Raw genomic sequence first — 57,671 nt, 5'->3', positions numbered from 1 at the left:
ATTCTGATAACCTTAACAAAATTACATTTCTATACGTAAGAACAGAGAATTGCCCACTTGTTAGTATGTTCCCAGTATACAGCTTCCTTCAGATTCCACCTCAGGATGGATAACCCTTGCCTTCGGCTATATCCTTCCTACTACCGGGCAGATTCGGGACTTTCACCCGTTGGAACGTGCGCCTGCTGGACGTACTCAAAAAAAAGAAGCTGTCATCCAGCTTCTTTTTATCTATCTTATATCTTCAAAACTACACACTTTTTTGATTTCATCTAATTTTTTAGGTCAAGCCCTCGACCTATTAGTATTAGTCAGCTGCATGCATTACTGCACTTCCACCTCTAACCTATCCACCTGGTAGTCTTCCAGGGGTCTTACTGCTTTCGCATGGGATATCTCATCTTGAGGGGGGCTTCACGCTTAGATGCCTTCAGCGTTTATCCCTTCCCGACTTGGCTACTCGGCCGTGCACTTGGCAGTGCAACCGATACACCAGAGGTCAGTCCAACCCGGTCCTCTCGTACTAAGGTCAGCTCCTCTCAAATATCCTACGCCCGCGCCGGATAGGGACCGAACTGTCTCACGACGTTCTGAACCCAGCTCGCGTACCGCTTTAATGGGCGAACAGCCCAACCCTTGGGACCTAATACAGCCCCAGGATGCGATGAGCCGACATCGAGGTGCCAAACCACTCCGTCGATGTGAACTCTTGGGAGTGATAAGCCTGTTATCCCCAGGGTAGCTTTTATCCGTTGAGCGATGGCAATCCCACTTTATACCACCGGATCACTAAGTCCTACTTTCGTACCTGCTCCACCCGTCGGTGTCGCAGTCAAGCCCTCTTATGCCTTTGCACTCTTCGGATGGTTTCCGTCCATCCTGAGAGGACCTTTGAGCGCCTCCGATACCCTTTCGGAGGCGACCGCCCCAGTCAAACTCCCCACCTGACATTGTCCACCAGCCAGTTCATGGCTGCATGTTAGAAACCCAATACTGCAAGGGTGGTATCCCAACATCGGCTCCACGGCAACCGGAGTTACCGCTTCATAGCCTCCCACCTATCCTGTGCATGCAATACCGAATCCCAGTATCAAGCTAGAGTAAAGCTCCATGGGGTCTTTCCGTCCTGGCGCAGGTAACCAGCATCTTCACTGGTACTTCAATTTCACCGGGTGCATTGTCGAGACAGTGCCCAAATCATTACGCCTTTCGTGCGGGTCGGAACTTACCCGACAAGGAATTTCGCTACCTTAGGACCGTTATAGTTACGGCCGCCGTTTACTGGGGCTTAAGTTCAACGCTTCGGATTGCTCCTAACATCTCCCCTTAACCTTCCAGCACCGGGCAGGCGTCAGCCCATATACTTCACCTTACGGTTTTGCATAGACCTGTGTTTTTGCTAAACAGTTGCTTGGGCCAATTCTCTGCGGCCTGTATTTCTACAGGCACCCCTTCTCCCGAAGTTACGGGGTTATTTTGCCGAGTTCCTTAACAATGCTTCTCCCGTCGGCCTTAGGATTCTCTCCTCATCCACCTGTGTCGGTTTACGGTACGGGCTTATAAAAAGCAATAGCGGCTTTTCTTGGCAGTGCCTTCATCAGCTTCCCTACTTTAAATTTCGGTCCACATCACGTCTTCCCATTGCATGACGGATTTTCCTGCCACACTGGTACCTCGCTTGTACCGGGTCTTCCTCTCCCGGCTCTGACTTCGTCTCTGCGTCCCCACAGTTCTGTTTTTATAAGGTACAGGAATTTCAACCTGTTGTCCATCGACTACGTCTTTCGACCTCGCCTTAGGTCCCGACTTACCCAGAGCAGATCAGCTTTACTCTGGAAACCTTGGATATTCGGCCTGAAAGATTCTCACTTTCATCTCGCTACTCATTCCGGCATTCTCTCTTCTTATCCCTCCACGGCTCCTTACGGTACCGCTTCATCAGTCTTAAGAATGCTCCTCTACCACTGCAGTTCAACTGCAATCCACAGCTTCGGTGTCGTGTTTTAGCCCCGGACATTTTCGGCGCAGGACCTCTCGACTAGTGAGCTATTACGCACTCTTTTAATGTGTGGCTGCTTCTAAGCCAACATCCTAGTTGTTTTCGAAATCCCACATCCTTTTCCACTTAACACGCACTTTGGGACCTTAGCTGGTGGTCTGGGCTTTTTCCCTTTTGACTACCCAACTTATCTCGTGTAGTCTGACTCCTAATCATCATCTGTATGGCATTCGGAGTTTGATAATCTTCGGTAAGCTTTGACGCCCCCTAGGATATTCAGTGCTCTACCTCCATCAGACTAAATTAAGGCTAGCCCTAAAGCTATTTCGAGGAGAACCAGCTATCTCCGGGTTCGATTGGAATTTCTCCCCTACCCACACCTCATCACCACCCTTTTCAACGGATGTGTGTTCGGTCCTCCACCGCCTTTTACGGCAGCTTCAACCTGGACATGGGTAGATCACCCGGTTTCGGGTCTACATACATTGACTACGTAATCAAAGATTACACGCCCTATTCAGACTTGGTTTCCCTTCGGCTCCGAACCTTTAGTTCTTAACCTCGCCAATGAATGTAACTCGCCGGACCGTTCTACAAAAAGTACGCGGTTCCACTCGTATGGTGGTTCCACAGCTTGTAAACACAGGGTTTCAGGTTCTCTTTCACTCCCCTCCCGGGGTTCTTTTCACCTTTCCTTCACAGTACTATGCACTATCGGTCACTAAGTAGTATTTAGCCTTGGGGGGTGGTCCCCCCGACTTCCCACAAGGTTTCTCGTGTCTCGTGGTACTTCGGATCCCGCTCGCTGACTTCCGGTTTCGCATACGAGGCTTTCACTCTCTTTGGCTGGCTTTCCCAAAACCATTCTGCTACCTTTCATCTCACTTATTGCGGTCCATTACCCCAGAGGATAAATCCCCTGGTTTAGGCTCTTTCCATTTCGCTCGCCACTACTTTGGAAATCGAGTTTTCTTTCTCTTCCTCCGGGTACTTAGATGTTTCAGTTCCCCGGGTTCCCTCTATTAAGCTATGTATTCACTTAATAGTAACGGAGGTCTTCTCCGTCAGGTTTCCCCATTCAGAAATCTGCGGGTCAAAGGATATTTGCTCCTCACCGCAGCTTATCGCAGCTTATCACGTCTTTCATCGGCTCTTAGTGCCAAGGCATCCACCCTGCGCTCTTATTAGCTTGACCTTCTCAGTCTTTCGACTGTCAGTCTGCAACTTCCGGAAAAAACTTCGTCAATTCTTTCCTTCTTTTGCTTGCTCTTATCTCCTGCCTAGCGTGACAGGGAAATAATCGCGTTTATTAGATGTCTTCAAATCAATGTGTAGTTTTCAAGGTACAATCTTTGTTTCATTCGATAAGATTCTCTTGCAGAATTATATTCCGCTGAGTACTTTTCATACTTTCTTATGTCCTGAAACAGTGGTCTAATGAGAATTGAACTCATGTCTGCTGTTATTCAGCTGCTTTTCCAATTAAGCTATAACCCATTGTTCTTTGTTTTTTTTATAATCCGGCAGCCACCTGCTCTCCCATACCGTTTCCAGTATAGTACCATCGGCCGCTTATGTCTTAACCATCGTGTTCGGGATGGGAACGGGTGTGTCCCATAAGCGCATCGCCACCGGAAATCTTTTGCTATCTTTCCAGTCAGGTCTTTTATCTTAACAAAATCTCTTTTGTCTGTCAACCTGTTTCTTTTTGGAATTTTTTGTCCTCTTCAGCTATTACTTCTCTTCTGTTTCTTTTCGCTGATTTCAGACTTGCAGTTTCATCAGAAACCGCTTTGATAACTCAACAGTAAAACAACCCTTACTTACTTCCTTAGAAAGGAGGTGATCCAGCCGCACCTTCCGATACGGCTACCTTGTTACGACTTCACCCCAGTTATTGAACCTGCCTTCGGCTGCTCCCTCCTTACGGTTGGGTCACAGACTTCGGGCATTTCCAACTCCCATGGTGTGACGGGCGGTGTGTACAAGACCCGGGAACGTATTCACCGCGACATTCTGATTCGCGATTACTAGCGATTCCAGCTTCATGTAGTCGAGTTGCAGACTACAATCCGAACTGAGATGACCTTTTTGGGATTTGCTCCACTTCACAGCTTCGCTTCCCTTTGTAGTCACCATTGTAGCACGTGTGTAGCCCAGATCATAAGGGGCATGATGATTTGACGTCATCCCCGCCTTCCTCCAGGTTATCCCTGGCAGTCTCCCTAGAGTGCCCGGCCGAACCGCTGGCTACTAAGAATAAGGGTTGCGCTCGTTGCGGGACTTAACCCAACATCTCACGACACGAGCTGACGACAACCATGCACCACCTGTCTCCCCTGTCCCGAAGGAAAGGTCCCGTTACGGACCGGTCAGGGGGATGTCAAGACCTGGTAAGGTTCTTCGCGTTGCTTCGAATTAAACCACATGCTCCACCGCTTGTGCGGGTCCCCGTCAATTCCTTTGAGTTTCATTCTTGCGAACGTACTCCCCAGGTGGAATACTTAATGCGTTTGCGACGGCACCGAAGGTCTTTTGACCCCCAACACCTAGTATTCATCGTTTACGGCGTGGACTACCAGGGTATCTAATCCTGTTTGCTCCCCACGCTTTCGAGCCTCAACGTCAGTTACAGTCCAGTAAGCCGCCTTCGCCACTGGTGTTCCTCCTAATATCTACGCATTTCACCGCTACACTAGGAATTCCACTTACCTCTCCTGCACTCTAGCAACATAGTTTCAAATGCAGTCCCGGGGTTGAGCCCCGGGCTTTCACATCTGACTTACATCACCGTCTACGCTCCCTTTACACCCAGTAAATCCGGATAACGCTTGCCCCCTACGTATTACCGCGGCTGCTGGCACGTAGTTAGCCGGGGCTTCTTAGTCAGGTACCGTCATTTATTCGTCCCTGCTGATAGAGCTTTACATACCGAAATACTTCTTCACTCACGCGGCGTCGCTGCATCAGGGTTTCCCCCATTGTGCAATATTCCCCACTGCTGCCTCCCGTAGGAGTTTGGGCCGTGTCTCAGTCCCAATGTGGCCGTTCACTCTCTCAAGCCGGCTACTGATCGTTGCCTTGGTAGGCCGTTACCCCACCAACTAGCTAATCAGACGCGGGTCCATCTTACACCGATAAATCTTTTCACACTGTGCCATGCAGCACTGTGCGCTTATGCGGTATTAGCAGCCGTTTCCGGCTGTTATCCCCCTGTGTAAGGCAGGTTACCCACGCGTTACTCACCCGTCCGCCACTAAACAAGTAAGCTTCCATCCGAAGACTTCCGCTTACAAGTTCCGTTCGACTTGCATGTGTTAAGCACGCCGCCAGCGTTCATCCTGAGCCAGGATCAAACTCTCAAATTAAAGTTTAATCATTTTCAGAATTAACATTGGCTATTCAAATCTAAGATTCGAACAATTGTTATTTCCGATAGTCTGTAGCCGAAGCTACCTACTATTTTACTGTTTTTAAGGTTGTATCATTTCTGATACGGTTCTTTATGATCGATTTCCGATGCTGTCATTTCTTATAAATAAGAAGTAACATTCTCTTCTATCTCTCAATGAAATTTTAAAGAAAATTTCAGGGTTGTTTCACTGTTCAGTTATCAAGGTTCTGTATGCTCTTTCGAACTTATCCAACAAACTTAGCAACCATTTAAGTGGTTTCTTTTATTTTGTTTTCAGCAGCTCGTCAGTGCTTTATTACTATAACACAGAGATAATTGTTTGTCAACATTTATTTTTAAGTTTTTTTATCATTCATTTCGTTTAATTTCTTCAGTTTGATAATCAACTTTAAAATTTGTTTTTGTTTTTCATTTTTCACATAAAACACAAACAATTAATTCAATATCATACATTTCAGAAGATTTCTGTCATGTTACTTCTCAAAACGCTTGTTTATAGTAACATGTTTATTATTGTTTGTCAACAACAATTTATTTACATTATTTTCTGAATATTTTGTGCTACTGTCGCAGCACAGGTACATAGGATAACACCCCTCCCTCGAAATGTCAACTCTTTTCTTAATCTTTTTCAATATAAAGAGAAAGATTTATCTTAACACTAAGAATATCTTCTTTTACTATAAATATCTGCAATTATTTCCCTTATTATGTAATCTTTTATTAAAAATCCATTTTTTACTTGACAATTGCTTCCTACAAGTGTAATCTACAGATAGACTACATGTGTAAGAAGGAGGCTATGTTTTGAAGGATACGAATTGCAAGATATCCGACGCAGAATGGGTGATTATGAAAGTACTATGGAAGGAATCACCGCAGACAACTACAAAAATAATTGAGACCCTAAGTAAAGAAACCAATTGGAACCCTAAAACCATCCATACTCTGATTGCCAGATTGGTTAAGAAAAATGCTCTTGGTATTGATAAGAATTCCGGACAGTATAAATACTTTCCTCTTGTCACAAAGGAAGACTGTATCCAGGAAGAAACCGGTTCTTTCATTCAAAAAATATATGAAGGTTCAATCTATAACCTGGTTGCGAATTTTATCCATGATGAAAAGATTTCAGCGGAGGAAATGGAAGACTTAAAGAAACTACTGGATGAAAAATTAAAATAAGAAGGCGGTGGTGTTATTATTGTAAACGTATTCGAATTTATTATTAAGCTGTCCGTTATGGGAAGTATTCCGGCAATTGGGATACTCCTGCTTAAAGGTATATTAAAGAACAGGTTAAATGCCATGTTTCAATATTATATATGGCTTCTGCTGCTATTTCGGCTTTTAATACCTTTTACCATCGAAAGTCCCATTAGCTTATATCACTTTGATCTGTCACCGAAAGTTTATGAAGGTCAGCAGTCTTTGAGCGAAGGCAGAACAAATTCAGAATTAATTCATAATAATACTGAAGCTGCTAACAGCTCTACAACGAAAGCCTCACCGGTTAATGAACCAATAACAAAGGCACCAGAGTCTGATAATAGCCTTACTTTAAATATACACTTTATAGCTTATCTATGGTTCACTGGTGTTTTGCTTATCTATACCTATATTTTATTTGTTAATCTTATCTTCTATCTGAAATTGAGAAGATGTATTCCTTGTAAAGATGAAGGTATTTTGAAAACCTTCCATCAATGCACAGAGAAACTGCATTTAACCCGAAAGGTTACTCTGCTTTATCACAATCGGATCAAGTCACCTATGGTCTGGGGTATTTTACATCCTAAGATTCTAATACCGGAGGAAACTTCGAAGCATCTATCGGAGAAAGAATTGAGTTTTATTCTGTTACATGAACTGACACATATTAAAAGAAGAGATTTAGCCTTGAATCTGATTAGACTTACTCTTCTGGGAATACATTGGTTCAACCCTGTTATTTGGTATTCCCTTCATCAGATGAAACAGGATTGTGAAATCTCTTGCGATGCCTGCGTACTTAATATTCTAAACGAAGATGAATACAAACAATACGGCTTAACCATATTGAATATCATGAGAAAAATGAACGAACTGCGCCTGGTTCCGGGAACCGCAGGGTTTGCAGGAAAACAAAGTAAAAGGAGAATAATTATGATTACAAAATATAAAAAGACTTCAACAAAATGGGCTATTATTACATTATTATGCTTAACACTTTTAACGGGCTGTGCAAGCCTTAGCGGTACTTCAAAAACTACTGGCTCTAACAACTCAAATGACCCGGTAAGTACTAATACAGATAGTAATCAAGGTACAAAGGATACCAATACTTCCGCTCCTTCTGATAATACTACCGATACCGAAACTACTCCTTCTGATAACACTACAGGTACCGAAGCAACTCCTACTGTAACTCCAACGGATGTAAGCGAAGCAGTCAGCTTTACCCAATACTTTGACTTATTAGGGAAGAGCAAAGAAGACTTGATAAAGAATATGGGTGAAGATCCTGCTACCATAGATGAAGGCGGATTGGAATTTAAAGACAACGGAATCCGTGTATGGCTGGATACAGAAAACAAAACCGTAAGCCAGGTATTTACTCAAAGATCTGATATTGATTTTAATGGTGCCCTTATAGGTGATAAAATTGACAGCTTTAAGAATGCGTTTGGAGACCCTGTAAGTGACAAAAACGGTGATATGCACTTTAAGTATCAAAATGGTTATATATCCGTTAATTATGATACCAAAACAAACAACACTTTTGCAGTATACCTTTTAAGTAAGGATTTCTAAGCTTTACGAACCATTGATACTGAGAGCTGCTGTTATACATCTCGAGCTCTTGACTCCTTGCTGTGAAAATAGATTAGAATAGATTACGTATCTGTGAAAAAAAGCCTGTCTAAACCACCAACACATGGTCTAGACAGGCTTTTTAATAAAAAGATACCTTCTTTAAAGTACTTTAAAGATTATAACATAGGCACCTTCTTTTTTGGAAATTTCAAACTCATCTACAAGTTTTAATATTGTTCTGTCGTAGAATTTATAAACATAATCTTTGACATGGGAATATAAAATAATTACTCCATCACGCTTCATATGCTCTCCTGCCTTTAAGAAAAATTCTCGGTATAATCTTCGAATTTCACTGTCTTCTCGCTGTCCCAAAGCTCTTGGCATATTGGTTATAATCTCATCAAACAAATATTCATGCTTAAAGTCAAAGAAATTTCGATTAATATAATATATGGTATCACCGCTGGCAGCCGTATTTTCCTTTGCCTTTTCAATTGCCTCTCCAAAAATATCTAGTCCATACATCGTTCCGGCTTTTACTGCCTTATTTCTTTCGATTAACATGGTGCCCACTCCACAGAAAGGGTCCAATACCTGTGCATCTTCCTTAAGATAATCTTTCGCCAGGGCTGCAACGAGCGCTGCCATGGATGGATGAATGCTGGCCGCTATGACATTTCTTCGATAAAGGAAACGTTCATCTTTTAACGCAGAGAGCTTTATCAGCACATTAAATCTGCCTTCCTTGTTCTCTATTAATCTAAGTTCCCATTCATAGTCAGAAGTACTGTTAATTAACTGCCTCTTTGTTAGCCGCTCCAATTCTGCTGCAAATTTCTTCGTGTAATTGCTTCTTTTATCAAGTTCCATTTTGGATTTCAGCTCAATTCGAAAATAAAAAGGGCCATCTCCTTTATGCCTTTCCCCCAGAAACTTAAGAAGGCTGCTTTTTGCCAAGGCCTTTGCTCCCAACGCAATGTCTTTGTCAATGGATTTTATATCCGTTAGCATAAATAAAAGCTCTGAATAGGTTCTTATAGGAAGTATCCGGTTCAGGTCGTTACATTCTACCATAACTCCTGCGTTAAATTCCTTTGCTTTCATTGGTTTAAGCTGCTCTAGCGTAACACCAATATAGTTCCTGTTCGTAAGAAGCACCACAGAAGAAGGAACCCTATAACCTGTAAAAATATGCTTCTCTGCCCCTTTTGCCTTTCGTATCAATTGAGATAAGAGTCTCATTTCTTCTTCTATATGCTTTCGGCTGTCTTCCGACACCGCAGTGTTATTTAAATTATGATATCTTTCCTCTAAGGCCTCCAGATATGTTGTATAATCAAAATTCTTAATGGCGGCGAGATAAGAACTCTTAACAAACATCTGCTCTTCTTTTTCATAAGCCTTGTAAATCCATTCCAGAGTTTCTTTTATACCAAGCTCTCCCAGTATCAAAGCCGTGTTTTTTCTCACCTTTGGGTCATCGTGCTTTAAAAGCTCCAATAAAACATTATACTCTGTACCTATATAATACAAAAGAGCAGTCTTTCCCTGTTCTTCTTTTAGCTCTGCTTTTAACTGTATCAGATTCTCCCTGATATTTTCCTGTTCTTTTATCTTATCGAAGGTTTCCCGTATCATAATTTTCTCCAATCTGCCGCCATTGGCAGCTCCCACTTAAGGCCTGTCTCATCCAGATCTAGTTTTCCACATTATATCAAACAATAACCCAAATGTCACTGTTCGCAATTAATCTGCCATGTGATGCCTCCTTTTCTGTAGTATATCCCCTATGGAACAATCCATTAAATCTATGTTTTAGAACCAATCAACGCTTAGAAAATAGCCTTCTTTTCGTATTCAAACATGTTGAAAAATGTGGTTTTTTATTGACTTCCCCTTGCTTTTATGCTACTGTTAGAAGTAATTAGATATTGGGGGAGTAGTCGGTATATTCTTTTATCAAACTTGATTTTCGAGTATGCAGTTATTTTATCAGCTTGGACATAGACGCTCTGATTTTTATATGAATCGACAAGACCTGTGTCCCATTTTGGGTACAGGCTATTTTTATGTTATGAAGACCTAGGAAAAAAGCTGAATCAGGTACGAAAGGCAAAACCCTGTCAACAATAGTTATACAAGTACGAAGGGAGATTTACAATGGATTTTTTACTATCGGGTATTACCTCTGTTACAATCCCGCAAATTATTATGTACTGTGTGGGTGCCCTATTAATTTATCTTGCAATTGCAAAAGGCTATGAACCTTCTCTGCTCCTTCCCATGGGATTCGGCGCAATCTTAGTTAACCTTCCCCTTTCCGGTGTTATCGACCAGGTACTTCCCGGCATCGGTAATACACATGGTATTATTCAATGGCTCTTTGAATCCGGCATCGAAGCTTCAGAAGCCCTGCCCTTGCTGTTATTTATCGGTATAGGAGCTATGATAGATTTTGGTCCGCTTTTATCCAATCCCATAATGCTCTTATTTGGCGCTGCTGCCCAGTTTGGTATCTTCTTTACCATAACTGTAGCTGTACTGATGGGATTTTCACTTCCGGATGCTGCCTCTGTAGGTATCATTGGTGCCGCAGACGGCCCAACTTCCATCCTGGTATCACAAATCTTAAAGTCCAACTATATCGGGCCTATCGCAGTCGCGGCATATTCCTATATGGCGTTAGTACCTCTTGTACAGCCTCTCGCCATTAAAGCAGTAACTACGAAAAAAGAACGCCTTATCAGGATGCCATATAATCCTGTTTCTGTTTCGAAGAGATTAAAGATAATATTCCCCATTGCCGTAACAATTATTGCAGGCTTTGTAGCTCCTCAATCTGTTTCCTTAGTTGGTTTCCTTATGTTTGGTAATCTTTTAAGAGAATGTGGTGTGTTAAATTCTCTATCCGATGCAGCACAGAATATCTTAGCTAATCTGGTTACTCTCCTGCTTGGTATTACTATCTCCTTTAGTATGAGAGCAGATGTCTTTGTAACCTGGAAGACACTTTTGATTCTGATTCTGGGTTTGATTGCTTTTATATTCGACACTATCGGTGGTGTTATGTTTGCTAAATTTATTAATCTGTTCCGTAAGAATAAAATCAATCCGATGGTCGGCGCAGCCGGAATCTCCGCCTTCCCTATGTCAGCTCGCGTTGTACAAAAGCTTGCCATTAAAGAAGATCCTACCAACCATCTTTTGATGCATGCCATTGGTGCAAATGTATCCGGACAGATAGCTTCTGTATTAGCCGGAGGTATTATATTAAATCTACTGACAGCAATCTTAAAGTAAACAGTTTGTTTGAACCCCGTATATTCGGGATGAAAGGAGTTTTATATGGAAGAAAGATTATTTCAGTCTCTCGATATTATGTGGAAAGGTATGTTGAGTATCTTCTGCGTTATCATCATTATTACTCTGCTTGTTATGTTCTTCCAGTGGTCTGAAAAGAAATTAACCACCTTGTTCGAGAACAGGAAACAGAAAAAGGCAGAAGATCTTAAATAAAAAACTAATACCCTAGCGATAAAATACCCCCATAACTTCCAACAAGTTATGGGGGTATTGTTTGTGCTGAGGATTTCTCCTACTACTATCAAACCATTCCAACATACCGCATGTTTGTGCCGAGGATTTCGCAGGCACATACATGCGTAGGAATTATTCTTTCCAATAATTCCTACTACAATCATGCCTTTCCAACACGCTGCATGTTTGTGCCGAGGATTTCGCAGGCACATACATGCGTAGGAATTATTCTTTTCAATAATTCCTACTACAATCATGCCTTTCCAACACGCTGCATGTTTGTGCCGAGGATTTCGCAGGCACATACATGCGTAGGAATTATTCTTTTCAATAATTCCTACTACAATCATGCCTTTCCAACACGCTGCATGTTTGTGCCGAGGATTTCGCAGGCACATACATGCGTAGGAATTATTCTTTTCAATAATTCCTACTACTCTGCTTTCAAGGCCGCCAATGCAATGTAGCTGTAGGGCTGGTTAAAGTGAGGCAGGAAGAAGAGATCTACCAGCTTTAATTTATCAATAGTTACCTTTTCCTGAATTGCCAGGGAGAACATATGAAGTCCCATGGATATATCGTATTCAGAAGTCATCTGGGCTCCTAATACTACTCTTGAGTCTTTGTCATAGACAATTCTTATCTTAACTTTCTGGTTGTTCTTTTCTATAAAAGCAGGTTTTTGATAATCTTCATAATCCACAGCAGCTGCTTTTATTCCAAGCTTTTCAGCCTTTGCAAGAGTAAGTCCCGTTGAGAGCATGTGTAATCCCCAGATACTGATTCCGTTAGACCCTTGCACACCGACAGATTCCAGCTCGTTGCCGCAGCTGTTATGAGCTGCCACAATTCCTGATCTTACTGCATTGGAAGCTAATGCAATATAATTCACCTCCTGAATGGAGTTATCATATACAGTAGCACAATCGCCAACAGCATATACATCTTTCTGGCTGGTCTGCTGATGTTTATCTACCAGGAAGGCCCCATTGCGGAACAGATCCAGCTGTCCTCCGGCCAGTGTCGTGTTAGGACGGAAGCCAATTGCCATAATTACCATATCCGCTTTGTGCTCGCCTTTGTCTGTTATAACCTTTTCAACCTTATCCTTACCTTCCATTTTTTGCACAGTTTCACCAAAAGCAAGTTTTACACCATGATTTCTCAGGTTTTCCCTCATGATGTCTGTGAAATCTTTGTCATAGTAGCCCGACAGACAGGTATCCACACAGTCAATAACCGTTACTTCCTTCCCATTACGTACAAAAGCCTCTGCCAGCTCCACACCAATGTAACCGGCTCCAACAACTACTACATCCTTAATGGATTCATCCTTTAACTTTTCAATTACCTCTGCCGCATTCTGATAGAGTTTAACGAGCTGAACATTCTTTAATTCAATTCCTTCTATCTTAGGTATAATGGGAACTGAACCGGTCGCAAGGATTAATTTATCATAACTTTCATGATACTCTGTTCCGTCTTTTCCTTTGGCATGTACTATCCTTTTGTCATAATCGATGGCTTCTACCGGTGTTTCCATATAAATTCTGGCACCTTTGTCTTCTAACTTCTCTTTATTGGAATAGAATAGCCCTTCCGGTCCGCTTATCTGCCCGCCAATCCATAATGCCATACCACAACCTAAGAAGCTGATATTGGAATTAGAATCAAAGGCTACAACCTCATTTCCTTTGTAATTATCTAGAATCGTATTAAGAGCTGCTGTTCCTGCGTGATTTGCACCAACTACTACTATTTTACTCATAATAATCTCCTTTCGAGGGTATCAAATATTTATTTGATTCTCCTAAAATCCGTATTTGATAAAATAACTAATTTTGGTATATTTCCTAGCCTTATTTTAACTCAAGATTGTTAAAATTACAACTAGTTATTATTACTATTATTAAATATTTTTAACACATGACTTTCCTTAAGAATATGATAATATGGCATATTCTTTATTTTATGCATCTTTCTTTTATTTAAACGAAAGGAGCCTCTTTTATGATAAAAATTACTCAATCACTGAAACGAAAAAATGCAATACGAAAAACCAAAAGAAAGTCCCTTCTGATTTCAGAGGATGCAAGTCTCTATCTCCCGCTTGTAAGAGCAACCAGTTATGAGCAGGAAGAAGAATTAATGTATCCTATTGCAAATACCCAGTCTACTAAATTCGTAGATATTAATAAGGATTTAAAACCATTTGGTTTTGCTTACTATCCTCCGCAAAATATGTTCTATTCAATTATGAACTGCTGGCAGAGGGAATGCGGTTATTGCAGGCTTTATGACGAGGGTTGTGCAGCTTTTAGTATGATTATTGACTGTGAACCTATTTATTTTGAATATGGGGGAAAGAAATGGCTGCTTGAATTCTGGAAAGGGCAATATGGAATGACCACCGGATGCGAAATCGGTATTTATAATACCACCGTTCCCTATCTTGATATTCCAAGTCTTTTCTATGGTACTTTCTACGAAGCCGTAACGGATGAAGAGAGAATACCGATGGCCTTCACTCTTATGAAAAAAGGCAAGTTGCTTTTCTCCAGAAAGGAAACTCACTGGTGGCTTACTGGGTTCAGACTTGGAGAATTCTCAGAACCGGAAGACCTGGTTATGTATCCACAGGTTACACTGAAAGATACCGCTATGAGAGATGCATTTATTGAGGGTTTAGTGGATGCCGGCTATAAAAGAAGTGAAATAGCCTACAGAGATAATACCGTTGGTTTTGTTTATGATAAACCCAAATCCAAACAGCCCCATACCCGTACTCCGATTTTGGAATATATGATGCAAACCAATAATAAACGGAATTGTTACGCATATAATGAAGCAACGAAATTAATCGGAGACCCATTAGATAAATTCGCTTTTGTGAAAGAAGAAGCCCCTAAGATGTACAACAAGATCCTTAATGTACGCTGTTCACAGGATATCTTCAAGAACTTCAACCTGCTTAATCAATACAGCGCACAGAGTAAGGCAGAGATTCTTGCTATGAAAGAGAAAGAATAAAATCAAAACGGAGGGGAGGCATTCCATGTCTGTGGAGAAAAGGCTTAATGCAGCCTATCAAAATGCCGAAGAAATTCTGATCAATAAAGGTTCAAAAATAGTTTTAATCAGTGATTGCCATAGAGGCACCGGTAATTGGGGGGACAATTTATTCAGCAATCAAAACCTTTATTTTGCTGCACTCAATTATTACTATGAAAATAACTTCATTTATATTGAACTGGGCGACGGTGATGAACTATGGGAGAACCGTTCAGAAGAAGACATTATTGCAGCCCACAGTTATGCCTTCTGGATGATTTCTAGGTTTTATGAGAATAAACGGTTCTATATGCTCTATGGGAATCATGACATTGTGAAACGAAACCCTGCTTATGTAAAGGAGAATTTCACCACCTACTATAATGAGAGCTATAAAAAGACACTGCTTCTGCTGCCTGGTATTCATGTCAGAGAAGCTTTGGTACTTCGTATCAAAGATACGGAGCATAAGATCTTGCTGGTACACGGGCATCAGGCAGATTTTTTTAATAATACCCTTTGGCGTCTAGCCAGATTTCTTGTTCGATATCTCTGGAGGCCCTTTGAAGTTATTGGTGTAAAAGATCCCACCAGTACCTCCAAGAATCATAATAAGAAAGAAAAAGTAGAAAAATATCTGATGGAATGGTGTGATAAGCACCACCAGATGCTGATTGCCGGTCATACCCATAGACCTACCTTCCCAGCCTTGGGCGAGCCTATGTACTTTAACGACGGAAGCTGTGTTCATCCTCGATGTATTACTTCCATCGAAATTGAAAATGAATCCATTTCCTTAGTCAAGTGGTTTGTCACAACAAGGTCTGACGGCTCACTCTATGTTGAAAGAAAACTGCTTGAAGGTCCGGTACCTCTTATAGATTTTTTTTCAGTCTAAATAATCGGGACTGCTGTCCTCTCGTATCTCCAGCAGTCCCGAAGAGGTAATTCACTGTTTTTACACAGTTTATTCATACTTGTTACAAAGTGATCTGGTATTCTTTTCATGAAAAAATAATATCTGGAAAGGGACTCAAGAGGTGACAGAATGAAAAACAGAAATACTACAGATAAAGGGAAATCCGGGTTACTGTCAATAAAGGTTAAGATTTCTTTGTTATGTGCAGCATTTATCATAATAGCATCTGTGATAAATTTCACAGCTATTAACAGGGTATCAAAAACTACGATTACGAGTAATACACAAGCTACAATGAAGAATCTGGCTGATTCCTACAGTAAAAATATGAACGAAGCTGTGAATAATATCAGTAACTCCGCACAATTCTTAATGCAGTCCAAGGAGATAAAAGCCCTGGTGCAATCCACTGATGGGACAACCACAGCAGACACCAGCAGTATAGATAATTACATATCTATGTTTTTAAATATGGATGAAAACAGAGAAGATGTCAGCCTTGTCAGTACCGACGGTACCATCCTCTATAGTTCCAAAGCTTCTTTAAAAGGAACGAATATCTCAAGCAAAGCTTATTTCAAAACTGCTCTCACGAATGGGACAGATGCTGAAAGTGACGTCTTTGTTTCAGATACCAGTAACAGTCCCTGTATCACTTTTGCCATTCCTTTTCGTAACATCGAAATGGGGATGGGTGCTGCTATGTCCCCTACCCACAATAATATAAGTGCCCTGCCGCCAACAACTACTGTTCCTGAGGATTCAGCTGCACAGGCCACATCAGGAGAGAACTCCAATGACGTAAACCAATCCAATGCAGAAGTAATAGGTATGATAACGGTAACGGTAAAAGCTTCTGCTTTTAGCAGCCTGTTATCTGAAGTCTCCTTATCCGGTATGGATACCGCATATGCCTATCTTCTGGATACAAATGGAAATGTTATTTATTATCCCAAGTCTGAGGTTATCGGTTCCAACTTAAATATTGAGGTTATCAATAACCTTACAAAGGAAATCAAAGCTGGCACTACTCCTACAGCCACTACTCTGACCTATGACTACGACGGCAAAAAAACCTACGCTTCCTATAGTATATTACAAAGCAATCATTGGCTTCTCGTTCTTGCAGTGGATAAATCAGAAATTATGGCTCCTCTTAATAAAGCTACTTTTAACTCAATGACCATTACCTTAATATTAACGGTTCTGCTTACCCTTTTGGCCTACTTTTTTGCCGGAAGCATAACAAAACCTATACGCTGTCTTACAAGTTATATTAATAAAACCGCAACTCTTGATTTTAAAGAAGATGCTTCTTTTCAGACAATTCTAAAATATAAGGATGAGACGGGCGAAATGGGAAGGGCCATTGAAACTATGAGAAACAATCTGAAAGGTATGATACAAAAGATTGGTAATGCCTCAGATAACATGCTTCGGACTGCCGACAACCTGAATAACATAACCAAATCCGTGAATGATTACGCCTCTGATAACAGTGCTACCGCCGAGGAGTTATCCGCCAGCATGGAAGAGACCGCTGCCACCACCTCCCTCATCTGCAATAATATCGCAAATATAGAGAACCATTCCCAATCCATCTATACCAAGGCAAGCGATGGCATCGATAAATCTTCTCTTTTAATAAAGCGTGCAGGACAGTTGAAGGCAACGACAGAAACGGCAGTAGTAAGAATTAAAGAGACCTATGAACAGTTTAAAACCGATACCGCACTTGCAATCAGCCAGGCGGAAGCAGTAAGCAAGATTAATATGCTTACCAATGTAATAAAAGAAATTGCCGATCAGACCACCTTGTTGGCTTTAAACGCTTCTATTGAAGCTGCCAGAGCAGGAGAAGCCGGCAGGGGATTCTCCGTAGTAGCCAATGAAATCGGTTCTCTGGCCGACCAATCCGCAGGTACAGTTAAGAACATTAACATTATAACCGCCGAAGTAAATTCCGCTGTAAGAGCTTTAACAGAAAGCCTTAACCGTTCACTGGACTTTTGGGAGAAGAATATACTTACTGATTATAATTCATTTCTTGAAACCAGCAGTGAATATGGTGAAAATGCCGGAGAAATAAATCATTCCTTAGAAGCTATCCACAGCGGTATCGATTTACTGAAAGGAGAATTAAAGAATATCAGTACCTCCATTACAGAAATCAATAACATGGTAGAAGATTCTTCCGCCGGAGTCAGTGATGTTGCCGCAAGAGATACTGATATTGTTTCCCTTACCTCCGATACCAGGAAAATGGTCGAAAGTAACCGGGAGAATGCTACCGAATTAGACGGTATTGTAAAATCTTTCAAGTTATAAATGTTCTTTATAATGTAAAAAGAAAATTAATTTACACAATTTTGAACATTACCTGTTAAAAAGCCATGGATATTATCTGCCAGCATATTAAGCAACCTCTGTCTTGTCTCTAGACACTGCCAGCCAATATGAGGGGTAAGAATACAATTAGGGAGTGATAACAAAGGGTTATCCGCCGTAGCCGGCTCCTGTTCTAATACATCCAAAGCTGCTCCTGCTATTACTCCAGCTCTAAGAGCCTCCACCAGGTCTGCTTCTTTGATGATGGCACCTCTTGCAGTGTTTATCAGGTACGCACTAGGTTTCATCAGCGCAAGCTTTTCTTTCTGGATTAAATATTTGGTCTCTTCCGTTAACGGACAGTGAATAGTAACAAAGTCGCTGTCCGTTAATAACTTCTCCAGGGATACAAACTGTATATTCTCATCCTTTAAGTCTTTTACCGTTCTGCTGTAAACTAATACGTTCATATTAAAAGCTCTTGCTCTTTTTATTACCTCCAATGCAATCTTGCCAGCTCCGATTACGCCAAGAGTTTTTCCGCTCACTTCAAAATGATTTACTTGAAGATGGCTTGAAAAGTTATCAAGCTTCTTTTCTCTTATCATAGTTTGCTGTACCGTTAGGGAGGAGGATAAAGAGAGTATAAAAGCTAGTACTAATTGGGAGACCGCATCGGAACTATAAGATGGAATATTGCACACGGTAATATTCTTCTCCCTAGCTGCCTTGATATCGATATTATTATAACCTGTCCCAGCCTCGCAAATCAGTTCCACAGAAGACGGAAGTCTCTCTATTAACTCTCTTCCCATGGGTATTTCCTTTGTAATCACAATGTTCTGCCCTTCTACCCTAGTGAGTATGTCTTCTTCTTCTGTCTTCTCATATAAGGTAATGTTGGCTTCTTTCTTAAGTGCATTAAAATTTAGCTTACCATCAAAATCAACTTTTGAACTATTTAAAAATACTGCGTTCTTCATATTTGGCTCCCATCTGCGTGCTTTAGCACGCGTACAAAATCAGGGGGAATGAAAGCTTTCTCTTTCACTCTTACCTCCTTCGTGAATATCCAATCTTTAATTGGCTGTAAATATTAATCTTCTACCTGATACTCCTGAATCAATGAAAACTATTTAAATTTTTAACTATAAAAACTTCCGATGTGTTTTATTGCAATGCTGAGACTTTCACATGTCCTTAATAAATTAAGGACGTTAAAAAGTGTAGCACTATCTTTGTACTGATGCAATAAAAACCAGGAACGTACTGACAACTTTTCAAAAAAACTGAAGAAAAAGAATAATTTGTTGTAAATACAACAGATTATTCTTTTTTTAACCAGTATAATATGATTAGAATTAAGAACCAGGCAACCAAACAACAATTATTATGATATGAATTCCTTGGAGGATAAAAAGATGGTAAGAAAGATTATTAAAATAGACAAAGAAGCCTGCAACGGCTGTGGACTGTGCGTTAATGCATGTCATGAGGGGGCTATCGGTTTGATCGATAACAAAGCAGTACTTCTTCGTGATGATTACTGTGACGGACTTGGCAACTGCCTTCCTGTTTGCCCTACCGGAGCAATTACTTTTGAAGAAAGAGAAGCTCTTGAATACAATGAAGAAGAAGTTCTTCGGAATCAAAAGAAACCCGAAGAGAAAGTACCTGCTAAAGTACCTTTTTATGGCTGTCCAGGCTCTCAGGCAAAGTCTCTTCGTCCTGCTGGGGTTACCGCCGCAGAACAGACAGAACAAAAGACTCAGATTAGTGCTGAAAGTATCTCAAGACTAATGCAATGGCCTGTGCAGATTAAACTGGTTCCGGTAAATGCCCCTTATTTTAAAGGAGCAGATCTTTTAATCGCTGCCGATTGTACTGCTTACGCTTATGCAGGCTTTCATGAAGAGTTTATGAAGAATCGTATTACCGTTATCGGTTGTCCAAAACTAGATGATGTAGATTATTCTGAAAAGCTTGCAGAGATATTTAAGCAAAATGACATTAGAAGCATTACTATTATCCGTATGATTGTTCCCTGCTGCGGCGGAATTGTAAATGCAGTAAAAGACGCCATGTTAGCAAGCGGTAAAATTATCCCCTGGCAGGTAGTTACTGTTTCTACAGACGGAACACTGGTTAAATAACACTGATAAAACACTGTAAAGAAGCCTTATTACTTCCCTTCCTATATGAATGAAGGTTGTAATAAGGCTTCTTTGCAATAGCTGTAATTCAAATGCGCAAACTTACTTTATATTAATTGTTTCATTATGCATATTCATGTTAATCCGAGAATAACTGTTCACAGTATACAGTACCATTTAACTCATATACACCGATACCGATGTGTTTATAATTTTTACTTAAGATATTTGCTCTGTGTCCTTCTGAATTCATCCAAGCATTCATAACAGCTTCCGGTGTATTATAACCATACGCAATATTCTCACCAGCGGCACCTACACTAACATTATACTCTTTTAATACCGTACTCCATGCCGTACCGTTAGGTCTTGTATGAGAGAAAGACTCCTTAATTTCTTTTGCACGTTTATTCGCCGGTGCAACTAATTCGTTGGAAATAGTTAATGCTGATACGCCGGCCTTTGCACGTTCCTGGTTTACAATCTTAAGCACCTGATTAGCAAAACTGCTGTTGCCTTTGTTGGCATCACTGCCGGAACTAGGGGTCGGAGTGACTTTCGTTGTAGGGGTGGGGCTGACAGTAGTGCCGCCAGAAGTCTTAATCTTAACAGAGGCACTTGAGGAATAAACACCATAATACTGTACTCCGTTATCGTTATTAACACCTCTTACCTTGTAATAATAAGTCTTTCCAGCCGTTACACTATTATCGGTAAAGCTTGTACAGGTTGAGCTTCCTACATACTTATAGGTTCCATTAGCATTTGTGGAACGGTAAACATAAGTTTTACCGGCACCATTTATAGCTGTCCAAGCTACGGATGCAGTACCGGGAGTGCTGCTCTGTGCGGTAATGTAGGACGTTTTTGAAAGAGTAGGGGTTACACCTGCTGCTTCAGACATTTTACTGAAATATTTCGAACCATTTATTACTTTGTATGCTTTTGCTTTATAATAGTAACTATTAGCAGCACTCAGTCCTTTGTCTGTATAACTGCCGTTTGTTGTTTTGCCGATATAATTATAGGCTCCATCGTAGGAAGCAGCACGATAGATATAATATCCGTTTGCTTTACTTACATTTCCTGCTTTTAGAGTAGTTGTCGCAGCTGTTCTTACAGTTGCTTTTAGAGTAGGTGTGGATGATTTGATGGAATTTACTACTGCAGCATCTGCTGTAGCTGTCAAAGCGTATGCTGTAGATCCATTTGCAGCATTATTGCTATTAAGATCCGTTGAAAAAACGGATGCGATTGTCAGAGTTGCTATAAGAACTGAAGATATGAAAAATCTTTTCATATATTGTTGCCCTCCTTATTGTTCGTCACAAGTAAGTTGCTTAATAAGGTTAACATAATGACATAGAAGGTTCAACACACAGATTTTGGAAACCAGATTTTCCTCTGATGAATAGGAGGTACCCCTATTCATTGACAAAACTGTTATCAAGGGTTACGACCAATTCATATTTTTCATTCAATTCTTTTAGGGCTTTCTCCATTGCTTTTAACAGCTGCTCTCTTTGTTTCTCCCCATAAGAATAGGGAATTAACATATCAAATATTAATCTAATCCTCTCTTCCTCTTCTACTATCCGAAAATCATGGACGGATGCTTTCGGCTCAATCTCCCCTATCACGCCCAGAATCGCCTGCTTTCTTAGAAGATTTTCTTCATCCTCCAAATCTACCGGGTCCACATGAATTACAAGAAAGATTCCCAATTCTCTTAGAACATCTCTCTCGATTCTATCAATAATCTCATGTACCCCCTCCAGATTCTCCTTGGATTCCACTTCAACATGTATTGTGGCCATTATATGAGATGGTCCGTAGTTGTGAACTATCAAATCATGGCTTCCTAAGATTCCCTTATAACTTTCTACTTTTTCCGTCACCTTATCATAGGTTTCTTTATCGATGGCTTCCCCTAAAAGAGGCTCCAGGGTTTCCTTTGCAATATTAAAACCTGCAATAATTACAACAACAGAAACAATGGCACCCATCCATCCGTCAATCTTTAATCCGGTAATACGTCCTATTATAATAGATACTATCGTAACAGATGTAATCAGCACATCTCCGAACGCATCCGTACCGGTTGCTTTTAGAACACCGGAATTAATCTTTTGTCCAAGTCCTCTGTTAAAAATGGCAAGCCAGAGTTTAACCAGTACAGAAAGAACAAGAAGGACTAATATACCGATATTAAAAACAACACTCTCCGGTTTTAAAATCTTACCAAAGGAATTCTTAAAGCAGGTAAAGCCCACCTGTAATACCAGGAAGGCAACAATAAACGCTGCGATATATTCTGACCTTCCATGTCCGAAGGGGTGTTCCTTATCCGCCGGCTTCTGGGCGAACTTAGTCCCGACCAAGGTTACAATGGAAGACGCCGCATCTGAAAGATTATTAAATGCATCAGCTGTCACTGAGATACTATTTATCAAAAATCCTCCTGTAAGTTTCACCAGGAACAAAACAATATTACATATTACACCGACACATCCCGAAAGTATACCATAAGCACTGCGTACCTTAGCATTTCCCGTATTGTCATAATCTTTTACAAATTTCTTTACCAGAAATTCAGTCATACAAATAACCATGCCCTTTCCTGCACTTGCAAGCCTTGACCGGTAACCAAAGCTGCACGTAAAATCCTACTTTATATATCTCCTTTAGATAACTCAATAAAATAATAATAGTTTATATATTACCATAATTTGAAAGATAATACCATAGGAGAAATATTAAGGATTCCCGGCAGTCAATTCAGCCTATATTTATACCTTGTATTCTTTGCATGGCTAATTGAAACTTGCTGCAGGATATGACATGAAGCATCTGTTTTAGCAGCAATCTATAGGTTGTACATTAAGGGGCAGGGGGAACCAGCTCTTTATACAGTTCCCTTTACTTACATCCAGATTTTTTCCGTATAAGGGTAGTTTGAAATCACCGGCATAAGAAAACAATAGTGCTGCAGCCTCCAGCTCTGATAAGGTAATATCTGCTGCCAGTTCTACTTTACCAACAGATGGCACGTTATCTTTTAGCTTGATTTCAAAGTTATTCTTACCGATTTTTATGATAAGGCTGCCTTCTTCCAGGAATTCAACTCCTGCCTTTGCAGCTAAGAGTGTTTCTATGACTTCTTTCCAGTCTAAAATCAGGTAATTTTCACAAGTACCTATTTCATAAGATTCTGCAAGTTTCATAAGGAAGTTTATTTTATCTGCTTCAAGAGGGGAGGCCACAAAGGTATTTCTTTCGTTGCCCTTAAAACCAGCTAGTGCTTTTAAAGCATAAGGATAATCCTCTGTGTTTTTAAGAACAATTTCATTCACTCCGCCATCCTGACTTAAACAAAGATACCCTGCAAATTCAGAGTTAATCTGTATTCCATAGGGTTTGCATTGCCAGGAACAGAGTATATCAAAAAACTCATCTTCTTTTCGAATGGCTTTAACCGGCTGCTTATTATACAATGCATATGCCTGTGATATCAATTCTTTCTCTTTTAGAGGCACCAGTTCAACCGTAGAAGCATCAACCTCCTTTAAACAGTGACGAACATTGGTCTCCGTTACCGTGAATCGAACCTGAACACCGGAGGGTTCAAAGCCGAAATATTCATATCTTTGCCTTTGTCCTCCAAGGAAGATATACTGGTATCCTTGTGTTTTCAGCTCTTCTGTAACAAAGCTTAATAACTGTTTCATATACCCTTTGCTTCTGGCATAGGGATGTACCGACACCATGCCGATACAGCAGGCTTTTAACTCCCTCTCTCCAATTCGATAAGATATCGGCATAGCACATACCAATGCCTTAATCTTCTCTTCCTCGGTAATCAGATAATGATACTCCGCATAATTATTTCCATCCCTATATAGCTTAGGGAGAAGCTTCTTGAAATCATGAGGAGCCTCATTTTGGCTGAAAACATAATTGATAAAATCTATTATTTCTTCGTACTCTTCTCTTCTTGCCTGTCTGCAACAAACCATTTTTTTCCTCCCTGTCCCGATTACTTTGTTAGTAACTCCTCTATAAAGGCTTTTGCTTTTAATACATCCCGCTTTTGTTCCTCGCCCTCTATCTCACGCTCTATGGTGATGTCTCCGGTATAACCGATTTCTTTCAGTTTATTGATAAATCTAGGGTAATTTACAAGTCCCTCTCCCAGAGGTTTTTCTTCTCCCAGATGAGTTCCATCTACTGGATAAAGCCCGTCCTTACCATGTACACCAAATATATATTTCCCCAGAATATCAAGTGCCTCCACCGGATTACCTTTGCCATACATTAATAGATTGGCAGGGTCTAAATTTACTCCGATATTGTCCATACCGGTATCTTCAATTGCCCGTCTTAAAGTAACAGGCGTCTCCTGGCCGGTCTCAAAGAGAAAGTTCTGGTTGTTTTTCTTGCAGACAACAGCAATCTGCTTTACAGCTTCCACTACCTGATGGTAATTCTCGTCATATGGATTCTCAGGTATAAATCCCACATGAGTTACCAGGTCTCTTACAGAGAGCAATCGGGCAAATGTAGAACCATTTATTAGTGCTTCTACTCTCATTGTTCTGTATTCAGCCGGAACTAAGCCAAGATTTCGCTGTCCCTCATAAAAGTCCCAGGTTATGGGACCGGGCCACCCGCACCAAAAGGCGGTAATAGTAATACCAATTTCTTTAGTGGCCTGATTAATCTTATCTGCTGTATCTTCTGTCATCATACTCATATCCCAGCAAACCAGCTGACAGCTGCTCATACCCATTGCTTTTAATTCTTCCATCTGCTTTCTAAAATCTTCTCTTAGATGTACCAATGCTCCAACTCTCATAATATAACCATACCTTTCTAACAAATTATTCTTGATTCCCATTGCAGTTTAGCGCTAATTCCAGTTCTTTAAGACACAGCCTTACAGAACCAACCCCTTCAACGAGAGGCAGTACCTCTATTTCTTTCTTTTGGATCAGGCAGTCAAGAAAGTACTTCATTTCTATGCAATATGGTCCCATCTCAGAGATATTAATACCTGCGGTATGGTCTGTTGCCTGAAATTCTCTATTAAGGTCTGGAATGTTAATCTTTCCGTCTTTGTGATATTCTATAAGCTTATCTTTTCCAGTATTGTTAAATGCCAAGGTAGCATTTTCAAAAACAGCACGAAAGCCTGCTTCAAAAGGAAACCCTTGCGGATTATCCCAGATTGCCTCCGCTGATGCGATTACCTCTTTAAACTGATATTGGGTAATGACCTGTTCCGGCATACCTTCAGAATTTTTTCTGGCGTTTACATGAATCCTATCCGGTTCTCCGAGGATGTATCTTAAAAAGTCTACATCATGTATATGCAGGTCTAAGACAACAGAACCGCTTCGGTTCATGTCTCTGAACCAGTTCTCGTAACCCCAGTCCACTAATCCGCTCAGGCGCCACAGGGTAATCGACTTTAGCTTTCCATAGGATTTATCGTCTATCAATTTTTTTAGATAATGGTATTCATCCATCATACGTACAACCTGACCCACCAGAACCTTAGCTCCGGTTTCTTCCTGGGTCTTTAAGAGCAGCTTACAATCTTCTTCCTTTAAGCAGACAGGTTTTTCAAGAAATACGTGAATACCCATTTCCATTGCTTTTACAGCATACTTCGTATGCAGGTAAGAAGGAAGGCATATTACTACCATTTCCACTCTTACTGCTTCTAACAGTTCCAGGCCATCCCCAAAAGCCATGGCACCCGGCCATACTTCTAGGGCTTTATTTCTTGCTGTTTTTCTTACATCTGCAACTGCAATAACCTCAATATCATAGCCAGCTGCAAGAGTCTTTAACGAGAGCATATGCGTAATTCCCATTCCGCCGCAACCGATAACACCAATTCTCATCTTCTCCATCACCTTTCATATAATAATTAGTCCAGTGCCTTTACTAATTGAATATCACAAAACAGGCACCTTGTCAATCCTTGCTTGACTTTTACCTGACAGAAATTTATAGTAAAGTTAATTATGTAATTATATGTACGAAAAGTTCAAGGGAGCTCCTATGAAAATAAATCAGCAGTATATTAAAAATAACAACATGAAGCAGCTCTATTACCTGCTTAAGAATAACGCCTGCCTCTCAAGAGCCTCTCTTGCCAAAATGACCGGTTTAAGTAAAACTACCGTATCTTCTTTAATCGATGAACTGATTCAAAAGGAATTTGCGGCTGATAACGGAACAGCATCCAGCAGCCTGGTAGGAAGGAAACCAAACCACTTAAGCCTGACCGGCGAAAAGCACTGTATCGCTGCTATCTATTGGGGACCGGAGCTAATGACCGGTACACTGATTGCCTTGGACGGCAGCTTGCTTGAAAAGCAGTACCTTTCCCTGACTTCCGTATCCGGGTATGCCAAGAACCTTAACAGCCTTTTTTTTCGTCTGTCAGAAAAAGCGGAAGGGTTTTGCCGGATTATCGGTCTGTGTATTGTTATGCCGGCTATGTTGGACAGAGAAAACAAGAGAATTCTATCTACCGTACTCCCCTTGGAGAATGAGTTAGATGTTATAGAGAATATACGAAATGAAATCAAAGAGGTTCCGATCGCCTTTTTAAATGATACCGCTTGTCTGGCCTATGCAGAGAATCCTTCTGCCAGGCAGAAGGAAGATACCTTCGCATTTGTCAATCTGGATCAGGGAATTGGTTCTGCCTTTTTCGTCGATGGGAAGTTACTTGGCGGAGCCGGCGGCAGTAAGACCCAATTCGGTCATTATTCTATCGATGCCCAGGGAATTACCTGTGCCTGCGGCAATAGAGGCTGTCTGGAAGTTATGATTGGTGAAAGAGCCTTGCCAAGACTTCTAAGAGAAGGCGGAGGCAGCGAACCTTTAGACCTAAAGGAACCCCTTAGCTATGCGGATATTCAGATTGCAGCTATGAACGGTGATAAGGCAGCCCATTATGCCATTGGGTATATTGCTGACAATCTGGCTGCCGCTTTAAGTAACCTTATCAGCTTATTTAGCCCTAAACGTATCATATTAGGCGGTTCTGGCAGAAGCCTTGGAGCTTTGTTCTTACAGGAACTGACCTCTACTATTAAGAACCATGGTTTTCAAAAAATGACGGAAGTCGTTGACATCCAATATTCTGTTCTTGGAGAGGATGCTTGTTTTATTGGTGCAATGGAATATTACTTTGAGAACTATTTTCGCTTCACTGAAGATATGTCAGAATGTATTTTTATTGGTTGAGTAAATTAGAAAGGATAGAAGAGCCATGTTTAAAAGACTTGTAGTAAGACTTATTGCTGGAATTCTAGTATTCATACTGATAGGATTAGGCTATAACATACTTATTGGAAAACCGGTAACTTTAAATCACTATTTCACTGACCACCATGTCACATACATGAAGATTGGTTATACAGATAAAGACGGCATAACCGAAAAAACCAAAGAACTAAGCCAAGAAGAACTTGACAGCTTTCTGGAGCAATTCGGCTCCTATAAAATTTTTAAGCCATTCTTTCGAAAGACTATGATAGCAAAACAAAATAGCGCCTATATAAGTATAGCCATCCATGATGAAAAGAAAGATTTTGAAGTGATGTTTCCTCTTACTGACAGAGGAGAAGTTAACCTTGTTCGATATACCTTCTATCCTTATAACACTGCACATATAGATATGTACAATTATCTTCTGAATTTATTAGATAATTAAATATGTTAACAGGAAGAAATGAGCTGCCGCAGACTATGAATGATTCGCGGCAGCCCATTTCTTTTACCTGTAAAAATGGTACTTTTATATTCTTTTTATTTACAGCTGCAGTTCATAGAGTTTTCTGTAAATACCGTTCTGATTCAGTAATTCTTGATGAGTTCCCTTTTCTCTAAGCTTTCCCTTATGCATTACCATTATTACATCTGCATGCTGAATAGTTGAGAGCCTGTGGGCTACCATAATGGTGGTCCTTCCGGTCATCAGCTTTTCCAGTGCTTCCTGAATCAGCTGCTCTGTCTCCGTATCAATATTGGCAGTTGCTTCATCCATAACCAGAATCGCCGGGTCAAAGGCCAGAGTTCTTGCAAAGGACAGAAGCTGCCTCTGTCCTGCCGAAAGGGTACTTCCCCTCTCTGCCACAGCCTCTTCATAGGTATTCTGCAATTCTTCTATAAAATGGTCTGCATTGACATATCTTGCTGCACTCTTAATGTCTTCATCGCTGATATCATCTCTTTTTAATCGGATATTACTCTTAATATCACCGGTAAAAAGGAAGACTTCCTGCTGAACCTGCCCGATAGCACCCCTTAGCTGGTCCGTATCCATCTCTTTAATATCCACACCATCAATGGTAATACGCCCCTTTTGTACATCATAATACCTGCCTATAAGATTGAGGATGGAAGACTTACCGGCTCCGGTGGCTCCTACGAAGGCGGCTCTTTGTCCCGCCTCTATAACAAAGCTTACATCTTTTAAGATCCAATTCTCCTCTTCATAGGCAAACCAGACATGATCAAACTCTATCTTACCCTTCACTTCCGGCAGCAAAGTCGGCTTTAAGGGATTCACAACCAGAGGCTTTTCATCGAGAATTGTAAAAATCTTTTCCGCACTGGCCATAGCGGACTGAAGTGTTCCTATCTGCTCCGACAACTCCTGAATAGGATCAAAAAAGGAGCCGATATACTGGATAAAGACATAGAGGGTTCCAATGGTAATGGTATCTTTTAGTACAGCTTCTCCACCTACACCTATAATAATTACCATCGCAACAATGGAAAGCATATAGATTGACGGACGAAAAATAGCAAATACCATCATCTCTCTAAAGTTAGCCCGCAGTAAGTCCTTGCTTTTCTCTTCGAATTCCTTCTGTTTTTCCTTCTCTCTTGCAAATATCTGTATCACTTTCATTCCGGATAAATGCTCGGAAAGATATGTATTGATTGAGGTAAGTCTGGTTCTTACCTGTCTGTAGGTCTTTCTGGATATGTGCGTAAATACAGAAGTAAGCAGTGCTATCAGAGGAATCAGTAAAAAAGCATACAAGGACAGCTTAATGTTAAGACTTGCCATTACAACTGCAAGGCCTATAATCTTCACCACATTTTTAATCATCTTCACCAGAATATTGGCATACATATCATTTAATGCTTCCACATCATTGGTTACTCTGGTTACAATTCTTCCCACCGGTGTGATATCAAAAAAACGGAGGGAAAGTTTTTGAATATGTTCAAAAACCTCCTGTCGGATATTATAGATGATATTCTGCCCCGTAAGGGATAATATCCAAGTCTGCAAAAAGTTACATACAAAACTTGCAAGAAGCACGATAAGATAAATAAGCCCTATCTTTTTTACTCCTGCAAAATTTTTCTTCGTGATAAATTCATCGATAACCTGTCCTACCAGGATAGGCCGATACAATTCCAAACCCGTTATACAAAGTACCAGTATCAGAGAAATGGTAACCAAAGGCCAGTAGGGTCCCGCATACCTTAGCAGTCTTTTCAGTACATTTCGTTTCTTACCGGTACTATATTCTAATGTATCTTCCATGTTCTGCTCCCATCTAACAACATTCTATACAGCCTCCAGCTGCTTTTCCAACTGCTGCTTTTCATACATCCTGGCATAGATTCCACCCTGCCTCATTAGTTCCTCATGAGAACCATACTCTGCCATCTCACCGTCTTCCAGTACCAGAATCTGGTCTGCATTTTGTACGGTGGATATACGGTGGGCAATCATTATAGTGGTTTTACCCTGGCGGTCCTTCTTTATATTTGATAATATCTCTTCTTCCGTATTGGTATCTACTGCCGAAAGGGCATCGTCAAGAATTAATATCGGTGCATCTTTTAATAAGGCTCTCGCAATTGAACTTCTCTGCTTTTGCCCGCCGGAGATTGTAACTCCCCTCTCTCCTACCAGCGTTTCATATTGAAGAGGAAATTCTACGATATTATCATGGATACAAGCAGCTTTTGCAGCCTCTTGTACCCTCTCCATGTCATTTCCTTCCATACCAAAAGCAATGTTGTTACGAATCGTATCAGAGAACAGGAAATTATCCTGAGGTACATAAGCAATATTTTCCCGCAAGGTTTTAAGTGGAATTCGGTTGATATCGTAGCCGTCTATGCTAATCATGCCGGGCTCCGTATTATAAAGGCGAAGAAGAAGGTTTGCAACTGTGGATTTACCACTTCCGGTTCTGCCTAAAATAGCTAAGGTCGAACCTTTTTCAATGTCAAGAGTAACGTTCTTTAAGACCTCTGAAGTAACTTCTGTAAAGGAAAAGGTAAGCCCGCGAAAACTGATATTCCCTTCCAGATTCTCTACCGGCAGCACATCTTTTCCATCAAAGATTTCCGGTTTCTCCACAAATATCTTCTGAATTCTCTTTGAGGATGCAATTCCCTGGGATATAAAAGTGATACTGTCTCCAGCTGCAAGCATGGGCCAGACCAGCATACCGACATATTGATTAAAAGCAATGAAACGTCCCAGGCTGATCTCTCCCTTAATTACAAGATGCCCTCCATAGAGCAGGGTTATCAGACTGGAGATACCGATAATAACATCAAGTAGCGGAATTATCGTTGCCTGAAGCTTTACAACTTCCATATTCTTATCCTTATTTCTTTTATTGGACTTTGCAAAGGCTTTGATTTCCTTTCTTTCCTGAACAAAAGCTTTTACAACTCTTATACCGGAGATACTCTCCTGTACCATGTCTGAAAGATCCGAAAAGGCCTTCTGCTTCTCGCTGAATCTTCTCTCAATGGATTTACCGTAGAATACACCGCCTACCGCAATAAATACCAATGGGATGGAAGCCAACAGGGTGAGCTCCAGATTCACGTGAAATACCATCTTGCAAAGTACCATAATAGTCATAATGATTGCATCAAAGGTACATATTACCGCCGGACCGGCAGCCATACGAATGGCATTCAGGTCATTGGTAAAATGGGCCATTAAGTCACCTGTCTTATTCTTGTTATAATACCCCATAGATAAGGTCTCCAAGTGGGCGAACATGTCATTTCTTAGGTCATATTCAATTTTTCTCGCAGAACCGAAGATAAAGTAGCGCCATCCAAATCTTCCGACTGCCAGGACCAGCCCAATCAGAAGTATCTTTATGATTCCGTTTATCAGCTCTGCTCTCCCAAATGTCCCCGTCTCCAGTCCATCGGTAATGTCTCCTATAAACTGGGGTATGTATAATCCGGCAAAATCCACAATAAAGAGGATAATGACTCCCAGTGAATAGGATAACCAGTATTTCTTAATGTGCTTGATGACTCTGTTTACTTCCCGCATTTAGAATCTCCTCTCTGATCACATAATTTTCTATTATGAGGCAATTTTACAAAGATTTCAAGCTTAAATTCGGAGGGGGAATGACTAAAGCATGAGTAAAATATTGAGGGACGGACGATGAACAGAAGATTTGTTTGGGAGATTGGTTACTCGAAAGCCTTATTCCACTAACGCAGCAGAAAATTTAACTGACAGTCAAAGCCGTGCCAAACTCGCTGTAACTATATGTTCACGGAAGGTTTCTGCGCTCAGACAATGGCACGGCTTTTCCTAGTTACATTCTCTGCTGCTTAAGTGTCATAGAAGGCTTCCTCGATACCAATCTCCCAAACAAATCTTCTGTTCATCTGCTGTTTTCATTATTTTGTTTCATTACTTATTTTCATTATTTATCTTCATTATTTTATTTCACTGTTTTATTTCATTGTTTTATTTCATTGTTTTGTTTCATGTATTTGCATGCTGGATTCTCTCTATCCATTTACATTCTTTGTTTAAGGTGCTAAACTACACAAAAAAGGAGGACTGCTATGAGCGACTTTTATATTGATCCTGTTATGTATACGACAAAGCCTTCCGGAAATGGACGGCTGGAAAAGGAAATGAGGGTTTATGACCTGTTTGAAGAGCTTTCCGTACCATTTATCCGTCTGGATCATGAGGTTACGCCTACTATTGAGGCATGCCATGATATTGATAAGCTGCTGGATATTAAGATCTGCAAGAATCTCTTCTTATGCAATGCCAACAAGACCAAGTTCTATCTCTTAATGCTTCCCGGTGATAAGAAGTTTCGAACTGCTGAGCTTTCAAAACAGATTAACAGTCCCAGACTTTCCTTTGCTTCCTCTGAATATATGGAGGAATATCTTGATATCACCCCCGGCTCTGTCAGTGTTATGGGACTTATGAACGATAAGGACAATAAGGTGGAACTGCTGGTGGATGAAGATATTCTTAAGGAGGAGTACTTCGGCTGTCATCCCTGTATTAATACTACAAGTCTAAAACTTCGGGTTTCGGATTTAACGGAAAAAATTCTTCCTGCTATTCACCACACAATGACGGTGGTAAGCTTATCTTACGAAATATCTATTTAGAAGTAATATTGTCCCCGTTCACGAGATATAATACTGTAGATATTAGCTGTGTCTGCCGTATCCTTGGCACCATTTTGCGGTTCGTAAAATGGTATATTATACGATGTTAGTCGAGTTCAACTACTGATTCAGGAATATCCAATCGTCGATTGGATATTCGCGAAAGGGGTTAGGTTGAAAAACTTAAACGGTTTTTCAACTACTGATTCAGGAATATCCAATCGCTGATTGGATATTCGCGAAAGGGGTTAGGTTGAAAAACTTAAAACGGTTTTTCAACTACTAATTCAGGAATATCCAATCGTTGATTGGATATTCACGAAAGGGGTAATAATGAAGATATTAGTTGATGCGGATGCTTGTCCCGTAAAAAGCATTATCGAAAAGGTTGCAAAAAACCTTCATATAAGAGTTTTGATGGTGATTGATACCAGTCATATCTTAGAATCGGAATACAGTGAAGTTATACAGGTGAGCAAAGCACCGGATGCGGTGGATATTGCTCTTATTAACCGTACCGAAGCCGGAGATATCGTAGTAACCCAGGATTATGGTGTTGCTTCCATGGCTCTTGGCAGGAAAGCATTTGCTATCAATCAAAACGGGAAGTATTATACAGAAGAAAATATAGACCTAATGATGTTTGAACGTCACCTTGCTGCAAAACAAAGAAGAGCCGGGGCACGCACTAACACTATGAAAAAGCGCTCCAAAGAAGATGATCTTCATTTTGAAACTGCCTTTTTAGGGCTGTGCAGCCAGGCTCTTCTAAATTAAATTTGAATCAAAATATCAATTTATGCTAGAACAAATCCAAATTCTATGCATATTCTTAAGATTAAGCTCTGCTTTCTCTTGCATTTCTCTTTACAAATGCATCCAGAGCTCTGGCAATTGCAGCCCCAATAATAAGACAGGTAGCCGCTTCCACCAGACCGTTGATTCCAACCATAGCAATTACAAACTGAATGATATTTTTACTTCCGAAACTATCTGCTATTCCCTGAATAAAATCACTGCGGTAGAAAAATGCTAACAGCGAAGTCATAAAGAAAACAGTATTTAATATAGGTCCGATAAGGCTTGCAATGGGATAAGCTGTTTCCTTTAAGCCGCTCTTTCTTAGCCCTTTAAAAATAAGTCCCGTAAGCCATCCCATCAGAATACGCGGTATCAGACAGGTAATAAAGGTAGCTACCGGATTAATGGCAAGAAGAGCAACACCAAAAGCGCTTAGACCAAAACACTGGATAAAGCTTGTGATACCGAAGACACCACCAAGAAAAGCTCCGGCAGCAGGTCCTAATACGATAGCACCAATCGTAACAGGTATTACAATCAATGAAATTTCAAGTCCAAAAGTTTTAATATATCCAATAGGGGTAAATGCCATTAACAGAACAATGGCAGTCAGTAATGCCAACTGTGTTAATTTAAGTGTGTTCACTCCGGTTTTTGTTCTCATAAGAATTCCTCCTTGATTCTCTCTTATTATTCTTCATTTTTCAGTAAAATATGTTTTCCTTATCTCCTGCTATTGTTTTGTTTTTCCTAACAAAAAACGCTGTCTGCTTTCGGGTTACCGGTAACCTCATGGCATAACAGCGTTCTTTCTCTCTATTACTTTGCTGTTGGTGCCAAGGCACAACAGCAGAAACTAAACATTCACAAATTTGCTTTCCTTTAGTTCCCGCCGTTCTTACCGCCCGGTCAAGACTGTTAAGATTCACAAAACAGTAAACAGAAGTGCAATCCATCTCTGCCCTTATTCTACCGCCCCATATACTGAGTGCAGTGAATGGTTTCAGAGTGGTATAGCCGGATAAAGGGGTATCCCTTCCTGCCATAGCAACTCCTCCTTATGTTTTTGTTCTTTTATTTTAGCCTTAAATTCTCCAAATAGCAAGAGGAAATTTCCATCTGGAGTTTTAGCTTGATTTCCCTTATAATAACACGAGAATATTATGTATGTACTTTCTTAATTCCAATGCTCGAATACCATATCATTAATCTGATAATCGCGAAAGGGGTAAGCATGTTTAATAATTTTATCCATAAGGTCATAGAAAATAATTGGCCGGTCTATGGCATAGAAATTTTTTCCCATGGGCATATCGTCTGCAAATACGACTTTTCATCTGAGGAACGTCATCCCATTTATTCTGCTACGAAATCTTTCACTGCAACGGCTGCAGGTATTGCTGCTGCGGAAGGTAAATTTAAGTTAGAGGCCTCTGTCTATGATTATCTAAGAGAGGAAATCTCGTCAAATATTTCGGAGGAACAATTACATACTCTGCAAAGAATAACTATGAAAAGGCTCCTTACCATGTCGGTATCCGGTTACCCCTTCCGTCCGGAGGGAGGGAACTGGCTGGACTTTTGCCTTACTTATCCTATCCCTTATAGTGAAATCCCTGCCTTTGAGTATTCCAATATCCCAGCCTATCTCGTAGGAGTGGCTGTAGAAAAAGCGGTGGGCGAACACTTAATAAGTTATTTAGGTCCCCGGCTGTTGGAGCCTCTTGGTATTGAAAACCTTGAATATTTAAATTGCCCTTCCGGACATTTTTATGGTGCTTCCGGTATGTCTCTTACGGTAAATGAACTTAGCCGTCTGGGACAGTTATACTTACAGATGGGACAATACAATAACAGGCAGCTGCTTTTAGAAAGCTGGGTCAGGGAAGCTACCTCCATACAGCAAATGAACCGTGAAGGCGGATACGGATATTATTTCTGGAAATACAAAGATGGATTCAGCATTAACGGAAAATGGGGCCAAAAGTGCTTTGTCTTCCCTGCAAAACAGCTTATGATTACCTACCTGGCTAATTTTAAAGAACAACCGGATACTGTCCGTCTTGCTATGGAACAGGATATACTTCCACAGTTTGGGATTTATTAAACTAAAAGTATACCGGCAGTATTTCCTGTGTCTTAGCATCAGCAAGACCTTTGGTTGTAAGCTTCAGTTTTGGAATAACAGACAGGGAAAGGAAGGCCAAGGTCATAAATGGGTCAATACCTGTCTTTACTCCAAGACTATAGGCTTTTTCTTTTAGCTCTTCAAGAATTTTATCCACCGATTCGGCACTCTCCTCGCTCATTAATCCACCGATTGGAAGCGGTAATACACCTAAGGCTTCTCCGTTCTTAACTACTGCCACACCTCCATTATTCCTTCTTATCAGGTTGGCAGCAAGACTCATATCTTCTTCTGTCGTTCCCGCTACAATAATATTATGGGCATCATGGGCGATGCTGGAGGCGATGGCTCCTGCTCTAAGGCCATACCCTTTCATGAGTCCGATGCCGATATGACCGGTGTTTAAGTGACGCTCTATAACCGCAAGCTTAATAATATCTTCTGACAGACGAATCCCCGATTGAATATTTTCTTCACTTTCACAGGGCAGTATCAGCTCTTTTGTGATAAGTTCTCCAGGGATTAGCTCCATAATCCGCTTATAGCTACCTTTCCCTTGTAAATAAAAGTCCGATGGTCTTAATTCACTGCAGTGGAAAGACTGAAAGATTCTCTGTCTGTCTTCTTCTGACAAACTGCAGGACAACATTCTTTCTAATTTTAAATCTCCATTAGTCTTTGACTCCTCAAAGGCATTTTGTTCATCTGGCTTTATATTACCTGTATTTCCATTAATTTTATTCTTACTAGAACAATATTCCTCCGATACTACCTTGCCATCCTTTGCTACAAGTTTCCCCTCCCGATAAACTGAATCTACCGTAAAATGCACCAGATCCTTTAAAATCACCAGATCTGCAAAGTATCCGGGAGCGACAGCCCCTCGGTCCTTTAAACCAAAGTACTGGGCAGGGTGCAGGGTTACCATCTGTATGGCAGTGACCGGATTCGCCCCATATTCTCTTGCTTTACGCAGTAAATAATCTAGGTGTCCCAAACGGATAAGCTCTCCCGGATGCCTGTCATCGGTAACCAGCATACAGCGGTTGGAATAGGGCGGCTTTAAAAGCTCTTTTAAGCTTTCCATATTTCTTGCTGCTGTACCTTCTCTTATCATGATCCACTGGCCTCTTCGCAGCTTTTCCAAGGCCTCGGACTTCTCGGCACATTCATGGTCCGAGGCGATTCCGGCGGTACAGTAAGCATTGATCTCCTTCCCTTTTATATCTGGAGCATGCCCATCCGCTATTTTTCCAAAATGTTTTGCTAATTCTATTTTCCGAACTATCTCTTCTTCTCCTCTGACGGTACCTAAGAAATCCATTACCTCTGCAAGGCCTAATACATTTTCTTCCCCCATGAACTCCAGCAGCTCTTCTGCCCGGAGGATGGCTCCGGATTCCTCTAAGGGAGTTGCCGGGACACAGGAAGGCAGCATCATATAAACCTTAAGGGGAAGGTTCCTGGATTCCTCCAGCATATACCGAAGACCTGCTTTTCCGGCTACATTTGTTATCTCATGGGGGTCTGTTATAACAGAGGTGGTGCCATGGGGAACTACCGCATCGGAAAAGGCTTTGGGAGACAGCATGGAGCTTTCAATATGGATGTGCCCGTCAATAAAGCCCGGCGCTATGAACTTATTGCGGCAGTCAATTATCTTTACCTCCTGCCCTTCCGAGGCATTCTCTGTGTATCTTCCGATTCCAACTATTTTTCCTTTATGAACTGCTACATCTCCAAATTCCAGTTCTCCCGTAAATACATTTACGATACCGGCATTTTGAAAGATGGTATCCGGCTGTCTATTCCCGGCGGCTGCTTGTATTCTCTCTTGCTGCTCTATAATTAATTCCTTGAATTCCTTTGATTGTAATATACTTTTGTTATCTATCATGTTAGAAATCTCCATACTTACCGCCTCCTTACTGATTCTGTTAGTTCCTGCAATATACATAATGCTTTGTTAGATTTTCTTGCAGGTGCTTACGTTAAGGTATAATTTTATGTTTCTCGCTCTTAATTGTAATGTTATTAAATTTTAAATAATATATTACTCAGATTTCACGAGAATTGTCAAATGAATTATTTCACATTATATTTTCAATGGCATAAGAAACACAATGTACCCAGAACTATTTCGTTTTTGAGACTAGAGCTCAATATAATAATCTTGTGGCTACAAAATATACACCAAGTAAGGGCATATCAGGCTATGTCTATAAAAAATTTGATAAATATGATGTTGTATGGTTTTCTACAACATCTATTTCATTAGTTAATTGAGAAATGGATTAATATCTCTCCTGTATTTAAATACAAAGGTATGCTAATATACATAATATATAACGCTTAATAAAGGGGGAGTTACGATGCTTTGTCCATATTGTAATAATGAAATGAAACCAGGAACTATTGATGTATATGATACATTAAGCTGGTCGCCAGAAGGAGAATCCAGAAAAGGAGCAACGAAATTTAGCATTGCAAAAAATGGAATATTATTAGCTAAATTTTTTCTTCTATTGCCTGCAGTAAAAGAAGCTTATTATTGTTCAAATTGTAAGAAAATTATTATGGATGTGGAATAATATATTATTCGATATGCATTCAATTTACTGTATGGTATAATATGGATGCCGTCTATGGCGATTTATGTGGACTGCAACTTATATTACTCAGGAGAAGATGACAAATGAAAGAAAAAACAACAGAAGTAAAAGGAATTCATTATTTACGGTTAGCATTATTCGCATTTGCAGGCTTGGGAATCGAAACTATCTACGCTTTTATGCTGGAGCCTATTATCTATGGCCATCCAATGGCCGATTGGAATGTTCCCCAGTATATTATCCACTGGGCCATTACCTGTATAACCTGGGCGGTTATCACGTATTTTATCTTAAAAACATCAAAAGAAAGATTCGGATTTAATCTATTTCATACAGAAGGAAAAATGAAAATCTGGCAATGGATATGTATCCTTCTTTGTATTGTTTTTTCACTAAGCCTTTCCTATTGGAACTGGGGTGGTTTCAAAGTAGTAAAAGAGTTTCAGCACAATGGGCTTATTAAATTTATCTTTCAATATATCTATTATGTTTTTGAAACCGTTTTATTTACCTTAATGCTTGTTTATGGACAGAAAGCATTTGAGCTGTGGTTTAAGAAGAAGAATATTCCTTATGGAGGTATCATATTAGCCTTAACATGGGGGCTGGTACACATCTTTACCAAAGGAAGTATTTCCGTAGGATTATTAACAGCTCTGTCAGGCTTTACCTACGGATTGGTTTATTTGCTTGTAAACAGAGATATAAAAAAAGCATTGCCAATATTATTTATTATGTTCATGTTGTAATGTATATCTAATTTCGAAATCAATCGATACATATATTAAATAAATTTACGATATAGCTGTATATAAATTTTTACTGAATTTAAATTCTCACTCGAAAAACAGAAGTTGTAATAGCAAAAACCGGGAGGCTTAAAAAATAGCTCCCGGTTTTTATATATTGCTGTAAATCTATATTAAATTATTTCCCCATCGTTACAATAACTTCATGAACCTTGCCATCGCCAACAGAAGGAATAACTGCCGAACCAACTTCTTTCCCATCTAAGAGAACGCTCTTAACTCCTTTTGATACATGATCAGGATTATTTATTGTTACCTGATAGGTATCTCCTCTGAACTTTCTGGTAACCTGATAGGTATCCCAAGCCTTTGGAATTGCAGGGTCAATTAAGAGGCCGTCATAATCCGGTTTGATTCCGAGGATATACTGGGTAATCGCAACAAAGTTCCAGGAAGCTGTTCCGGTAAGCCAGGAATTCTTTGCTTCGCCAAAACGTTTCGCATCCTTACCTGCTACCATCTGAGAATATACATAGGGTTCCATACGATGTATCTCACTGTATTCTTCGGTGTAAGCCGGTGCGATTCTGGTATAGTAATCAAAGGCTTTATCTCCTCTTCCGGCTACTGCTTCCGCGCACATAATCCATGCGTTGTTATGGCAGAAGATTCCTGCATTTTCCTTGTATCCGGCCGGATAAGTAGAGATTTCGCCATACTCCACATAGTACTTTGTAAAGGCAGGATTGTTCAGTACAAGACCATATTTGGTGCCAAGTCTTTCTTCTACGGCATCGAGAGCCTTGATTGCTTTGCCATCAGAGAGACCAACACCACCCATGATACAAAGTCCCTGGGATTCAATGAATATCTTACCTTCTTCACATTCGTTACTGCCGACTTTTTTTCCGTAATCATCATAAGCTCTTAAGAACCATTCGCCGTCATAGCCATGTTCCATAATAACTTCTTCCATCTTGACTACTTCTCTCTCAGCTCTGAGACTTTCTTCTTCCTTGCCGTATTTCTTCATAAGTTCTGCATACTCTTTACCGATGTATACAAACATTCCGGCTATCATAACGGACTCTGCCACTCTTCCGTCCTTACTGGTTGTTGTTTGGAAGGACTCACCGGGTTCCATAGAGAAGCAGTTTAAGTTCAGACAATCATTCCAGTCAGCTCTTCCGATAAGCGGCAGTCCATGAGGTCCCAGATTGTTGATGACATGGTCGAAGGATCTCTTTAAATGCTCTGCCAGAGAAGTAGCCGTACTCTCATCGTTATCGTAAGGTGTGGAAACTTCCAGTATGCTGTAATCTCCGGTCTCTTTAACATAGGCAACTACGGCAAGAATCAGCCATAAAGGATCATCGTTAAAGTTTCCGCCGATTTCATCATTTCCCCTTTTGGTAAGAGGCTGATACTGATGATATGCTCCGCCGTCTTCTAACTGGGTGGAAGCCAGATCTATAATACGCTCTCTTGCCCTGTCAGGTATCTGATGCAAGAATCCTAGTAAATCCTGGTTGGAATCACGGAATCCCATTCCGCGGCCGATTCCGGATTCAAAGTAAGAAGCACTTCTGGATAAATTAAAGGTTACCATACACTGATACTGATTCCAAATATTTACCATGCGGTTCAACTTATCTTCCTTGGAAACCAAAGTATATCTTGATAGTAAGTCATCCCAGTAATCCCTTAATTTCTCGAGAGCCTTATCCGCTTTTTCTGCTGTCCCAAACTCTTCCATCATCTTGTGAGCTTTGGTTTTATTTATTACATTCTTAGACTCCCACTTATCTTCTAATTCATTTTCTACATATCCTAAGATGAACACAAATTCCTTCGTTTCGCCGGGATTTAAGCTAATGTCCAGGCTATGAGAAGCAATGGGTGACCAGCCGTCAGCCACGGAATTCCTTGACTTTCCGGAAAATACAGCTTCAGGATCATGGAAGCCGTTATAAGTACCAAGGAAGCTTTCTCTGTCAGAATCAAACCCTGCAATAGGCGCATTAACAGAGAAGAAGGCATAATGATTACGTCTTTCCTTGTATTCGGTTTTATGATAGATTGCGGAACCTTCTATCTCAACTTCTCCGGTGTTAAAGTTACGCTGAAAATTGGTCTGATCGTCTTGAGCATTCCACAGGCACCATTCAACAAAGGAGAAAAGGGTGATATCCTTCTTGGTATCTCCGGTATTCTTAACTACTACTTTATGCACTTCCCCATTGAAATCAATGGGTACAAAGAAAGTAACTTCTGTCTCTACGTGATTTCTCTCACCGGTTATTTTAGTATAGCCCATACCATGACGACATTCGTAACGGTCCAGTTCTTTTTTAACCGGTGCATATCCCGGTGACCACACATCTTTGTCATCATAGATATAATAATAACGTCCTCCGCCTAAATCAAGAGGTATATTATTATAGCGAAAACGTGTGATTCTTCTTAACTTGGCATCCTTATAAAAGCTATAACCGCCCCCTGTATTCGAAATGAGTGAAAAGAAATCCTGTGTTCCCAGATAGTTAATCCAAGGATAGGGGGTTGATACTGTATTGATAACATATTCTTTTCTGCTATCATCAAAATAACCGTATTGCATATTGCACGCTCCTTTACATTACTCCTTATTAGCCGTAATATTTACTAAATTTTCGTATTTTCATTACTTCTCTGCACCTGTAACGATATACTTACGCTATACTTTCATTATAGCCTATTACGTTATCCAATGCAACAATTACATTCATTAGAATTATCATTATTTTAAATATTTTTACGAAACTTTCGCAATATAGTTTAATTACTATACTTATCTTCTTTCTATAAGTCGAATATCTGATAACCTTCGCCCAGATCTCAAAAGGCTTGAATTTAAAGCATCATTTTTTAATCAGGAGAAAGTAAAAAATAAATTCAACTTATCTATACCATTTTCTATACTCAATAACTGTTGTATAAACTCTATTCCATCGATTTTTCACGAATATTTTAGAATTAATTTCTTTTTTTATTGAGTAAAACGTGGTAAACTACCTAAGTAAGTACAGCGACCAAAATATCGCTTTTATCAGAAATAAATAAGTCCTTCTGATAAGTTTATTATTAGGATAAAAGGCCAATTCTATCATAAAGAAACATTAAAATATATATGCCTTCTACCCAAAAGAGGAAATGATTCCTATATTACTGGAATGGAGAAGATAGCCATGATGAATGAATATAAATTAAAAGATTCCACGCTGGACGATAATGCTTCCATCTATGCACCCAGAGAAGAAAAAACCGAAAAACAGAAGTTAAAAGAAATGAATTTCAAAGAAAAGGTTGCCTATCTTAGAGACTATTATCTGCTAAAAACCATCGTCTGTCTGGCAGTCCTTGGTATAGCTGTTTATTTCATATATACGGTAGTAACCCCAAGACCGGTGACTCTGTTAGATACTACTATTATCAATTACACGTTATCGGATGATACCATAAACAAGATGACGGAAGACATGAACACCGTGCTGGTGAAGAACCCCAAGAAAGAAAACATTGTGATTGATGCTTCTTTTTATCTGGGAAACGGAAATGACAATTCGGAATACACCATGGGAAGTATTCAAAAGCTTCAAACTTATATATACACCGGTGAAATTGATGTAATGATTGCACCGGAATCCGTATTTCAATCCTATGCAACGACCGGCGTTTTCAGCAAATTGACCGATGTTCTTCCTACAGACCTTTTAACCAGTTTTTCAGACTCTCTCTTTAATTCTACTACAGAAGATAATACAGTACCCGGAGCTTATGGAGTCTATCTGGATAACACATCCTTATTTAAGGATATTTCCAATCCATCGGACAGACCGGTACTTGGCATCTTGGTGAACTCCAAGCATCAGGATAATGGAGTGGAATATATTAAATACCTTTTTAATTATAATAAATAGTCCATTAATATACCGCTGACACTGCTGTTGGCGGTATTTATGATTTCTGCCAACTTAAATAAATCTTGAGAAGATTATTGAGAGGAACTTTTTTATGAATAATTTAGATTCTAACTATTATGAAATGATTAAAAAAGCTATCGGCAGAAGTAACCGATCCGATCTCCAACATAATACCTCTTTTGAAGAATTGATATATTATGATGAATACAATAATATTATATTGAGAGAGATAAAATATTCAAGTAAAGATGTTACCTATGAAATTCATGACAATACATATGACCAATTAGGAAATCTGACAATTGAAAAATATACCTATATTATAAATAATAAGGCATACGCCTATGAAGTTAAGACCTTTTACGAATATGTCTATGATAATGAAAATCATATAATTCTTAGAAAGACCTTTAACCAGGACCATAGACTTTCTGAATTAATTAGGAATCAGTATGAACAGGATAAGCTGATAAAAAAGGAAGTGTATATAAACCTTAATGATAATATCGATTTTACAACCGGTTCTGATTACATTTATAAGCACTTGAAAAAGGTGCATTTCTATTATTACAATGAAAAAAATAAGTTATTGCAAGAGAAAGTGTGTTTACCTTCAGGAGTAATAAGTTGTTATATTATATATACAAAAACAGGAATGGTTGAAAGAGTTGAAAATCCATTTAAATCCGGATACTCCTGGTCAATTGAATCCATTTGTGCCGGAAGTTACGAGATTTCTGTTAAGGAAAGCATATTTAATGATGAGATATTAAAAAGTATAGTGGATTTGTTATGCGAACATTATATGGATTGTCATTGGATATTACTCGATTTATCAGCTGTCAGCAATCGTAATTTTAACGAAGAAAAAGTAAATGATATGATGAAGCTATATGGTACAAATAATAATATAATATTTAACTATATTTAAAAAAGGGGTCTGTTTATAGTTTCGTGTAAACTCATTTTACAGTATATCATAATTGGGGCTTAAATATAAATACACATAAACCCATGAAACACAGTCAGGACAAGGGTTCCAGCCTTTACGGCATTACATGGGTTTATTAATAAAAACTAAAGTTGTACTTTTTATCTATCCCTATTTGACAGTGGCCAAATCTTCTTTACATAATATCTTTTCAATCTGTTCTATTGCCTCTCTGTCTTTCGCCATTGCCTTTCTGCCTTCTTCTGCAAGAATTTTACGCAGCTTCTGGTCTCTGAATTTCTCATACCCATTTTCATCAAAAGACAATCCCTGACTCCACAGAAATCCTCCATAGCTGGCACATTCCTCCCATGCCTCTATTGCAATTTGTAATTCAACCGCCCACTCAGGGAATTTCTCAATTACTCTCCTGTAGTAATCTAAGATATTATTTCGTTGATATATTTGTCCCAGCGTATCACAATAAATAATAAATCTGTGTTCCAAACTGTTAACACCATCGGTGCTATCAGCTAAATCATCCGATGCATACACGCAGCATTTTGAAAAATCATCAAATTCCAGCTGTGTCAAGAAGGCTTCCCAAGCTGCAAATCCTACCTTTCGCCCATGTATTTCATTCTTTCTTGCATGGGCTGTAATTATCTTAAATGCTTCCATAATACATTCTTTTTCGGACTTTGGCTGTGTCTTTTCCGTTAGCAGAATATAAGCATTAAGCTCCTTCTCCCAATTAGCTCTAACTAGCGGCCTGTCATGCTCCTGGTAATAGTCCCAGCCAATAATCTTTTCACCATTCTCTTCAAAACCAAAAAATACGTCAAATTCATGTTTACAGCCATCATCTGTTATTCCTTGCGCCAGAACAGGGATTCCTTTATTAATTGAATCTACAAAGTCCTGCCTGATTTGCTTTTCCTCTGTATTGATGAGGCTTCCGGTTTCATCCCGCAAAAGTGTGATTATCTTCACTTTCCAACCGATAGCGTTCAGTAGTCTCATCTGATTCTTATAAGGCGTATCATTACAGTTTTCAAAATCTTCATTACCAAAAATCCATTTTCCCGCAGTCCAGCAAAATCTGTTTCCGAAACCACTGTAGGCTAATAATTGAGAATTGCTGAAATCTTCATCCATGCTTTTTAAAACACCATACAATGCACCGGTAAATGAAGTCATGTATGACATATTATCCGATGACATGGTGATTAAAGGTACATTTGAAATTAATTTTCTTGTCATATTAAATCCTCCTCTAATATCAATTTGTATTGAAAGAGGCTTGAATATTTTTAAATCGGAATTGGATATTCTTGCAGTAGATGGTGTAACATTATGAAATCTGGTAAAAGCTTTCGTAAAACTCTCCGCAGTTTCATAGCCATACTTTAGAGCTATATCAATTATTTTTTCATCCGATTCTACGACATCTCTCCCTGCAAGTGTTAACCTTCTGAATCTGACATAGTCACCTACTGTCATGCCTGTAACAACGCTGAATATCCTTTGAAAATTTGCACTAGACGAATAAACACTTTTTGAGATCTGATCTATATCCAAGTTATTGCAAAGATTATCTTCGATATAATTTATCGCCTTTTGCATGCTTTGCATCCATTCCATAATCTAACCTCCAATAGAGTAAGAATATCATAGAAATTATTTTTCAACTTGTCTTAAAATGCTTGAATGTGTCCGGGTAAAACATGAAAAAACTCACCTTATAACAGGCAGATGACTAAAGTTGTCTGTTACAAGGTGAGCCGATTATTATCTATTATAGTGTTATATTGGTATTTAAGCTTTTGCAGTAATATAATTTTTTGCAGTCAGAAGCTCTGCTATTAATACACCGCCTCCGGCAGCTCCTCTTAAGGTATTATGTGAAAGTCCGACGAATTTGTAGTCAAATACCGTATCTTCTCTTAAACGGCCAATGGATACGCCCATTCCGCCTTCATAATCCCTGTCAAGCTTTGTCTGAGGACGATTATCTTCCTCCAGGTACTGGATAAACTGCTTTGGTGCCAAAGGAAGTTCTAATTCCTGAGGCAGACCTTTGAACTCTTTCCAGGCTTTCAGAATCTCTTCCTTAGAAGGTTTCTTTTCAAAGTTTACAAAGATTGCAGCGGTATGTCCGTCTGTTACCGGTACTCTTATGCACTGGGTCGTAATCAGAGGTGCAGCTGCCTTTTCAAGCTTGCCGTCTACTACCTTGCCGAATATCTTTAAGGGTTCCTGTTCGCTCTTCTCTTCCTCACCACCGATAAAAGGAATTACATTATCTAACATCTCCGGCCATTCATCAAAGTTCTTGCCTGCACCGGATATTGCCTGATATGTGGTTGCTACTACAAGCTTCGGTCCGAATTCTTTTAAAGCATAAAGAGCAGGGGTATAGCTTTGTATGGAACAGTTGGGTTTTACTACAATAAATCCTTTTTCTGTACCAAGACGCTTCTTCTGAAATGGAATCAACTCCAAATGCTCTGGATTTAATTCAGGAATTACCATAGGTACATCGGGGGTCCATCTATGAGCACTGTTATTGGATACAACAGGTGTTTCCGCTTTGGCATAGGCTTCCTCAATCGCTTTGATTTCATCCTTGGTCATATCCACTGCACTGAATACAAAATCAACTTTACTGCTGACTTCTTCCACATCATTTACATTCATAACAATAATATTCTTAACAGCCTCCGGCATTGGGGTAGGCATCTTCCATCTGCTTCCTACTGCCTCTTCATAGGTCTTTCCGGCACTTCTGGGACTTGCAGCAACTACCGCCACTTCAAACCAGGGATGATTCTCTAACAAAGATACGAAACGCTGGCCTACCATACCGGTACCGCCAAGAATACCAACTCTTAACTTACTCATACATACCTCCATGTGGTGTGCCTTGCAGACATCTTACAGCCTGCGGCACATATTCCAATCAAAAGTGGAAATAATGCGTACAATCTGCATTCTTTCGATGGATACCAATTCACCTATTCCATATTTATGCGGCAGTTACGGATTTGTGTGTCCGCCTATTGCGTACATCTGTCGCTCTAATAAATATATTACTATTACAATCTATAAAAATCAACCTTTTTCTATTAAATATTCATTTATTGTTTATATTGTTGAATCTATTTGCTTTTTTAGAATTATCATTGTGACTTATTTTATAGAGATTCAAAACAATAAAATGAATCTCTAAACGCGTCCCAGCTCTCTTACTGTATCCTGATAAGTAAATAAGAGTTCTTCCAGTTCGGCATAGGTTTCAACTTTATTCACATTCTGCCTGAATCTGGCAGCCAAAGGATATCCAAAGGTATACCAGGCTACATGCTTTCGCATCTCCCTGATACCAACATATTCACCTTTATACTGCACCGCGAGTCTGCCATGATAGAGCATCATATCTATTGCTTCCCTTAAGGATGGTTTTTGAATATCTGTATTATTATTCATATATTCTTTTATTTGCTTAAAGATCCAAGGGTTTCCCTGAGCTCCTCTTGCAATCATAACCGCATCACAGCCGGTTTCTTTTTGGATTCTGATGGCTTCCTCCGGTGAGCTTACATCTCCATTTCCAATTACCGGTATGGAAACAGCTTCTTTTACTCTTCGAATAATTTCCCAGTCTGCCTTTCCGCTGTAATACTGCTCTCTGGTTCTTCCATGAACTGCAATAGCTGCTGCACCATTAGCTTCTGCAATCTTAGCCACCTCTACGGCATTCACTTCCGCTTCGTTAAAGCCCCGTCTGATCTTTACCGTTACCGGTTTATTTATAGCTTTTGACATGGCATAAACAATCTCTCCAACAAGTTTTGGTTCACGCATAAGTGCTGAACCTTCCCCGTTGTTCACTACCTTGGGAACAGGACAGCCCATATTAACATCTAAGATATCAAAGTTACGGTGCTCGATACTTTTGGCTGTTTCACTAAGGATAACCGGGTCTCTTCCAAATAGCTGAAGTGCTACCGGCCTTTCTTCTTCCTTTACAAGAAGAAGTTCTTCTGTATTTTTATTATGATACTGTATTCCCTTTGCGCTGACCATTTCGGTATAGATTAAGTCAGCACCTTGTTCTTTGCATAACAGACGAAAGGGTAAATCCGTTACCCCGGCCATCGGTCCAAGTACCAGATTTCCCCCTACCTCTACCTTTCCTATTTTAAAACTCATTCTAACCCCTTTCGTGAACATCCAAACTACTTGGATATTCGTTAATCGGCAGTTGAAAAACATCGCTTTGTTTATTCAACCTAACAGACTTTTAATCCTTAAGCCACATGGTACCGGATGGCTGGTGGCAAACATATCAATAAGAAGGTTTTACAATATGCTACTTCTTATTCTTATTATAGATAAGTCTAAGGCCTTTCAATGTAAGCTGCTGGTCATATATCTGTATAGTCTCTGTTGAATCGGCAATTATTTTACCCAGACCGCCTGTTGCAATTACCTTAATATCCGGAATTTTAGCTTCTTCTATTATCTTTTTAATGATGTACTCTGTTTGTCCTATATATCCATACACCAATCCTGCCTGCATGCTGGAGATAGTGTCCGTTGTCAGTATGGATTCCGGTTTTCTGATTTCTATTTCAGGAAGTTTAGCTGTCTCATTCCAGAGAGCATCCGCACAGATACGAATACCCGGGCTGGTAATTCCTGCAAGAAAGGTCCCATCCTTTGATATCAGGTCATAAGTAGTAGCCGTTCCAAAGTCAATTACAATCAAAGGTCCGCCGTAAAGGTCAAAGGCAGCTACAGCGTCTACTACCCTATCAGCTCCTACTTCTTTGGGATTAGCCACATTTATCTTAATACCTGTCTTCGTCCCGATGCCAACTTCCATCGGTGTTCTTTTCAGATATTTCATTATTCCATTTTTCAATGAATGCATGATTCCAGGCACTACACTGGCTACTATGACCGCTTCCACATCCGAAGATGTAATGCCCCTGTAATTAAGCAGTTCACATATAATAAGCCCATATTCATCCGAAGTTCTCTGAAGCTTAGTGGTAATGCGGAAGCTTCCTATTAACTCCTCTTCCTTAAAGACTCCGCAAGTAATATTGGTATTTCCTACATCAATAACTAGTAACATATCTTTACCTCATTTCTATTTTCACTTAAAGGGATATTTCTTCCCCAAGGAAAAATACTTTATAAAATAACTCCAGAGATTCCAATAATTCTTCTTTATTTCTCTGTAATTCTTTGATCTTAAGCACACTTCCGATTTCATCAAAAAGAAGGTCTCCCTCATCACTGCTTACGTTAAATAAAAGATTCCCTTCCTCATCAAACTCCAATGTAAGCACTCCGCCCACATCCTCCGTAAAGAGGACACTCATAATCTTTAACTCTTCTTTTATACTCTCCGGCAAGCTGTTAAAGTCCTCATTCAGATAATATTTCTGTTCATAAGAACTGCTTGCACATAAAATAACATTTTCCTGATACATAATCACTAATCCTTCCTGACTTATCTGATCTCTATTCCTCCCATAAAGCAGGTACCTCTGATATATACCGTTGCCTTATTCTCTTTTCTGGTAAAAGTACCATTAATCTTACTCTCAACTCCGCCCATAATAGGAACGCAGCTGACGGACACTTCCACACCGGAGGGAAGAAAGATATCTATTCCGCCTAAAAAGCAGTTTACATCTATTACAATATCTCTTGAAATGACAGCATTACGTAGATCAAGCTCTATATTTCCTGCTACTACTGTAAGCTCAGCACCGGTAAATTCATCCGTGCACTGAACTTTATTGGAGGCCAGGATACCGGTGTAGTTCTTCTTTTCTACATTCCCTTTCTCTGCTCCAGTATTTTCTCTTCTGGGATTATCCGTTCTGGTATTATCACTTCTTTTATATTCCTCATCCCCAGTGTAACTGTCGTAAGTATATTGAGTATAGTCTTCCTCCGTTTCACGTTGGAAAGCTTCCTCCTCGGTATAAGCTTCTCCAGAATAGTTCGGACTTGAATTATCTTCTATTGTTTTATCCGTTTCTCTTTCGCCCTGTTTTCCCCGAAAGATTATATGAACTCCAAATAGTATTAATATGAAGGATACAATTAAACCGGAAAAAGCACTCGGTTTTAGTATTCCCAAATTAGAACCAATCCATATAAGCCCAAATCCAAGTAAAAAAACACCCCATATTGTCTTTGACTTTTTATTTTGCATCTATAGACCCCTTTACTTTGAACTCTTCTGATTTTTATCCGGGAGTTCTTCCCTATATCATATATAAAAATGAAAAATAATTCAAGATAAAACTGGCTAGGGAATACTTTTAAACATAGCCAAGAACCCCTCTTACAGATACTTCCCCTGAAACTATTGTTTCTACTCCGTGCTCTTTTGTTTCAATCAAAAGAGCACCCTGTTCATTGATTCCCAAAGCTATTGCAGGGTATTCCTCCTCTTCTTTCAACACAAGAACCTGTTTTCCTTTATTAATCAGATATTCTTCATATTCTGCTTTTAATTCCGCTAAATCACCCTGACGCACAAATTCTTCGTAGTACTTCTCCAGACTGTTGCAGATTTCTGCAATGAGACAGCTGCGATTTAATTCCACTCCTTTTTCTAAGGAAAGAGAAGTAGCCTTAGCATATAACTCACTGGGAAATTCTTTTCTATTGGCATTGATTCCAATTCCAAGGATGATATTTATATCCACCATATCAGGCTTATCTTGTTCAGAAGCTGTCTCTGACCTGGCTTCATTTGTTGACCCGGCAGTTTTAACAGAATCACCGGTGGCGGTTCTCCCTGTTGTGATTTCTGTTAATATGCCACATACTTTTTTCCCATTAACAACGATATCATTTGGCCACTTAATAAAGGAAGCAAGTCCGCTTACACGCCTTATGGCACTATTCACCGCCATTGCCGCCACAAGGGTAAGCATGGGGCAGCTTGACACAGGAAGCTTCGGATTTAAGATAAAAGACATCCAGATACCGCCTTCTTTTGGCGAGCTCCAGTCTCTTCCTAAACGCCCTCTTCCATTTAACTGCTCCTCAGCCAGAATTAAAGCGCCGTGTAAGGCTCCCTTCACCAATTCTTCCTTTACCAGTCGCTTTGCCTGAGTATTGGTTGAATCAATCTGCTCATAATAAATTATCCTTCTTCCAAGGCTCCTTGTCACTAAGGTTTCTTCTATCTGACTAATTTCTATTTTATCCAAATCGTTATATATGCCCTTTTCCATTATAATCCCAGTCTTTCTTTACTCTATCCTATTTACTCCGTTAGCACTTTACTTCTGTCACCCTTCCCTATAATTGAAATATCAGGAAGATAGAAATCAGATAAACAAACCCGCCGACCACAAAAAATCCGATACTCGACTTCTTGTTATGAATAATTACTCTTTTTATTCCGTTGATAACATTGACAGTGCCCGCCAAGATTAAGGCCGCTATCATAATTACATAATTATTCGGATGGGTAAAATAAATGATAGCCAATATGATTAATAGTATCCCGATCATAACATTTATTATATCCAGGAGCAGCTTTTGCTCCTTTATTAACCTCAACCACTTTTTCATATTTCGCTCCCATCTGCGTGCTCAGTAGCACCCAAGGGTGCTACCGCACGCGTACAAAATCAGGGGGGAGTGAAAGATTTATCTTTCGCTCATACACCCATTTCATATCGCAGGTTAGCCTGCGATACTGCCACATATAAAAAGGAGTAAAAAAATCTGTCTGTGGCATCCTTTGAAATAATATTTTCTTTCACTCTAACCTCCTATGCACCGGTGATTTCACAGGCACAAACTTACGCAGTAATTATACCTTTAATCTTCCAACTTTACGGCACAATACTTCTAGAGGAATTATGTTTTTATAAATTCTAATTTATCACTAATGGTTAAGCCTTCAATTCGATGGCAATTTTGACCATTTTATAGATTTCTCTTTCTTACTAATCATATAAAAAGGCCGCCCCTCCGTCAAGTAGCAATTTGGAAAAGGGGCGGCACAAGGGCCAAATCTATGAAATTCAATGTATATTATTATAGATTTCCAAGGGTGGCAACCATAACTGCCTTTATCGTGTGCATTCTGTTTTCAGCTTCATCAAAGATAACCTCTGCATGGGCCTCAAATACTTCTTCTGTTACTTCATAGCCTTTTACCGCAGGAAGGCAGTGTAAGAATACGGTATTTTCCTTCCCTATCTTCTTCATAAGCTCGGCATTTACCTGGTAGGGTTTTAATAATGCTATTCGCTCTCCTGCCAAGGCCTCTTCCCCCATGGAGCACCAGACATCCGTATATACGGCATCTGCTTCCTTTGCTTCATCAACTGTATCGGTAACAGTAATACTACCGCCTGAAACCTTATTGTATTCCTGGCATTCCAAGATGAGCTCCTGATCTGTCCATAATTCTTTGGGTGACAGTACCGTAAAATGAATCCCCATCTTCGCACTGCCTATCATTAGACTATTTGCCATGTTATTACGTCCATCCCCTACATAGACCAATTTAAGGCCCTTTAAGGAGCCAAACTGTTCCTTTAGAGTAAGAAAATCTGCCAATATCTGCGTCGGATGATCCAGATCTGTAAGGCCATTCCATACCGGTACCCCGCTGTACTTGGCAAGTTTCTCTACTGTTTCCTGCTTAAAACCACGGAATTCGATTCCGTCAAACATTCTTCCCAGAACTCTTGCTGTATCTTCCACACTCTCTTTATGTCCTAACTGAATGTCATCCTTTCCCAGATATTCAGGATGGCCTCCCTCATCAACACAACCTACGGTAAATGCACATCTGGTTCTGGTGGAGGGTTTCTCGAAAATAAGTGCTATATTCTTCCCCTTTAGGCTGTTACCGGTAACTCCTTGCTTTTTCTTGGTTTTCAGATCTTTTGCCAGTTCCAGTAAATAATCAATTTCTTCTGGTGTATAATCTTTCAGAGTTAAAAAACTGCGTCCTTTTAAGTTCATACTTTTCTTTGCCAATTCTTGAACCATATTAAATAGTACAAAAATAACTGTTTCAGCAACTCTATCACATTGCAGACCAGGGCAATCCTCCTTTTCATTTTCTATTTCTTTATCCGAATATGTTTATTTATACATAATATATTATTTTTATTCATATGTCAAGGAGATTTCATAACTTGCAGTGCAGGTACACTTGTACAGCATTATCTCATGAATACCAATAAAAAAGCTGGTCCTCCTCCTTATCGAAAGATAACCAGCTTTATGATTAAAGTAAGAAATAACGAAATTTCAAAGCCTTTCTTTTGGCTTCGTTCATAATGTAATCTTATACGGTTTATCAGCTCTTCTTCCGTATAAACAGCGAATTTAGGTATATGAAGGGTTTTCGCTGACAACTCCAGGAGGCTGATATATAACTCCTCATAGGTCCAATCCTTTTGCAGCTTTAAACTCCCAGCCAGGTTCTGACAGACCCCTTCCAGAAAACGTCTTGTATAGACTTCTGTATTGCCGTAATCCAGCTTATAATATTCAAGTAACGCCATTTTGACCGCCTCATTGACATGAATAAAGCGATTGATGGCTTCCTCTTCCGATAAGTGGATATCCATGTAATAGATCTTGCCATTTAAAGAACGAAAACAGCGCAACCCGTCAAAGTAGCCCAAGTCAATATTTCTTTTACTCTTTTCCGGATTGAATTCCAGCATTCCGCCAAGCTGGGCTTTGGGAGATATCTGTGTTATATGGACATCTTCGGGGATTTTAACGTTTTTTTGCAATCCCAATCCAAAGATACGGATAACTATGATATGCTTATAACCTCTGTTTACCAGCATATCCACAGGGACATTGTTAAACATTCCACCATCTAAAAAACGCTGACCGTTAAGCTTCTCATTCTTAAAGGTCGGTAACAAAGAACTGGCTAAGAGGTAATCCTTTAGACTGTCTTCCTCCAGTTCCTGAGCTGTTATTTCCACTTCTTTCAGCTTATTTACAAGGAAGGTACCAAAGACAAACTCAAGAGGAGATTTCTTAATCTTCTCTACATCAATTTTCTCTTGCAGTAATTGTTTTAGAGGGGTAACATCAATCCCTTTTTCCGATATAATCCGGGTGGTATCTTTTGTCAGAGATTTTAGATCAAGATTTTTCAGATCTTTTTTCATGAGACACTGCATCTGCTTGTCATTGACATTCATAATATCAGAATAGGTGATATTCTTCCACATCTCTTCTGCCGCTTCATAGTCTCCCATACACATCAGTGCACCATTTATTGCACCAACTGACACGCCGGAGACTCCTTTTATCTTAATTTTGCATTCTAAAAGAGCCTTCCAGACACCAATCTGGTAGGCTCCTTTTGCTCCGCCGCCTTCAAGAACAATTCCATATTCTTTATCAAAGTCAAAAGTTTTTATCATATTCTTATTCCAACTTCCATGAAATTTGCAATATTGGGTAAGTCTATTGGCTTTGGAAAATATTAAAGTTTATTGTTTTTATGGTACTACTTATCCGTGCTGCTTTCTAAGGGCTCACGGTGTATATAGTTTTTAATCAGATCCTGATTCAGTATTTCCTCGGAGGTCTTCTTTATGGTGATCGCTCGATTGTAATCCTCTTCATAAAGGGAAGCATCAAGGGGCGCAGCTGTGTTGATATCCCAGGCTCTGCTGCCGTCAAATACACCCTCTCGTGAAATTTCAAACATTATATTGTTATGAATAAAGGAACCTTTAAACAAGTATGCTGTAAACGCTACAAACCCATCCTTGGCATTACACAAGTCCTGCCCAAGAACATAAGGCTGATTAAACTTAATACCCATAATGTTTGCAATGGTCGGAAGGAAATCAATCTGTCCGCCGGTAGTGTGTATCGTTTCCTTTACGCCACTGCCCGGAACATGTATCATAAGAGGAATACGAAGCATCTCATCATAATCATAGGTTCTGCCAAGATACTTCTCCATCATTTCCTTGTTGTTATCCATGTTAAGGTTAAGGGCATGATGGTCACCATATAAAGCAATTACTGAATTATCATAAAGCCCTGAAGCTTTTAATTCTGCTATAAACTGACCAAAGGCTTCATCAAAATAACGAACTGTCTTAAGATAGGAACCAAACTTTGTTCCTACATCCTCATCTTTTAACTTCAAGGTAACGTCCTTATCCTCAATTACAAAAGGATGATGTGATGTCAATGTTACTATGAAGCTGAAAAAGGGCTGTTTCTCTTTCTGCAGGATTCCTACCGCCTGGTGAAACATGGATTTATCAGAAATACCAAGTCCGATAATGTCACTCTGATCGAGATCCTCCATACTGTAGAAATTCTTGATTCCCTGTCCGGGGTAAGCTGCTTCACGGTTCCAGAATTCTCCCTTATAGCCATGCACAGCAAGTGTATCATATCCTTTATCCCTTAGAAGCCATGGTAGCCCATCAAAAGTATTGTTCTGATACAAGGTATAACATTCCCTGTCAATTACCGGGTAAAGACTGTTTAAGGTTGAAAATTCAGCATCAACCGTATTTCCTTTACCGATATTGGTATAATAACGGTCAAAATATATCGTGTCTTTTCCCAGAAAGGCATTTAAGTTTGGAGTCAGAACCTGCCCGTTGTACTCTGCGTTAATAACAAAATTCTGTAAGGCTTCTACCTGAATCAAAATCAGATTTTTGCCCTCTCCTATGTTCTTATACTTTGGTCCGCTGACTTGAGGTGTTACCTCTTTTACCGTATCTAATACCTCTTTCTCCGGTACTTCTTCTGTTACTACACTTTCGGTAATTGCATTGTAAATATCATTCACATGATTAGAGAAGAACTCCACACTGTTTACTTTATCAATGGTCTTACTGTCAAAAGGGTTCACCACCAGCAGAATAAAGATACTTACAAAAGCGATAGCAATGTACTTTAATTCACGTTTATAACTCCAGGCGGCCATCTTACTGTTATTTTTTATTAGCTTTTTAAAATAATAATAGATAATAGGAATATCAGCAAACAACAAAAAGCTAGCCGGTATCAGTGTTGCAACGAAACTGTCCGGTACTGCCGCAACGTTTTTCGCCTGCCACAACTGTTTTATGGAAACTGTCTGATTGTAATAATTATAGTACATGGTATCAGCAAACATAAGAAGGCTTAAAAGGCTGTATATAATCAGAAAAATAATATTTTTCCTCTTTAGCCTGCTTCTGATAAAGCTCAGGAATATAAGCCCTAAGGCTGATACACTGACCAGGATAAAAACAATATCCGATACATCCACATCAATCAATTTATAATATACAATCAGCTTTAATGCAAAGAACAATAAAATCATATAGGGAGACTTCAAGATCTCCTTTAATTTTTCCACTTACATCCTCTCCTTAACGACAAACTTCAATCAATTTACGAACTAGTAATGCCTAATTTATAATAGCTCATTGCCATTTTTTTATCAAGGAGGGAATTCTTAATTTTATCTTAACGATTTCAAAATTTTTACTGTTTTTCCTTTATTTTTTCCAAAGGTTCTGAAACGTTAACCGCCTGCTCCGGTCTTGAATCCCCTCGTTTAACAGGTGCTACATAATTTGTTGCATTGACAAGCACCTTTTTAACATTTTCATTATAGAAGGTCGGATATTCTTCATGACCCGGTCTGAAATAGAATATCTTACCTCTTCCTCTATAGAAGACGCAGCCGCTTCTGCATACATCTCCCCCTTCAAACCAGCTTATGAAAACCAGCTCGTCAGGATTCGGTATTTCGAATTGTTCTCCATACATCTCTTCCATCGGCAGCTCGAAGTATTCCCCGAGTCCTTCGGTAATGGGATGACCAGGCTCCACCACCCAGAGACGTTCTTTTTCATCTGCCACTCTCCATCTTAGATTACAGGAGGTTCCCATTAATTTGCGAAAGATTTTAGAGTGATGACCTGAATGAAGTACAATCAGACCCATTCCATTTAATACACGCATATGAACTTTCTCGACGATTTCATCACTAACCTCTTGATGTACCCAATGTCCCCACCAGAATAATACATCGGTATTATTTAATACTTCATCGGTAAGCCCATGTTCCGGTTCATCCAGTGTAGCAGTTCTTACTACATATTTATCATCGCCCTCAAAGTATTTCGCCAAAACGCCATGGATACCCTCCGGGTAGATTTCTCTTATTTTTTCCTCCAGTTGTTCATGACGAAATTCATTCCATATGGTAACTCTTATTTTTTCGCTCATTTTAGTTTCCTTTCTGTCAGCTTATTATTTCCCATATATGGCTATTTTATTGTATTCACTTCTATATAGATAATAATATTCTGCCATTTCATATTCTCTGTCGATTATTCAGAACATGTGAACTTCCTTTAATGTTCTCTTCAACAAATAACCTTACTATCTAAGCCTCAGAATGTCAATCAGCAAAATTACCGAAAGTAGTATGAATTATTAAAAAGAAATAATTCATACGCAAGATTTTGCCTGCGTTATCCTCGGCCCAATCTTGCAGGTTTCTGAAGAACTTTAGGTTGTGTATGAATTATCGGTTTGGGAGGATATTGGGGGATAAATAAGTAAATGTCCTGTTCCTATCTTTATTATCAGATAGAAACAAGACATTTACGTGTACTTAATTCTCTTTATCACCTATTACTTCTGTTATTGATTTCGCAAGACCTGCAATGCCTTGAATCTCAGAAGGTATAATAATCTTTGTTGCTTTGCCGTCAGCAGCTTTTTGGAATGCTTCTAGGCTCTTAATCTGTAAGACTGC

At 39.7% G+C, this 57,671-nt stretch carries 44 protein-coding genes and 3 rRNA genes (1 of these 47 cut by a window edge); 17 read left to right on the top strand and 30 right to left on the bottom strand.

What is annotated here, in order from left to right; all coding sequences use genetic code 11:
* Window positions 1-281 precede the first annotated feature (281 nt).
* From bsdcttw_RS02805 to bsdcttw_RS02795, 3 genes are all read right to left on the bottom strand, one after another.
* A 23S ribosomal RNA gene (locus bsdcttw_RS02805) occupies window positions 282-3,194 on the bottom strand.
* 323 nt (window positions 3,195-3,517) lie between these two features.
* Window positions 3,518-3,635, bottom strand: a 5S ribosomal RNA gene (gene rrf, locus bsdcttw_RS02800).
* 199 nt (window positions 3,636-3,834) lie between these two features.
* Window positions 3,835-5,367 (bottom strand): 16S ribosomal RNA (locus tag bsdcttw_RS02795).
* Together the 16S, 23S and 5S rRNA genes form the textbook arrangement of a ribosomal RNA operon.
* 854 nt (window positions 5,368-6,221) lie before the next feature.
* On the opposite strand from bsdcttw_RS02795, the gene bsdcttw_RS02790 reads away from it, so the two are divergent.
* Window positions 6,222-6,599 carry a BlaI/MecI/CopY family transcriptional regulator gene (locus bsdcttw_RS02790; RefSeq protein WP_185257907.1) on the top strand — a complete coding sequence of 126 codons (378 nt, stop codon included), beginning with the start codon at window positions 6,222-6,224 and terminating at the stop codon, window positions 6,597-6,599.
* Window positions 6,600-6,656: 57 nt separating this feature from the next.
* A complete protein-coding gene (locus bsdcttw_RS02785) occupies window positions 6,657-8,207 on the top strand; it encodes a M56 family metallopeptidase (protein WP_185257906.1) in 1,551 nt (516 codons plus the stop codon).
* A 162-nt stretch (window positions 8,208-8,369) separates the two neighbouring features.
* Here bsdcttw_RS02785 and bsdcttw_RS02780 read toward each other — a convergent pair whose 3' ends face one another.
* Window positions 8,370-9,851 carry a methyltransferase gene (locus tag bsdcttw_RS02780; protein WP_185257905.1) on the bottom strand — a complete coding sequence of 494 codons (1,482 nt, stop codon included), beginning with the start codon at window positions 9,849-9,851 and terminating at the stop codon, window positions 8,370-8,372.
* Between the two features lie 522 nt (window positions 9,852-10,373).
* On the opposite strand from bsdcttw_RS02780, the gene bsdcttw_RS02775 reads away from it, so the two are divergent.
* Window positions 10,374-11,513, top strand: a complete 1,140-nt coding sequence (locus bsdcttw_RS02775) for a sodium ion-translocating decarboxylase subunit beta (RefSeq protein WP_185257904.1) — start codon at window positions 10,374-10,376, stop codon at window positions 11,511-11,513.
* A 45-nt stretch (window positions 11,514-11,558) separates the two neighbouring features.
* Complete coding sequence (locus bsdcttw_RS02770) at window positions 11,559-11,729, top strand: hypothetical protein (protein WP_185257903.1); 171 nt, start codon at window positions 11,559-11,561, stop codon at window positions 11,727-11,729.
* A 454-nt stretch (window positions 11,730-12,183) separates the two neighbouring features.
* Here bsdcttw_RS02770 and nox read toward each other — a convergent pair whose 3' ends face one another.
* On the bottom strand, window positions 12,184-13,521 hold the full coding sequence (gene nox, locus bsdcttw_RS02765; protein WP_185259673.1) for a H2O-forming NADH oxidase: 1,338 nt from the start codon (window positions 13,519-13,521) through the stop codon (window positions 12,184-12,186).
* A 239-nt stretch (window positions 13,522-13,760) separates the two neighbouring features.
* On the opposite strand from nox, the gene bsdcttw_RS02760 reads away from it, so the two are divergent.
* The 3 genes from bsdcttw_RS02760 to bsdcttw_RS02750 all read left to right on the top strand — a co-directional run bounded on the left by bsdcttw_RS02760 (window position 13,761) and on the right by bsdcttw_RS02750 (window position 18,048).
* Window positions 13,761-14,780 carry a DUF4474 domain-containing protein gene (locus tag bsdcttw_RS02760; protein ID WP_185257902.1) on the top strand — a complete coding sequence of 340 codons (1,020 nt, stop codon included), beginning with the start codon at window positions 13,761-13,763 and terminating at the stop codon, window positions 14,778-14,780.
* 25 nt (window positions 14,781-14,805) lie between these two features.
* A complete protein-coding gene (locus tag bsdcttw_RS02755; protein ID WP_185257901.1) occupies window positions 14,806-15,699 on the top strand; it encodes a metallophosphoesterase in 894 nt (297 codons plus the stop codon).
* Between the two features lie 150 nt (window positions 15,700-15,849).
* Window positions 15,850-18,048: a methyl-accepting chemotaxis protein gene (locus bsdcttw_RS02750; protein WP_185257900.1), complete on the top strand. Its 2,199-nt coding sequence runs from the start codon at window positions 15,850-15,852 to the stop codon at window positions 18,046-18,048.
* A gap of 26 nt (window positions 18,049-18,074) precedes the next feature.
* On the opposite strand, the gene bsdcttw_RS02745 is transcribed toward bsdcttw_RS02750, so the two are convergent.
* Window positions 18,075-19,031: an NAD(P)-dependent oxidoreductase gene (locus bsdcttw_RS02745; RefSeq protein ID WP_185257899.1), complete on the bottom strand. Its 957-nt coding sequence runs from the start codon at window positions 19,029-19,031 to the stop codon at window positions 18,075-18,077.
* A gap of 438 nt (window positions 19,032-19,469) precedes the next feature.
* On the opposite strand from bsdcttw_RS02745, the gene bsdcttw_RS02740 reads away from it, so the two are divergent.
* Complete coding sequence (locus bsdcttw_RS02740) at window positions 19,470-20,201, top strand: ATP-binding protein (RefSeq protein WP_185257898.1); 732 nt, start codon at window positions 19,470-19,472, stop codon at window positions 20,199-20,201.
* 139 nt (window positions 20,202-20,340) lie between these two features.
* On the opposite strand, the gene bsdcttw_RS02735 is transcribed toward bsdcttw_RS02740, so the two are convergent.
* The 5 genes from bsdcttw_RS02735 to bsdcttw_RS02715 form a co-directional block, all read right to left on the bottom strand.
* Entirely contained in the window at window positions 20,341-21,501 is a 1,161-nt protein-coding gene (locus bsdcttw_RS02735) for a CAP domain-containing protein (RefSeq protein ID WP_185257897.1), read from the bottom strand.
* 124 nt (window positions 21,502-21,625) lie between these two features.
* Window positions 21,626-22,801, bottom strand: a complete 1,176-nt coding sequence (locus bsdcttw_RS02730) for a cation diffusion facilitator family transporter (protein WP_185257896.1) — start codon at window positions 22,799-22,801, stop codon at window positions 21,626-21,628.
* A gap of 255 nt (window positions 22,802-23,056) precedes the next feature.
* Window positions 23,057-24,217, bottom strand: a complete 1,161-nt coding sequence (locus bsdcttw_RS02725; RefSeq protein ID WP_185257895.1) for a GNAT family N-acetyltransferase — start codon at window positions 24,215-24,217, stop codon at window positions 23,057-23,059.
* Between the two features lie 20 nt (window positions 24,218-24,237).
* Window positions 24,238-25,056, bottom strand: coding sequence for a sugar phosphate isomerase/epimerase family protein (locus bsdcttw_RS02720; RefSeq protein ID WP_185257894.1), 819 nt, complete (start codon window positions 25,054-25,056; stop codon window positions 24,238-24,240).
* A 25-nt stretch (window positions 25,057-25,081) separates the two neighbouring features.
* Window positions 25,082-26,110 (bottom strand): Gfo/Idh/MocA family protein, encoded by a 1,029-nt coding sequence (locus bsdcttw_RS02715; RefSeq protein WP_185257893.1) that lies wholly within the window; start codon window positions 26,108-26,110, stop codon window positions 25,082-25,084.
* Window positions 26,111-26,270: 160 nt separating this feature from the next.
* Here bsdcttw_RS02715 and bsdcttw_RS02710 point away from each other — a divergent pair, with 160 nt between their 5' ends.
* Both bsdcttw_RS02710 and bsdcttw_RS02705 read left to right on the top strand, forming a co-directional pair.
* On the top strand, window positions 26,271-27,467 hold the full coding sequence (locus bsdcttw_RS02710) for an ROK family transcriptional regulator (protein ID WP_185257892.1): 1,197 nt from the start codon (window positions 26,271-26,273) through the stop codon (window positions 27,465-27,467).
* A gap of 25 nt (window positions 27,468-27,492) precedes the next feature.
* Entirely contained in the window at window positions 27,493-27,936 is a 444-nt protein-coding gene (locus bsdcttw_RS02705; protein ID WP_185257891.1) for a hypothetical protein, read from the top strand.
* Between the two features lie 99 nt (window positions 27,937-28,035).
* On the opposite strand, the gene bsdcttw_RS02700 is transcribed toward bsdcttw_RS02705, so the two are convergent.
* Window positions 28,036-29,787 carry an ABC transporter ATP-binding protein gene (locus bsdcttw_RS02700; RefSeq protein ID WP_185257890.1) on the bottom strand — a complete coding sequence of 584 codons (1,752 nt, stop codon included), beginning with the start codon at window positions 29,785-29,787 and terminating at the stop codon, window positions 28,036-28,038.
* Between the two features lie 24 nt (window positions 29,788-29,811).
* Window positions 29,812-31,560 carry an ABC transporter ATP-binding protein gene (locus bsdcttw_RS02695; protein ID WP_185257889.1) on the bottom strand — a complete coding sequence of 583 codons (1,749 nt, stop codon included), beginning with the start codon at window positions 31,558-31,560 and terminating at the stop codon, window positions 29,812-29,814.
* Between the two features lie 530 nt (window positions 31,561-32,090).
* On the opposite strand from bsdcttw_RS02695, the gene bsdcttw_RS02690 reads away from it, so the two are divergent.
* Both bsdcttw_RS02690 and bsdcttw_RS02685 read left to right on the top strand, forming a co-directional pair.
* Complete coding sequence (locus bsdcttw_RS02690) at window positions 32,091-32,660, top strand: prolyl-tRNA synthetase associated domain-containing protein (protein ID WP_185257888.1); 570 nt, start codon at window positions 32,091-32,093, stop codon at window positions 32,658-32,660.
* A 333-nt stretch (window positions 32,661-32,993) separates the two neighbouring features.
* Window positions 32,994-33,437, top strand: coding sequence for a YaiI/YqxD family protein (locus bsdcttw_RS02685; RefSeq protein WP_185257887.1), 444 nt, complete (start codon window positions 32,994-32,996; stop codon window positions 33,435-33,437).
* Between the two features lie 61 nt (window positions 33,438-33,498).
* Here the strand turns inward: bsdcttw_RS02685 and bsdcttw_RS02680 are convergent, their stop codons facing one another.
* Both bsdcttw_RS02680 and bsdcttw_RS02675 read right to left on the bottom strand, forming a co-directional pair.
* On the bottom strand, window positions 33,499-34,125 hold the full coding sequence (locus bsdcttw_RS02680) for an ECF transporter S component (RefSeq protein ID WP_185257886.1): 627 nt from the start codon (window positions 34,123-34,125) through the stop codon (window positions 33,499-33,501).
* 40 nt (window positions 34,126-34,165) lie between these two features.
* Window positions 34,166-34,507 carry a hypothetical protein gene (locus bsdcttw_RS02675; protein WP_185257885.1) on the bottom strand — a complete coding sequence of 114 codons (342 nt, stop codon included), beginning with the start codon at window positions 34,505-34,507 and terminating at the stop codon, window positions 34,166-34,168.
* 188 nt (window positions 34,508-34,695) lie between these two features.
* On the opposite strand from bsdcttw_RS02675, the gene bsdcttw_RS02670 reads away from it, so the two are divergent.
* Window positions 34,696-35,568: a serine hydrolase domain-containing protein gene (locus bsdcttw_RS02670; protein WP_185257884.1), complete on the top strand. Its 873-nt coding sequence runs from the start codon at window positions 34,696-34,698 to the stop codon at window positions 35,566-35,568.
* Window position 35,569: 1 nt separating this feature from the next.
* On the opposite strand, the gene bsdcttw_RS02665 is transcribed toward bsdcttw_RS02670, so the two are convergent.
* A complete protein-coding gene (locus bsdcttw_RS02665; RefSeq protein ID WP_225903773.1) occupies window positions 35,570-37,501 on the bottom strand; it encodes an adenine deaminase in 1,932 nt (643 codons plus the stop codon).
* 460 nt (window positions 37,502-37,961) lie between these two features.
* Between bsdcttw_RS02665 and bsdcttw_RS02660 the strand changes: the two genes are divergently transcribed.
* Window positions 37,962-38,180 carry a PF20097 family protein gene (locus tag bsdcttw_RS02660; protein WP_207726483.1) on the top strand — a complete coding sequence of 73 codons (219 nt, stop codon included), beginning with the start codon at window positions 37,962-37,964 and terminating at the stop codon, window positions 38,178-38,180.
* Window positions 38,181-38,284: 104 nt separating this feature from the next.
* Window positions 38,285-38,950 (top strand): hypothetical protein, encoded by a 666-nt coding sequence (locus bsdcttw_RS24885; protein WP_197979820.1) that lies wholly within the window; start codon window positions 38,285-38,287, stop codon window positions 38,948-38,950.
* Window positions 38,951-39,128: 178 nt separating this feature from the next.
* Here the strand turns inward: bsdcttw_RS24885 and bsdcttw_RS02650 are convergent, their stop codons facing one another.
* Window positions 39,129-41,570, bottom strand: coding sequence for a GH36-type glycosyl hydrolase domain-containing protein (locus bsdcttw_RS02650; RefSeq protein ID WP_185257882.1), 2,442 nt, complete (start codon window positions 41,568-41,570; stop codon window positions 39,129-39,131).
* 607 nt (window positions 41,571-42,177) lie between these two features.
* Here bsdcttw_RS02650 and bsdcttw_RS02645 point away from each other — a divergent pair.
* Window positions 42,178-42,909 carry a hypothetical protein gene (locus bsdcttw_RS02645; protein WP_207726482.1) on the top strand — a complete coding sequence of 244 codons (732 nt, stop codon included), beginning with the start codon at window positions 42,178-42,180 and terminating at the stop codon, window positions 42,907-42,909.
* A 94-nt stretch (window positions 42,910-43,003) separates the two neighbouring features.
* Entirely contained in the window at window positions 43,004-43,843 is an 840-nt protein-coding gene (locus bsdcttw_RS02640) for a hypothetical protein (protein ID WP_185257880.1), read from the top strand.
* Window positions 43,844-44,014: 171 nt separating this feature from the next.
* On the opposite strand, the gene bsdcttw_RS02635 is transcribed toward bsdcttw_RS02640, so the two are convergent.
* The 13 genes from bsdcttw_RS02635 to bsdcttw_RS02575 form a co-directional block, all read right to left on the bottom strand.
* On the bottom strand, window positions 44,015-45,487 hold the full coding sequence (locus tag bsdcttw_RS02635; protein WP_185257879.1) for a helix-turn-helix transcriptional regulator: 1,473 nt from the start codon (window positions 45,485-45,487) through the stop codon (window positions 44,015-44,017).
* Window positions 45,488-45,661: 174 nt separating this feature from the next.
* On the bottom strand, window positions 45,662-46,747 hold the full coding sequence (asd, locus tag bsdcttw_RS02630) for an aspartate-semialdehyde dehydrogenase (protein ID WP_185257878.1): 1,086 nt from the start codon (window positions 46,745-46,747) through the stop codon (window positions 45,662-45,664).
* Between the two features lie 324 nt (window positions 46,748-47,071).
* On the bottom strand, window positions 47,072-48,058 hold the full coding sequence (dusB, locus tag bsdcttw_RS02625; protein WP_185257877.1) for a tRNA dihydrouridine synthase DusB: 987 nt from the start codon (window positions 48,056-48,058) through the stop codon (window positions 47,072-47,074).
* A gap of 160 nt (window positions 48,059-48,218) precedes the next feature.
* Window positions 48,219-48,989 (bottom strand): type III pantothenate kinase, encoded by a 771-nt coding sequence (locus tag bsdcttw_RS02620; protein WP_185257876.1) that lies wholly within the window; start codon window positions 48,987-48,989, stop codon window positions 48,219-48,221.
* A gap of 25 nt (window positions 48,990-49,014) precedes the next feature.
* Window positions 49,015-49,350, bottom strand: coding sequence for a DUF6145 family protein (locus bsdcttw_RS02615; protein ID WP_185257875.1), 336 nt, complete (start codon window positions 49,348-49,350; stop codon window positions 49,015-49,017).
* 20 nt (window positions 49,351-49,370) lie between these two features.
* Window positions 49,371-50,084, bottom strand: a complete 714-nt coding sequence (locus tag bsdcttw_RS02610) for a LiaF domain-containing protein (protein WP_185257874.1) — start codon at window positions 50,082-50,084, stop codon at window positions 49,371-49,373.
* Between the two features lie 109 nt (window positions 50,085-50,193).
* Window positions 50,194-51,117, bottom strand: a complete 924-nt coding sequence (locus bsdcttw_RS02605; RefSeq protein ID WP_185257873.1) for a biotin--[acetyl-CoA-carboxylase] ligase — start codon at window positions 51,115-51,117, stop codon at window positions 50,194-50,196.
* Window positions 51,118-51,184: 67 nt separating this feature from the next.
* The gene (locus bsdcttw_RS02600; protein ID WP_185257872.1) at window positions 51,185-51,460 is read right to left on the bottom strand and encodes a hypothetical protein; all 276 of its coding nucleotides are present in this window, start codon (window positions 51,458-51,460) and stop codon (window positions 51,185-51,187) included.
* 471 nt (window positions 51,461-51,931) lie between these two features.
* Window positions 51,932-52,870, bottom strand: coding sequence for an ornithine carbamoyltransferase (gene argF / locus bsdcttw_RS02595; protein WP_185259670.1), 939 nt, complete (start codon window positions 52,868-52,870; stop codon window positions 51,932-51,934).
* A gap of 242 nt (window positions 52,871-53,112) precedes the next feature.
* On the bottom strand, window positions 53,113-54,303 hold the full coding sequence (locus tag bsdcttw_RS02590) for a patatin-like phospholipase family protein (RefSeq protein ID WP_185257871.1): 1,191 nt from the start codon (window positions 54,301-54,303) through the stop codon (window positions 53,113-53,115).
* An 86-nt stretch (window positions 54,304-54,389) separates the two neighbouring features.
* Window positions 54,390-56,258, bottom strand: a complete 1,869-nt coding sequence (locus bsdcttw_RS02585) for an LTA synthase family protein (RefSeq protein ID WP_185257870.1) — start codon at window positions 56,256-56,258, stop codon at window positions 54,390-54,392.
* A 128-nt stretch (window positions 56,259-56,386) separates the two neighbouring features.
* The gene (locus tag bsdcttw_RS02580; protein ID WP_185257869.1) at window positions 56,387-57,136 is read right to left on the bottom strand and encodes a ThuA domain-containing protein; all 750 of its coding nucleotides are present in this window, start codon (window positions 57,134-57,136) and stop codon (window positions 56,387-56,389) included.
* A gap of 391 nt (window positions 57,137-57,527) precedes the next feature.
* Window positions 57,528-57,671, bottom strand: partial view of an SPFH domain-containing protein gene (locus tag bsdcttw_RS02575; RefSeq protein WP_185257868.1) — the 3' end only. Its footprint extends 780 nt past the window's final position; the window shows 144 of its 924 coding nt (coding positions 781-924); its start codon lies beyond the right edge, outside the window; its stop codon occupies window positions 57,528-57,530.

Origin of the sequence: Anaerocolumna chitinilytica (assembly GCF_014218355.1) — a bacterium.
Taxonomy (GTDB): domain Bacteria; phylum Bacillota; class Clostridia; order Lachnospirales; family Lachnospiraceae; genus Anaerocolumna; species Anaerocolumna chitinilytica.
This window is presented reverse-complemented; position numbering and strand designations above follow the sequence as displayed.

Coding starts and splice junctions, on each gene's coding strand:
- argF (WP_185259670.1), bottom strand. CDS start 52,870: ATGAACTTAAAAGGACGCAGTTTTTTAACTCTGAAAGATTATACACCA.
- bsdcttw_RS02610 (WP_185257874.1), bottom strand. CDS start 50,084: ATGCAAAATAAAAAGTCAAAGACAATATGGGGTGTTTTTTTACTTGGA.
- bsdcttw_RS02600 (WP_185257872.1), bottom strand. CDS start 51,460: ATGAAAAAGTGGTTGAGGTTAATAAAGGAGCAAAAGCTGCTCCTGGAT.
- bsdcttw_RS02720 (WP_185257894.1), bottom strand. CDS start 25,056: ATGAGAGTTGGAGCATTGGTACATCTAAGAGAAGATTTTAGAAAGCAG.
- bsdcttw_RS02620 (WP_185257876.1), bottom strand. CDS start 48,989: ATGTTACTAGTTATTGATGTAGGAAATACCAATATTACTTGCGGAGTC.
- bsdcttw_RS02645 (WP_207726482.1), top strand. CDS start 42,178: ATGATGAATGAATATAAATTAAAAGATTCCACGCTGGACGATAATGCT.
- bsdcttw_RS02690 (WP_185257888.1), top strand. CDS start 32,091: ATGAGCGACTTTTATATTGATCCTGTTATGTATACGACAAAGCCTTCC.
- bsdcttw_RS02670 (WP_185257884.1), top strand. CDS start 34,696: ATGTTTAATAATTTTATCCATAAGGTCATAGAAAATAATTGGCCGGTC.
- bsdcttw_RS02685 (WP_185257887.1), top strand. CDS start 32,994: ATGAAGATATTAGTTGATGCGGATGCTTGTCCCGTAAAAAGCATTATC.
- bsdcttw_RS02770 (WP_185257903.1), top strand. CDS start 11,559: ATGGAAGAAAGATTATTTCAGTCTCTCGATATTATGTGGAAAGGTATG.
- bsdcttw_RS02590 (WP_185257871.1), bottom strand. CDS start 54,303: ATGATAAAAACTTTTGACTTTGATAAAGAATATGGAATTGTTCTTGAA.
- asd (WP_185257878.1), bottom strand. CDS start 46,747: ATGAGTAAGTTAAGAGTTGGTATTCTTGGCGGTACCGGTATGGTAGGC.
- bsdcttw_RS02650 (WP_185257882.1), bottom strand. CDS start 41,570: ATGCAATACGGTTATTTTGATGATAGCAGAAAAGAATATGTTATCAAT.
- bsdcttw_RS02740 (WP_185257898.1), top strand. CDS start 19,470: ATGGTAAGAAAGATTATTAAAATAGACAAAGAAGCCTGCAACGGCTGT.
- bsdcttw_RS02775 (WP_185257904.1), top strand. CDS start 10,374: ATGGATTTTTTACTATCGGGTATTACCTCTGTTACAATCCCGCAAATT.
- bsdcttw_RS02665 (WP_225903773.1), bottom strand. CDS start 37,501: ATGGAGATTTCTAACATGATAGATAACAAAAGTATATTACAATCAAAG.
- bsdcttw_RS24885 (WP_197979820.1), top strand. CDS start 38,285: ATGAAAGAAAAAACAACAGAAGTAAAAGGAATTCATTATTTACGGTTA.
- bsdcttw_RS02615 (WP_185257875.1), bottom strand. CDS start 49,350: ATGTATCAGGAAAATGTTATTTTATGTGCAAGCAGTTCTTATGAACAG.
- dusB (WP_185257877.1), bottom strand. CDS start 48,058: ATGAGTTTTAAAATAGGAAAGGTAGAGGTAGGGGGAAATCTGGTACTT.
- bsdcttw_RS02725 (WP_185257895.1), bottom strand. CDS start 24,217: ATGGTTTGTTGCAGACAGGCAAGAAGAGAAGAGTACGAAGAAATAATA.
- bsdcttw_RS02780 (WP_185257905.1), bottom strand. CDS start 9,851: ATGATACGGGAAACCTTCGATAAGATAAAAGAACAGGAAAATATCAGG.
- bsdcttw_RS02580 (WP_185257869.1), bottom strand. CDS start 57,136: ATGAGCGAAAAAATAAGAGTTACCATATGGAATGAATTTCGTCATGAA.
- bsdcttw_RS02605 (WP_185257873.1), bottom strand. CDS start 51,117: ATGGAAAAGGGCATATATAACGATTTGGATAAAATAGAAATTAGTCAG.
- bsdcttw_RS02760 (WP_185257902.1), top strand. CDS start 13,761: ATGATAAAAATTACTCAATCACTGAAACGAAAAAATGCAATACGAAAA.
- bsdcttw_RS02730 (WP_185257896.1), bottom strand. CDS start 22,801: ATGACTGAATTTCTGGTAAAGAAATTTGTAAAAGATTATGACAATACG.
- bsdcttw_RS02710 (WP_185257892.1), top strand. CDS start 26,271: ATGAAAATAAATCAGCAGTATATTAAAAATAACAACATGAAGCAGCTC.
- bsdcttw_RS02715 (WP_185257893.1), bottom strand. CDS start 26,110: ATGAGAATTGGTGTTATCGGTTGCGGCGGAATGGGAATTACGCATATG.
- bsdcttw_RS02675 (WP_185257885.1), bottom strand. CDS start 34,507: ATGGCAGGAAGGGATACCCCTTTATCCGGCTATACCACTCTGAAACCA.
- bsdcttw_RS02680 (WP_185257886.1), bottom strand. CDS start 34,125: ATGAGAACAAAAACCGGAGTGAACACACTTAAATTAACACAGTTGGCA.
- bsdcttw_RS02695 (WP_185257889.1), bottom strand. CDS start 31,560: ATGCGGGAAGTAAACAGAGTCATCAAGCACATTAAGAAATACTGGTTA.
- bsdcttw_RS02640 (WP_185257880.1), top strand. CDS start 43,004: ATGAATAATTTAGATTCTAACTATTATGAAATGATTAAAAAAGCTATC.
- bsdcttw_RS02785 (WP_185257906.1), top strand. CDS start 6,657: ATGGGAAGTATTCCGGCAATTGGGATACTCCTGCTTAAAGGTATATTA.
- bsdcttw_RS02750 (WP_185257900.1), top strand. CDS start 15,850: ATGAAAAACAGAAATACTACAGATAAAGGGAAATCCGGGTTACTGTCA.
- bsdcttw_RS02705 (WP_185257891.1), top strand. CDS start 27,493: ATGTTTAAAAGACTTGTAGTAAGACTTATTGCTGGAATTCTAGTATTC.
- bsdcttw_RS02700 (WP_185257890.1), bottom strand. CDS start 29,787: ATGGAAGATACATTAGAATATAGTACCGGTAAGAAACGAAATGTACTG.
- bsdcttw_RS02755 (WP_185257901.1), top strand. CDS start 14,806: ATGTCTGTGGAGAAAAGGCTTAATGCAGCCTATCAAAATGCCGAAGAA.
- bsdcttw_RS02735 (WP_185257897.1), bottom strand. CDS start 21,501: ATGAAAAGATTTTTCATATCTTCAGTTCTTATAGCAACTCTGACAATC.
- bsdcttw_RS02660 (WP_207726483.1), top strand. CDS start 37,962: ATGCTTTGTCCATATTGTAATAATGAAATGAAACCAGGAACTATTGAT.
- bsdcttw_RS02745 (WP_185257899.1), bottom strand. CDS start 19,031: ATGAAGAACGCAGTATTTTTAAATAGTTCAAAAGTTGATTTTGATGGT.
- bsdcttw_RS02635 (WP_185257879.1), bottom strand. CDS start 45,487: ATGGAATGGATGCAAAGCATGCAAAAGGCGATAAATTATATCGAAGAT.